General features: G+C 60.9%; 26 protein-coding genes and 1 rRNA gene (1 of these 27 running past the window's edge). 11 read left to right on the top strand and 16 right to left on the bottom strand.

Annotated elements, in window-relative coordinates; all coding sequences use genetic code 11:
* From CKW20_RS11685 to CKW20_RS11670, 4 genes are all read left to right on the top strand, one after another.
* Nucleotides 1–582, top strand: the final stretch of a protein-coding gene (locus CKW20_RS11685) for an aminotransferase class V-fold PLP-dependent enzyme (RefSeq protein WP_095053044.1). It extends 699 nt beyond the left edge of the window; only the last 582 of its 1,281 coding nucleotides appear in the window; its start codon lies off the left edge, out of view; the stop codon is at nucleotides 580–582.
* Nucleotides 583–654: 72 nt separating this feature from the next.
* Nucleotides 655–1,542 (top strand): formylglycine-generating enzyme family protein, encoded by an 888-nt coding sequence (locus tag CKW20_RS11680; protein WP_095053043.1) that lies wholly within the window; start codon nucleotides 655–657, stop codon nucleotides 1,540–1,542.
* An 80-nt stretch (nucleotides 1,543–1,622) separates the two neighbouring features.
* Nucleotides 1,623–3,281: a cyclic peptide export ABC transporter gene (locus CKW20_RS11675; protein ID WP_095053042.1), complete on the top strand. Its 1,659-nt coding sequence runs from the start codon at nucleotides 1,623–1,625 to the stop codon at nucleotides 3,279–3,281.
* Nucleotides 3,282–3,320: 39 nt separating this feature from the next.
* Nucleotides 3,321–7,466 (top strand): non-ribosomal peptide synthetase, encoded by a 4,146-nt coding sequence (locus CKW20_RS11670; RefSeq protein WP_095053041.1) that lies wholly within the window; start codon nucleotides 3,321–3,323, stop codon nucleotides 7,464–7,466.
* Nucleotides 7,467–8,665: 1,199 nt separating this feature from the next.
* Here CKW20_RS11670 and CKW20_RS11660 read toward each other — a convergent pair.
* From CKW20_RS11660 to CKW20_RS11620, 7 genes are all read right to left on the bottom strand, one after another.
* A complete protein-coding gene (locus CKW20_RS11660) occupies nucleotides 8,666–9,253 on the bottom strand; it encodes a nucleotidyltransferase family protein (RefSeq protein WP_095053040.1) in 588 nt (195 codons plus the stop codon).
* Nucleotides 9,254–9,541: 288 nt separating this feature from the next.
* On the bottom strand, nucleotides 9,542–12,019 hold the full coding sequence (locus CKW20_RS11650; RefSeq protein ID WP_095053038.1) for a TonB-dependent receptor: 2,478 nt from the start codon (nucleotides 12,017–12,019) through the stop codon (nucleotides 9,542–9,544).
* 348 nt (nucleotides 12,020–12,367) lie between these two features.
* Nucleotides 12,368–15,613, bottom strand: coding sequence for an amino acid adenylation domain-containing protein (locus CKW20_RS11645; RefSeq protein ID WP_095053037.1), 3,246 nt, complete (start codon nucleotides 15,611–15,613; stop codon nucleotides 12,368–12,370).
* Complete coding sequence (locus CKW20_RS11640; protein WP_095053036.1) at nucleotides 15,610–29,124, bottom strand: non-ribosomal peptide synthetase; 13,515 nt, start codon at nucleotides 29,122–29,124, stop codon at nucleotides 15,610–15,612. The genes CKW20_RS11645 and CKW20_RS11640 overlap by 4 nt, the downstream gene beginning before the upstream one ends.
* Entirely contained in the window at nucleotides 29,124–41,522 is a 12,399-nt protein-coding gene (locus CKW20_RS11635) for a non-ribosomal peptide synthetase (RefSeq protein ID WP_095053035.1), read from the bottom strand. The genes CKW20_RS11640 and CKW20_RS11635 overlap by 1 nt, the downstream gene beginning before the upstream one ends.
* A gap of 320 nt (nucleotides 41,523–41,842) precedes the next feature.
* Nucleotides 41,843–42,580 carry a thioesterase II family protein gene (locus CKW20_RS11625; protein ID WP_095053034.1) on the bottom strand — a complete coding sequence of 246 codons (738 nt, stop codon included), beginning with the start codon at nucleotides 42,578–42,580 and terminating at the stop codon, nucleotides 41,843–41,845.
* 137 nt (nucleotides 42,581–42,717) lie between these two features.
* Nucleotides 42,718–43,911: an MFS transporter gene (locus tag CKW20_RS11620; protein WP_095053033.1), complete on the bottom strand. Its 1,194-nt coding sequence runs from the start codon at nucleotides 43,909–43,911 to the stop codon at nucleotides 42,718–42,720.
* Between the two features lie 163 nt (nucleotides 43,912–44,074).
* Here CKW20_RS11620 and CKW20_RS11615 point away from each other — a divergent pair, with 163 nt between their 5' ends.
* Complete coding sequence (locus tag CKW20_RS11615) at nucleotides 44,075–45,898, top strand: glycoside hydrolase family 15 protein (RefSeq protein WP_095053032.1); 1,824 nt, start codon at nucleotides 44,075–44,077, stop codon at nucleotides 45,896–45,898.
* A gap of 134 nt (nucleotides 45,899–46,032) precedes the next feature.
* On the opposite strand, the gene CKW20_RS11610 is transcribed toward CKW20_RS11615, so the two are convergent.
* The gene (locus CKW20_RS11610; RefSeq protein WP_095053031.1) at nucleotides 46,033–46,407 is read right to left on the bottom strand and encodes a DUF6124 family protein; all 375 of its coding nucleotides are present in this window, start codon (nucleotides 46,405–46,407) and stop codon (nucleotides 46,033–46,035) included.
* Nucleotides 46,408–47,091: 684 nt separating this feature from the next.
* Between CKW20_RS11610 and CKW20_RS11605 the strand changes: the two genes are divergently transcribed.
* Nucleotides 47,092–47,481 (top strand): hypothetical protein, encoded by a 390-nt coding sequence (locus CKW20_RS11605; protein ID WP_095053030.1) that lies wholly within the window; start codon nucleotides 47,092–47,094, stop codon nucleotides 47,479–47,481.
* Between the two features lie 12 nt (nucleotides 47,482–47,493).
* On the top strand, nucleotides 47,494–48,126 hold the full coding sequence (locus CKW20_RS11600) for a BRCT domain-containing protein (RefSeq protein ID WP_095053029.1): 633 nt from the start codon (nucleotides 47,494–47,496) through the stop codon (nucleotides 48,124–48,126).
* A 40-nt stretch (nucleotides 48,127–48,166) separates the two neighbouring features.
* On the opposite strand, the gene CKW20_RS11595 is transcribed toward CKW20_RS11600, so the two are convergent.
* On the bottom strand, nucleotides 48,167–49,159 hold the full coding sequence (locus tag CKW20_RS11595; RefSeq protein WP_095053028.1) for a GlxA family transcriptional regulator: 993 nt from the start codon (nucleotides 49,157–49,159) through the stop codon (nucleotides 48,167–48,169).
* Between the two features lie 91 nt (nucleotides 49,160–49,250).
* On the opposite strand from CKW20_RS11595, the gene inhA reads away from it, so the two are divergent.
* Nucleotides 49,251–49,937 carry an isonitrile hydratase gene (gene inhA, locus CKW20_RS11590; RefSeq protein ID WP_095053027.1) on the top strand — a complete coding sequence of 229 codons (687 nt, stop codon included), beginning with the start codon at nucleotides 49,251–49,253 and terminating at the stop codon, nucleotides 49,935–49,937.
* An 85-nt stretch (nucleotides 49,938–50,022) separates the two neighbouring features.
* Here inhA and CKW20_RS29560 read toward each other — a convergent pair whose 3' ends face one another.
* The 3 genes from CKW20_RS29560 to CKW20_RS11580 are packed head-to-tail and all read right to left on the bottom strand — an operon-like array spanning nucleotide 50,023 to nucleotide 51,208.
* On the bottom strand, nucleotides 50,023–50,184 hold the full coding sequence (locus tag CKW20_RS29560; RefSeq protein ID WP_176466887.1) for a hypothetical protein: 162 nt from the start codon (nucleotides 50,182–50,184) through the stop codon (nucleotides 50,023–50,025).
* Nucleotides 50,181–50,438 carry an Atu4866 domain-containing protein gene (locus tag CKW20_RS11585; protein ID WP_095053026.1) on the bottom strand — a complete coding sequence of 86 codons (258 nt, stop codon included), beginning with the start codon at nucleotides 50,436–50,438 and terminating at the stop codon, nucleotides 50,181–50,183. The genes CKW20_RS29560 and CKW20_RS11585 overlap by 4 nt, the downstream gene beginning before the upstream one ends.
* Before the next feature lie 32 nt (nucleotides 50,439–50,470).
* On the bottom strand, nucleotides 50,471–51,208 hold the full coding sequence (locus tag CKW20_RS11580) for an SDR family oxidoreductase (RefSeq protein ID WP_095053025.1): 738 nt from the start codon (nucleotides 51,206–51,208) through the stop codon (nucleotides 50,471–50,473).
* A 201-nt stretch (nucleotides 51,209–51,409) separates the two neighbouring features.
* On the opposite strand from CKW20_RS11580, the gene CKW20_RS11575 reads away from it, so the two are divergent.
* Complete coding sequence (locus tag CKW20_RS11575; protein ID WP_095053313.1) at nucleotides 51,410–52,336, top strand: AraC family transcriptional regulator; 927 nt, start codon at nucleotides 51,410–51,412, stop codon at nucleotides 52,334–52,336.
* An 871-nt stretch (nucleotides 52,337–53,207) separates the two neighbouring features.
* Here CKW20_RS11575 and CKW20_RS11570 read toward each other — a convergent pair.
* On the bottom strand, nucleotides 53,208–53,696 hold the full coding sequence (locus CKW20_RS11570; RefSeq protein WP_095053024.1) for an SRPBCC family protein: 489 nt from the start codon (nucleotides 53,694–53,696) through the stop codon (nucleotides 53,208–53,210).
* Nucleotides 53,697–53,996: 300 nt separating this feature from the next.
* Here CKW20_RS11570 and CKW20_RS11565 point away from each other — a divergent pair, with 300 nt between their 5' ends.
* Both CKW20_RS11565 and CKW20_RS11560 read left to right on the top strand, forming a co-directional pair.
* On the top strand, nucleotides 53,997–54,395 hold the full coding sequence (locus CKW20_RS11565; RefSeq protein ID WP_095053023.1) for a GFA family protein: 399 nt from the start codon (nucleotides 53,997–53,999) through the stop codon (nucleotides 54,393–54,395).
* Between the two features lie 101 nt (nucleotides 54,396–54,496).
* The gene (locus tag CKW20_RS11560; RefSeq protein ID WP_095053022.1) at nucleotides 54,497–54,898 is read left to right on the top strand and encodes a lysozyme inhibitor LprI family protein; all 402 of its coding nucleotides are present in this window, start codon (nucleotides 54,497–54,499) and stop codon (nucleotides 54,896–54,898) included.
* Nucleotides 54,899–54,989: 91 nt separating this feature from the next.
* Here the strand turns inward: CKW20_RS11560 and CKW20_RS11555 are convergent, their stop codons facing one another.
* The 3 genes from CKW20_RS11555 to rrf all read right to left on the bottom strand — a co-directional run.
* A complete protein-coding gene (locus CKW20_RS11555; protein WP_095053021.1) occupies nucleotides 54,990–55,244 on the bottom strand; it encodes a DUF1652 domain-containing protein in 255 nt (84 codons plus the stop codon).
* Between the two features lie 215 nt (nucleotides 55,245–55,459).
* The gene (mrdA, locus tag CKW20_RS11550; protein ID WP_095053020.1) at nucleotides 55,460–57,352 is read right to left on the bottom strand and encodes a penicillin-binding protein 2; all 1,893 of its coding nucleotides are present in this window, start codon (nucleotides 57,350–57,352) and stop codon (nucleotides 55,460–55,462) included.
* A gap of 219 nt (nucleotides 57,353–57,571) precedes the next feature.
* Nucleotides 57,572–57,671, bottom strand: a 5S ribosomal RNA gene (rrf, locus tag CKW20_RS11545); the annotation flags it as partial.

Below are 57,671 nucleotides of genomic sequence, written 5' to 3'. Positions count from 1 at the left end.
ATCATTTACCTGGTCGACGGCGTGCACGGTTTTGGTGTCGAGGATTTGAGTTTCCCGGCCATGAACTGCGATTTTTTCATCGCCGGCACGCACAAATGGATGTTCGGCCCCCGCGGTACAGGCATCGTTTGCAGCCGCAGTGAAGAGGTCAAATACGTCACGCCGATCATCCCGACCTTCTCCGAAGCCACGGCGTTCTCCACCACCATGACGCCGGGTGGCTACCACTCGTTCGAGTACCGCTGGGCGCTGAACGAAGCCTTCAAATTGCATTTGCAATTGGGCAAGGCCGAGGTTCAGGCGCGTATCCATGCCTTGAACAGCTATATGAAAAAACGCCTGCAAGCGCACCCTCGGATCGAACTGGTCACGCCCCTGAGTCCCGAGCTGTCGTCGGGCTTCAGCTTCTTCCGGGTCAAGGGCCAGAGCAGCGACAAGATCGCCGCCTGGCTGATGCAAAACCGCGTGATCGCCGATGCCGTGGAGCGCGACGTGGGCCCGGTGGTCCGCACGGCGCCGGGGCTGCTCAACACTGAAGCCGAGGTCGACCGCTTCATGGCGTTGCTCGGCCAACAGCTCTGATGCCGTTCCCAAGCCTGGCTCCTACGAGCATCAGCCCCCCTGATTCCTTTTAACTTTTTATCGAGAGCAATGATGAACAGTGAGCTGCGCAGTTTTTCCTTGAAGACGCTCCCCGCACTGGCCTTCGCCGCCGTGGTTGCAAACCTGATGCCGGGCGCCGCTCAGGCCGCAGCACCTGCCCCGCCCGGGAAAGTCTTCAAGGACTGCAAGGACTGCCCGGAGATGGTCGTGCTGCCCACCGGGACCTTCACCATGGGTACCCCGGACAATGAGGTGGGCCGCGAGCCCGATGAAGGCCCGTTGCACCCGGTGACCTTCGCCAAACCGCTGGCCATCAGCCGCTTCCAGGTGTTGGCCGGCGAGTGGGACGCGTACCTGCGCGACAGCGGTTACGTCATGCCCGACGGCGACACCCGGCCCGGCCGCGAGTGCAAGGCCGGCGTGCCGCGCTATGAACGCACCGCGAGGCATCCGGCGGTGTGCATGGACTTCCCCGAGGTCAATGCCTACGTGGCCTGGCTCTCGAAGAAGACCGGCAAGCATTATCGACTGGTCAGCGAATCGCTGCGTGAGTACGCCGCGCGCGCAGGCAGCAGCGGCCCGTTCCCCTTCCCGTTCGATGAAGGCAAGGAATACAGCATCGCCAAACACGCCAACACCTACGGCGCCGCCGATGGTTACAACTTCACCTCACCGGCGGGCACTTTCCCGGCCAACGCCTTCGGCGTGTACGACATGCACGGCAACGTCTATGAGTGGACCGCCGATTGCTACAACGAGAACTACACCGGTGCACCAAGCGATGGCAGCGCGTGGTTGACCGGCGACTGCAAGGCCCGGCGCATTCGTGGCAATGACTGGGGTGAAGCACCGGTGTTCTCGCGTTCGGGCAACCGTAATGCCACCTACCCCGATACCCGTGGCGACTGGATCGGTTTTCGCGTCGCGCGAGACCTGTGATGCACGCCCACGAACAGCTCAATTCTTGAACCTCAACCCTTGAACTTCTGCCCTTGACGGCACTTGAAGCGGAACCCCCCATGACCTCGAATTCCCGCGGAGCCATCAGTGAAGTCCTCAGCCTGCTCAAGCCTTTCCGGGTCGTCGTGGTGCTGTCGATCATGCTTGGCATGCTGGGTGGACTCAGCATTACCGCCCTGCTTGCGACCATCAACAACGCCCTGAACGGCGAAGGCAGCCCACCCGCCAGTGTGCTGATGATGTTTGTCGGCTTGTGCGCGCTGGCCCTGCTGACATCGATTCTGTCGGATATCGGCACCAATCATGTCGGGCAGCACATCATTGCCGCGCTACGTAAATCCCTGGGCGAGAAAGTCTTGTTGGCCCCGATCGAACAGATCGAGCGGTATCGCAGCCATCGGCTCATTCCGGTCCTGACCCACGATGTCAACACCGTCAGCAGCTTCGCCTTCTCCTTTGCACCGCTGGCCATTGCCTTCACCGTGACCCTTGGCTGCCTGAGTTACCTGGCGTATCTGTCGCTGCCGATGTTTGCCCTGTTGCTGGTGGCGCTGGTGATCGGCACCGTGGTGCAATATGCGGCCCGGGCCAAAGGCATCAAGGGCTTCGAAGCCGCTCGCGAGGCTGAAGACGAACTGCAAAAACACTACAGCGCGATTGCGGCCGGCGCCAAGGAACTGCGCATCCATCGCCCGCGCCGCCAACGCATGTTCAGCCAGTGCATCGAAGGCACCGCCGACTACATCTGCAATACCAACATCCGTTCGATCAACACCTTCGTGGTGGCCAAGACCTTCGGTTCGATGCTGTTTTTCGTGGTCATCGGCCTGGCGCTGGCGCTGCAATCGTTCTGGCTGGGCACCGATAAAGCGGTGCTCAGCGGTTTCGTGCTGGTGTTGCTGTACATGAAAGGCCCGCTGGAATACCTGGTCATCACCCTGCCGATCATCAGCCGCGCCAACATCGCCTTCAAGCGTATTGCCGACCTTGCCGAACAGTTTTCCTCGCCCGAGCCGCACTTGTTGCTCAGCGACAAGAACACCGCCAAAACGGTGGTCGAACACCTCGAACTGCGCGACGTGCATTACGCCTTCCCTCCGGTGGACGGCAGCAAACCCTTCAGCCTCGGCCCGGTCAACCTCTCCATCGCCCAGGGCGAAATCGTCTTTATCGTCGGCGAGAATGGCGGCGGCAAGACCACGTTGATCAAGTTGCTGCTGGGCCTCTACGCGCCACAGGGTGGTGAAATCATCCTCAACGGCGCGCCGGTACTGGCCAGCAATCGCGATGATTATCGCCAGTTGTTCACCACGATTTTTGCCGACTACTACCTGTTCGACGAACTGGTGCAAGGCGACCAGCAGGTTCCCGAAGACGCCAACCGTTATTTGGAACGCCTGGAAATCGCCCACAAAGTCAGCATTCGCGATGGCGCATTCAGCACCACCGATCTATCCACCGGCCAGCGCAAGCGTCTGGCCCTGTTGAACGCCTGGCTGGAGGAACGCCCAGTGCTGGTGTTCGACGAGTGGGCGGCCGATCAGGATCCGGTGTTCCGGCGAATTTTCTACACCGAATTACTGCCGGAACTGAAGTACCTGGGCAAGACCATCATCGTCATTTCCCACGATGACCGTTACTTCGATGTCGCCGACCAACTGGTGCGTATGGAAGCGGGTCAGGTCATCAGTGAAAAAGCCCCGGCCGCCACGGCTTGAGCCCTGCCCGACGCATTGCCGCCTTTTGCGAGAACCCCCATGAACGAACTTCTTGATGATGATCTGCTGGCGCTGCTGCTGGCCGATGCCGCAGACGATGTACACGCCTTATCGCCCCGCAGCCGCCTGGATCGAGCCCCGCTGTCGTTTGCCCAGCAACGACTGTGGCTGGAGCAACAATTGGCTCCGACCAGCTCGGCTTACAACCTGCCACGCGCCTTGCGACTGACCGGCGAACTGGATTCCCGGGCACTGGAAGTGGCGCTTGAGCGGGTCATTGATCGACACGACATTTTGCGTAGCGCGTTCAAGGAAATCGACGGTGTACCCCTCCAGGTCGTTGAGCGTCACGCCCGTCTGACCCTGCACAAGCAAGATCTCTCAGTGCTCGACAGCCAGGCCCGCGCCAATGAGCTGGCGCAGCGTATCCAGAACCAGGCGCTGCGCCCGTTCGACCTGAGCCGAGCGCCGCTGATCCGCGCCACGCTGCTCAAGCTCGACACCCACGAGCATGTGTTGCTGCTGAACATGCACCACATCGTCTCCGATGCCTGGTCCAATGCGATTCTCATGCAGGACCTGTCCCGCGCCTATGGCCAGGCCCGCCTCGGTGACAGCGCGCAACTGCCGCCACTGGCGATGCAATACGCCGACCATGCCACCTGGCAACGCGGTGAATACCTCGACAGCGCTGCTTGCGCCCGCAGCGGCGACTATTGGTGCCAGTACCTGGGCAGCGAGCTGCCCGTGCTCGAACTGCCCCAGGATTTTGCCCGCGCAACCGGTCAACAACACCTCGCCGGGCGCCTTTCATTGAGTATTCCCACCACTCTGTCCCAAGCGCTCAATGCCTTCTGCCAGCGCCAGGGGCTGACACCGTTTGTGCTGGCCTTGGGCGCGTGGCAATTGCTGCTAGGCCGCTACAGCAACCAGCACGACTTCACCGTCGGCGTGCCCAATGCCAACCGCAACCGTGGTGAAACTCAGGAACTGGTGGGCTTTTTCGTCGGCACTCAGGTGTACCGGGCACGGATCGATTCGACCCGCACCGCCGTGGATTTTTTGCACGACCTGCGCGGGCAATCCCTGGCGGCTCTGGAGCATGCCGATTACCCGCTGGAACTGATGTTCGATCAACTGCAACGACCGGGCGGCCAGACGTCCAATCCGTTGTTTCAGGTGTTGTTCAACTGGCGCACCGGCACGGCCGAGCCAGCCGCGATGGAATGGAGCGGGCTGGCACTGGAGTTTCTCGGTTCAGGGGAAAACCAGGCCAAATTCGATCTTTCGCTGGACATCGACTACTCGCACCAAGGCCTTGTCGCCACCTTCGAGTACAGCCGCGACCTCTACAACCCAGCGACCATCGAACGCATGGCCGGGCATTGGCAGAACCTGTTGCAGCGCCTCATCGAGTCCCCCGATCGCGCCCTCGGCGAGCTGCAACTGCTGGCCCCGGACGAACGTCAACAGACCCTGGTCGACTGGAATCGTCAGCCCACCCGACTCCCACGCGAACACTGCCTGCATCATTTGATCGAAGCCCACGCCAACAGAACCGGTGAGGCCATCGCCCTGAGTTTTGGCGGACAGCAGATGAGTTACGCCGAGCTCAATCGCCAGGCTAATCGGCTGGCCCATCAGTTGATCAGCGAGGGCGTCGGCCCGGATGTGCTGGTGGGCATCGCCGTCGAACGTACGCCAGAGATGATCATCGGCGTGTTGGCGATCCTCAAGGCCGGGGGCGCCTACGTGCCGCTGGACCCGGCCTACCCGACCGAACGCCTGGCCTACATGATCGAGGACAGCGCCATCGCCCTGGTGCTGACGCAGAAGCACCTGCGCGAACAGTTGCCGCTGCCGGCTGAGGTTCGCTGCCTGTTACTCGAGCAGATACCGTCCAGTCACTCGCTGGATGAGCGCAATCCCGAAGTGGCGGTGCACCCGGATAACCTGGCCTATGTGATTTACACCTCGGGCTCGACCGGCAAGCCCAAAGGCGCGCTGCTGCCGCACCACAACGTGATGCGGTTGTTTCAGGCGACTGCCGATTGGTTCAACTTCAGCCAGGACGATGTCTGGAGTCTGTTTCACTCGTATGCGTTCGACTTCTCCGTGTGGGAAATCTTCGGCGCCCTGTTGCACGGCGGCCGACTGGTGATCGTGCCGCACGCGGTCAGCCGTTCGCCACAGGACGTCTACGCACTGCTTTGCGAGGAAAAAGTCAGCGTGCTCAACCAGACACCGTCGGCGTTCAAACAGCTGATGCAGGTCGCCTGCGAACCCGGGCAGTCGCTGACGCAACACCTGCGCTATGTGGTTTTTGGCGGTGAAGCGATTGATGTGCAAAGCCTGCGCCCCTGGTTCGAACGCTTCGGCGATCGCGCGCCACAACTGATCAACATGTATGGCATCACCGAAACCACCGTGCATGTGACCTACCGGCCGTTGTCACTGAACGATCTGAATTCGGACACGACCAGCCCCCTCGGCGAGCCAATTGTCGACCTGTCGTGGTACCTGCTCGACCCTCATCTCAACCCGGTGCCCAAAGGTTGCATCGGTGAGTTGTATATCGGCCGCGCCGGCCTGGCACGTGGGTATCTTAAACGCACCGACCTGACCGCCACCCGTTTCATCCCCGATCCGTTCGACCCGCTCCCGGGCGGGCGCCTGTATCGCACTGGCGATCTGGCGCGCTACGGCGTCGATGGCAGCATCGAGTACGTCGGACGCATCGACCATCAGGTAAAAATTCGTGGTTTCCGCATCGAACTGGGGGAAACCCAGGCACGCCTGCAAAGCCTGGCCACCGTGCAGGATTGCGTGGTCCTGACCCACGAGGGGCCGAGCGGCCTGCAACTGGTCGGTTATGTGATCGCCAGCGAACCGGCTGGCGCCGAGCTGCGCGAACAACTGCTGAGCGCCCTTAAGGCGCAATTGCCGGATTACATGGTGCCCAGTCACCTGCTGTTTATCGATCACTTCCCGCTCAACGCCAACGGCAAGCTCGACCGCAAGGCCCTGCCCGAGCCGGATGTCAGTCTGTGGCAACAAGCCTACGTTGCGCCCGGTAACCCGCTGGAAGAGGCACTCGCTCAGCTCTGGCAGCAATCGCTGGGCATCGAGCGTGTGGGCGTGACCGACAACTTCTTTGAATTGGGCGGGCATTCGATTCTGGCCATTCAGTTCATTTCCACACTCAAGACCCGTCTGAACATCGAGCTACGCCTGCAAGAGTTACTGGCCTATCCGAGCATCGGCGAACTGGCGGCGTTTATTTCGCGCAAGCATCGGGAGCAGACTCAGTGCGTGGTCGAGTTGAATGCGGCCCCGGCCAGCGCACCGACCTTGTTCTGTCTGCACCCCAGCGGCGGAATCGTGTTCTGTTACCAGCCGCTGGCGAAGAAACTCAAGGCCCATGCCTCGGTTCGTGGCGTCATGCATCGCGGTTTCAGCGATGGCAGCCAAAGCTGGGACGAGATGGTGGCCGATTACAGTCAGGAAATCGTCAAGGCACAACCCCACGGCCCCTACCACTTGATGGGCTGGTCGCTGGGGGGAGCGATTGCGCTGGATATCGCCGCCACACTGGAAGGCCTGGGTCATCAGGTGGCCTTTCTCGGCTTGGTGGACAGCACCATCCCGGAACACCTGTACCCCGAGGACTTGCCCCGCTATCGACGCTTGCCCAGCGCTGAACAGAGCCGCGAGGCGTCGGAAGAAATCCTCGATGCCATTCACTATTTCGATCTGTTGTTCCCGACCCTGACAGACCGTACGGCGGCGTATTTGAAAGACTCGCCATACAGTTCGGTCAAGCAGTTTTATGACTGGGTAGCGAGCCTGGTCGAACCGGGCCAGGGTGATTTGTTGTCGATTGTGCAAAGCGTCAAAAACGAGGTGATGAATGCCCAGGCGTTCTCGGTGCATGACCGTCTGCTGGAGGCTTTCAAGGCCTTTACCTTCAAACCTGTGCGGGTCCGGCCCAGTTGCTGGTGGGCCGTACCGGAAAAGACTGCGCAAGAACTGGCGTTCTGCGAGGCATTGGTCCGGCGTTACAGCCCGTCGGGCGAGTTGAAATGTTCGGTGCATTCACCGTTGTTGCACCGCAGCATGATCTTTGATGGCGCACTGATCGACTCACTGATCGACGCCTTCCTGGCCACCACCGCCCCTTGCTGATCCCCGCTCCATCGCAACCTGCCGGAAGATTTCGGCGGGTTGCCTTTGATGTCAGTCGGATAAGCGAATGAATCGCTTTTTGTAGGAGCCAGGCTTGCCAGCGAAAGCGGTGTGTCAGTCGACTTCAGTGCTGCCTGAGACACAGCTATCGCGGCATGGGTATCTACATATCTTCCCGATTTTGATGGTGTACATATCCGTTTCTGCGGTAACGGCCGCCTAGGGTTCCGCCCTTACGGCGGGTCACTTGGAAAAGCCCCAAGTAACCAAGGGCTCTTTGCCCCTGTCGTTCGGTGCCTCGCCCAGGCTCGGCATGCCCTCGCTCCGGTCCTGCTCCGTGGGCCCGCCGCGATCGGCCATCCATGGCCGTGCGCGGCTAACCCGGCATCCATGCCGGGTTGCCCACTGCGCAGAACCTCCACTCGGCCTCTCGAGGGCGCGGTGCGTCAAGATCAACAGCTGCAGGCGAGCTAACGCTCGGCCTGTAGAGTGGTGAAAGCAGAGTGGATGGGCGCTGATTTTGGATGTGCTCTGATTTTTTGTGGGAGCTGGCTTGTCGGGTCGCCGCATCGCTGCGGTGGCGGCCTGTCAGCCGACCAATCTTCCCCGGACGTACCCACTCCAACTAATGTGGGAGCGAGCCTGCCCGCGAAGCTGTTGATCTTGCCGTTGCCGTTGCCGTTGCCGTTGCTTTGGCTTTTGATCTTGATCTGTTTGCCCCTTTCCCAGAGGCCGAACGCAGGTATTGCGCAGGGGGCACCGCGGCAAGGATGCCGCGGTAGCCGCCCCCGGCCATGGATGGCCGATGGCGGCGGGCCCCCGGAGCAATGCCGGAGTGAGGGCATGCCGAGCCTAAGCGAGGCACCGAATGGTGGGGCAAGAGCCCTTGGTTACTTGGGGCTTTTCCAAGTGACTCGCTGTAAAAGCGAAACCGCCAGCGGCCGTGACCGCAGAAACGGATATGTACACGATCAAAGACCCCAATCGCCTACCAGGCCGCCTTCGCGGGCAAGCCTCGCTCCTACAAAGGGCAAGAACCGTCAGCCAGCACAACCGCAGAAACGGATCTGTACTCCAAAACACCAAGCCCCGGCAGTGAATCTCTGTAGCGCAAGAGATGTGTAGATACCCATGGCCATCGCGGGCAAGCCCGCTTCCACAAGTGTGTGTCCACCGCAAAGTGCGGGTGTCTGGTTCAGTCATCTTTCAAATTCGAAGGAGTCTGTCAGTAGACCACACTCCTGCCTGAGTAGAGGCCATGCTACCGCCCACTCCTTGGATTTCAAGCGCTCTTGGTATATCGCTTTTTTTTCTACTGTAAACCTCCAGGTGGGTCTGACAATAAGGTTAAAAAGATCATCAAGCCCCAACGGCGCAGATACCTCACAGGTATTTCCTTCTCGCCATCTAACGGCTATTGCCGTTGCTGTCTCTGGCCAGTAACGCATTGCATCAGTCGTGGAAATGTAAGGCTTATCGCCGTTTTGAACATGCATTCTCGCCTGATTTTTTACTGACCAGAGGACCGTAGAGTCCAAATTTCGCAGCGCTGCTTCTAATGCCCTGTCATCCGCGGGTGTGCAGTGACATGGATCAAACCAAATTACGTCGACGTCGGTCGAGACAGGGGATGGGTAGCGTCCGTGCAAGTAATCCCAAACCGCGTTCCGGACAAAACCTGCACCGATCCAACAATCCGGTAATCCCAAGGAATGAACAAGCTGGAGTAGATGCCATCGAACGGGGTCTGCTGAAATGATTGCCTGGACGCTTGAAGCGTTATCCACTGACACCTCCAAGGCATCGTTGGGTAGAAAGCTGCCTGTCACTACATCCTATAGGGTTTGCGGACATCCACTTATGCGGCAGCAACTCACTAGCGGGCAAGTCCCTATGCCTGTAGGAGCGGGCTTGCTCGCGAAAGCGGAGGCGCAGTCAATATTGATGTCGCCTGACATACCGCTTTCGCGGGCAAGCCCGCTTCTACAGGTGTGTGTGTCCGCCCACCCAATCATAGGCAAATAAAAAAGCCCGGCCCGCAAAATTCGGGCCGGGCTCAGGGTTGTCGCTTGCAATCAGAACTGCGGTTTGTAGGTCACGCTGAACATCATGTTACGCGGATCACCAAAGTTATTGTTGCCATTGATCTGGTTGTAAGCGGGCGAAATGTACGTCTTGTCGAACAGGTTGTTGGCGTTGACCGCCAAACCGATCTCCGGCGTCAGCTGGTAACCGATGCGGGCATTCCACACGGTGTAACCCGGTACGTCTTTGTTAAGATCGTAAACCAGCGTGTGGCTTTGGGTGGTGAAGCCCAGACCGGTGCTGACACGGCTCCAGTCGCCGGTGAACTGGTAGTTGCCCCACACGCGCAGCATGTGTTTCGGCGTCCAGGTACTATAGACGCTGCCTTCGTTAGTCGGGTCTTCCAGGTATTTGGTGGTGTTGTAGGTGTAGCCCGCAAATAACTGCAGATTGTCCGTCACTTCACCACTGATTTCCGCGTCGACACCCTGGCTACGAACTTTCCCCGAGGCTGCCGAGCAGTACCAGCCATTACACTCCATACCACCGGCGATGTCGTTGACGGCACGGTTTTCCTGGTCGTAACGGAAGATGGCCAAGGAGGTATTGACCCGACCGTCCATCAACTCACCCTTGAGGCCGATTTCGTAGTTGGTGCCTATGATGGGTTTGAGCACCGTACCGTTGGAATCACGGTTGGTTTGCGGCTGGAACACGTCGGTGTAGCTGGCGTATACCGCCCACTCGCGGCTCAGGTCATAGACGATACCGGCGTAGGGCGTGACCTCTCCGGTTTCATTTCCGGTGCTTGGAGCGTTGGATGTGATGCCGTTGGACGCGGTCTGGGTTTTCGATTTGTAGCTGAAGTCGTACCAGCTAACCCGGGAACCCAGTACCAGCGTCAGATCGTCAACCGGCTTGACGCGCCAGGTGCCGTACAGGCCTTTCTGGCGGATATCGTATTTGCTGAGGGTGCCCTGGCCGCCCGCGGCTAGCAGGCTGTTGTAGCTGATGTCCGGACGGTCATTGTCGAGGTCGAAGATGGTGTCGCTGCTGCTGTTGAAGGTACGGGCGAAGCGATCATCCGTCTCCAGCTGAGAGAAGTTGCCGCCCAGCATGACTTCCTGCTGCATCGACAAGGCTTCGAACTTGCCGGTCAGGTTCATGTCCAGACCGGCCTTCGTGGACTGGAAATCGGTCACGAAGTCGGCATATTGCACGCGACTGCCATCCGGCAAGAGACCGCCAGGACTTTGGGTTCGCTGGTTTTTCGACTGATTGTCTTCGGTCATGTACACGGTGCCGACCTTGAGGGCCCAATCGTCGTTGAAGCGGTGCTCGAGATCGGCGTAGAGGGTGGTGACGTCGATTTCGGAGCGGTTCCAGCGCGCGCCGGTGTAGGTCGAACGCGAAACGTCCGGCATCGACCCGTCGGCGTAGAGTGGCAGGCCACGGATATTGCCGCGCGATTCGCCGTTGGATTGGCTGACCGCGAAGCCCAGGGTGGTGTCTTCGCGCAGGTCGATGTCCAGGGCGCCGTACAGCGAGTGGGTCTTGCTCCACGCGTGGTCGATGAACGAGTTGCTCTGGTCTTCGTCGACGACGATGCGGCCGCGGATGTTGCCGGCCTGGTTCAGCGGGCCGCCGGCGTCCACTTGCAGACCGTAGTGATCCCAAGAGCCGGCCTTGCCGGTCAGGGTCACGGTCGGTGCGTTCTGGCCACGCTTGCGCACCAGGTTGATGGCACCACCGGGGCTGCCGGTGCCTTGCAGCAGGCCGGAGGCGCCGCGCAGGATTTCCAGGCGGTCATAGAAGATCAGGTCCTGGGTCGCCCAGTTGCCCAGCGAATAGGTGTTACGCGGGATCGGCACACCGTCGTACTGCCAGTCGTCGATCTGGAAACCGCGCGACGATAGAATCATGCCTTCTCCGACGCCCTGCAGGCCGACGATGCCGGTGGTCTGGTTGACGGCGTCCTTGAGATCGACCAGGTTCTGGTCATCCATCTGCTTACGCGTCATCACGGTGATCGACTGGGGAATTTCCTTGAGGGTATGGGTACCCTTGCCGATGGTCACGGCGTTACTGGTGTATGAGTTGCTGTCTTCGGTCGTCGCATCCAGCTGCCGTGCATTGACGGTGGTCGCGCCCAGCTCAAGGCCTTCAGTGGCGGAACCGCGCACCAGCATCAACGTGTTGCCTTCAAAGCTGTAGCGCACGCCGGTGCCCTTGAGCAGTTCGGCAATGGCCGCTTCGGCGCTCAGTTTGCCGCTGACGCGATTGCTGCGCAGGTTGGCCATGTCGGCGGCGTTATAGATCACCTGCCGGTTGGTTTGCTCGCCGAACGCTTGCAACGCCTGCGGCAAGGGCTGCGCGGCAATGTTGACGGCGATTTCTTCGGCGCAGACCTGCGCGCTGAACGGCATCAGACAGACCATGCCCAGACCGGCCAGCGAGTGACGCGAGCGAAGCGTTCGGGAAATGACCAAAGCCTTGAACAGAGGTTTCAACTCATGAATTGCTGACATCGTGCTCTCTATTATTCGTTAGAAGTGGATAAGACCGATGGGCCACCGAGGGCCCGACGCTGCCCGGACACGTAAACCGCTCTGTCTGTCGGCCACCTCAGGGGCAGCACGTTAGCGGGCGGTCGACCCGGCCCCTCCCCGGGCATAGGTCATCTGTCTGGACAACGGCAAAATCGTGTTCTGCCCTACAAATTCGAACCCTGGGGCTACCCTGCCCGACCCGAATTGTCTGCATACCTTAGTAAGACGTAGCACCACGCATAAACCGGAATGAGTTTATTTATCATTAACGACACATTTAAAAAAAAGCCGACGCTCTGGGCGTCGGCCTGTCTATTTCCGGGGTTCTCAGCTGTTCTGTGCAGCTTTGGCGTTTTGCAGTTGCCGGGCTTTTTCCGTCAACAAGGCTTTTTCTTCCGGGCTCATGGTGTCCAGGCGCAACCGCGCATGGGCCAGTTTCTCCAGTTGACCGGGGCTGCTTTCCCGCGATCGCAACGCCCCTGCCAGACCGGCCACGGTCGGATGATCAAACACCACACCGGGATGGATTTCGCACTGCAACAACTTGCGAATACCGGCCACCAGTTTGATCACCAACAACGAATGACCACCGGCGGCGAAGAAATCCCGATCGATGCCCAGGCGCTCAACGCCCAGCAGTTGCGCCATGCGTGCCGCGAGCAATTGTTCGAGCGCATCGCGTGGCGCCAGACACTCTTCGTCAATCAGGCTTGTGCTGAGTTGCTGCAACGCCTTGCGGTCGATCTTGCCATTGGCCAGCCGTGGAAAACGCTCGATGAACTGCACATGCTGCGGCAGCATCACGGCGGGCAGACGCTGGGCCATTTCACTGCGAACTGCTTCAAGCAAGGCCGACGAAGGTGGCTGATGAGGAACGACGAATGCCTGCATCCCCTGCTCAGCCGAAGATCCTGGCAACACCAGTGCTTCAGCGACCTGAGGCAGGCTCAGCAATTGGGCCTCGATCTCTGCCAGTTCGATACGGAACCCACGCACCTTGATTTGCTGATCGCGCCGACCGTGCAGCTGAATCGCCAGATCCGGGCGATAGCGCGCCAGATCTCCGGTGCGATACAGGCGCTCCTGCGGATTGAACGGGTGCTGAATGAACACCTGCGCATCGGCCTCGGCATTGAGGTAACCACGGCATAATTGCGCGCCGCCCAGGTACAGTTCGCCCAACATCCCGACCGGGGCCAGTTGCAGATGGTCGTCAAGGACATACACCTGATTGTTACCCAGCACCTGGCTGAGGGCGGCAGCGTTTTCAGCGCCCGTGTGTTCAGCAGCAGTGCCCGGCACCAGCGGATGGACCAACACCCCGACCGTCGCCTCCGTCGGGCCATAGTGATTGAACACCCGGCAATTGCCGTGTAACCGAGCGATGCGCTCGAGCAGCGCAGGGGCGATCGGTTCGCCGCCGAGAATCAGCGTAGACGGTAGTTGCGGGCTGTCGCTGTCGAGCAGTGCGGCGAGGTGCGACGGAACGATCTTCAGACAATCGATCGTCTGTTGTTTCAGGAAATCAGCGAACAAGGTGCTGTCCTGCATCTGTTCGTCACTGGCCACATGCAGCGTCGCACCGTTGAACAAGGCGCCAAACAGCGCGGTGTTACCCAGGTCCGCCGCTACGGTGGAGGTGAAGCCAACGTGTTTGCACTGATCAAGCCCCAGGGCCTGGCTGACGTTGGCGGTGTAATTGAGCAATTGTCGATGCTCGATCACCACGCCTTTGGGCACGCCGGTGGAGCCTGAAGTGAACAGCACATAGGCCGCATCGCTACCCTGTGTATCGAGTTCGACAGTCGGTGCCGACAGGTCCGCCGATTGGCGCAATTGATTCAGGGTGCAGACGCTCAGCGAATGACCGTGCCACTGATCGATTTGCGCGGCATCCACCAGCAGCAAATCGGCCCCGGCCTGTTCCAGCATCAACACCTGACGCGCCATCGGCCATTGCGGGTCCAGCGGCAGATACGCCGCACCGACACGCCAGGCCGCCAGCATCGCCACCACCAGATCGGCCGAGCGCGGCAACGCCAACGCGACGATCGAACCACGGGCCAGGCCCTGAGCTTTCAAAGCCTTGGCCAACACGTCGACGTTCGCCTGCAATTGCCCGTAGCTCAAGTGTTGCTGCGCGTCGGTCAGCGCGACGGTGTCCGGTGTGGCATGCGTCCAATCGGCAATGCGCTGCGGCAGGTATCGGCCATCCACCAGCGGCCGGGGTGGCGGGTTGATTGCCAGCAAGCGTTGTTGCTCGACGGCCCCCAGCAATGCCAGTTGACCCGGCTCGGCCTGAGGATTGGCCACGATGCTCGCCAGCAATACGCTGAACTGCGCCATCAGCCCTTCGACAGCCATCAGCGAATAACGCTGCGTGGCGTAATGAAGATGCAGGCGGCCCGATTCGCCCGGTTCGAGTTGTAGCATCAGTTCAAATTGAGTTTCCCGAGCAACGGGACGCTGCACGGGTGTCCACTGTAGCGTGCTTGAAGTCTGGGGCTGCGGTGCACGCCAGACCGCGAAACCATAGGCCGGGCTGGCCGCTGCGGGCGCGAGTTCCGGTGACCAGTATTCCTGCCAGGTGCGATGCTCATCCAGGCCCGTCGCCAGTTCACTGACCCAGGCGCTGAACGAAGTACTCGCCGCCAGCGACACATGCAGCGGCAGGGTTCTCTCGAAAACGCCCACGGCGTCGGCGAAATACTCGTAGTCGTCGCGACTGTCGTGCCGCACCCCAACCAGCATCTGTTCGTTCCCGCCAAGGCGCCCCAGCAGCAGCCACCAGGCCGCTTGCATCACCACGCTCAGCGGTTGCGCCAGCGAGCCTGCCAACTGTTGTAGTGCGTTGTGTAGCGAGGGCTCAAGCGTGCTCGTCAACAGCGCTGTCGCGGAAGAAGTCTGGGCGGTTGCAGCCCGATAGCCCAGCCATGGGGTGGACAGGTCGACATCCGCGCCTTGCAGGTGCTGCTGCCAGTAAATCCGGGCAGTTGCCGCATCCTCGTCGAGCACCACTTCACTGCGCCATTCCAGGTACTGGGTGAATTCCCCGGTCTCGTCATCCGCCTCGGTCAGCCCCTGCTCATACGTCTGCAACAGTTGCTGATAAATCAGCCGCAAGCCACTTTCATCGACGCAATGCCGGGCAACGCCCAGCACCAGCTGCCAGTGATTGTCCGCCAGGCGATACAGCACCGCCTGGACGTTCTCCGACTCACCGACAACAAACGAGCGTGCCGCCCATTCGGCGACTTGAGCCTGGATGCCGGCCGCCGTTTCCGGGCGGGTCTGCACCGTCAACGGGAAGCGCTCGGCGCCCCCGGCGAACTGGCGCAGACCATGGAAGCCCGCCGCCTTGGCCAAACGCGGGATCAGCATGGGTTGCTGCGCCAACAGCGCATCCAGCGCCGTTTGCAGACGCTGCGGGTCAAGCTCACCGGCAATGCCCACTTCCAGCCAATGCAGCGCATCACGGCAGACCGGGGCCTTGGGCAGCTTCTCCAGCACCCCTTGCTGCTCGGGGGTCAAGGCGTAACCCAGATCCTGCGCGGCCATCGATACCTCGTTCATGCTCCGGTTTCCTCAGTGTTCATTGCGCCTTGAGTGGTCTGTGCGCTTTCAAGGGCGCTGCGGTCGAACATGTCGCCCATGGCCACGACGATCTTGCGCGGGCCTTCGAACGGGTCACGGGCGTGAGCCACGAGCATGTTGTCCAGCAGGATCGCATCGCCTTTTTGCCAGTCGAAACGCACCGCACACGCTTCGTACAACTCACCGATACGCTGCATCACCTCGTCTTCGATCGGCGAACCATCACCGTAATAGACATGACGCGGCATGCGTTCCAGGCCGAACATCGACAGCAGGTCTTCACGCACATCCGGCTCCAGCCAATAGATGTGGTGCAGCTGCACCTGATTGAAGAACGACTTCGCGCCGGTGATCGGGTGACGGATGATCGCCGGTGCCGGCGTACGGGTTTGCAACTCATCGTTGTCGAGCCAGCGCCATTCGATACCACCGGCCCGGCAGCGGGCCTCGACCTCGGCGCGATCTTCGGTCTTGAAAAAATGCTGCCAGGACACGTCGAGTTTGTCGGTGAACGTGCGCACGTAGAGCAAGCCCTTGTCTTCGAACTTTTCACGCAGGTCCGCCGGCAGTTTTTCGTACATCAACCGGCAATCGACCACCGGTGTCGCACCGCCCACGGGCGCTGCCTGCTCGCAATAGAACATCTGCTTGCGCGGCCAGCGGTCCTGATGAGAACTCTCGTTGTGGAACAGGATCATCTTGCGTTCCGGGTACGGCGTGGAGCGGTAGGTGTTCTTGCCACCCTCCTTCTTCGGCAGGTCGCCATACTGGCCATAGAGCCCTGGCTGGATCGCTTCGGCAAAGGCTTCAAAGCCCTGAATGCCGTCCAGTTCGAAACCGCGGAACAGAATGCCGGCGTGCTCGGCCAGTTTCTGTTCGATCAGTGGCCGGTTGTGGTTGATCCACTCGATCACGTCCAGCTGCGGCTCGTTCGGCTCCAGCAGCAACGGAAACCGCTGCGGCGCGGCCAGCAGGGATTCACGCACCGGCAGAGGCCGGACCTTGGCGACCGGGGCCTGGGAACGCTTGAGAAACTTGCCGAGCTTGTCGGCCTTGGGTCCCGGAACAGCGGCGGGCATGGCGGCCACCGCGCGGTTGTCGACTGGCATGCTGATAGCTCCCAATTGAATGTCCTGATCAGCGACGATCTGTTCCAACAGGGCTATCCAGGCCTTGACCAGGTACTGAATGCGCTCATGTCCGAACAAGGTTGTGGCGAATTGCCAAGTACCCAGCAATTGCCCTTCTTCATCGTCAACGAACAACGCCATGTCGAATTTAGAATGGGTCTCGAGCGCCGGCAGCGCTTCCACGCTCAAACCGCCCATGGCCTGCACGCGTCCCGGCAGGTTGTTCATCACGAACAACACCTGAACCAACGGGTTCATGCCCTTGTGTCGCGGTACGCCCGAGGCGTCGACGATCATGTCGAACGGCAGGTCCTGATGCTCCAGGGCGCTGAGCAGGGTTTCCTGGGTCTGCGCGAGGAAGTTCGAGAACGCGGCGCCGGCCTCGAACCGCGAACGTAGCGGCAGCACGTTGACGAAGAAACCGATCAGCCGCTCAAGCTCCGGCTGCTCGCGTCCGGCGACATCGGCGCCGACCAGCACATCGGCGGCGCCACTGACCTGATGCAGCAGCACCTGGAACGATGCCAGCAGCGTGCTGTACAACGTGACGCCCGCGGCCATGGACAGCTTGCGCAGTGCGCCCGTCAAACCACTGGTGAGCCGGAACTGCACCGCGTCGCCCGCAAAGGACGGTGTCAGGCCGCGCGGGTTATCCAGTGGCAGCATCAACTGCCCGCTGTAACCGGCGAGGCGGTATTTCCAGTACTCGGCCTGTTGCCCCAGAACCCCTTGCGCCTTGAGCGCCTGCTGCCACAGTGCGAAGTCGGAATATTGCACCTCCAGTGCCGGCAGTGGCGTCAGGTCGCCGTCGTCGGCACGGTCGTAAATCTGCACCAGTTCGTTGATCAAAACCCCCATCGACCAACCGTCGGAAATGATGTGGTGCATGGCGTACAGCAACACATGCTCGGTCGGTCCCAGGTGCAGGATGCGCCCACGCAACAGCGGTGCCTGTTCCAGGTCGATCGGTGTGCGTGCGTTGTCCAGCGCCGCTTGCGCCACCTGCTCTTCCTGAGCGCTGCGCGACAGACCGGACAAGTCAATCAGCGGAAAATCCAGCTCGACCTGTTCGGCGATCAGCGCAATCGGATCGCCCTCGTCATCCTGCGTATAAGCGGTGCGCAATACTTCGTGGCGGCGCACCACCTCGGCAAAGCTACTCAACAGTCGCTCGACCGACAGCTCACCGCGCAAACGCAGGGCCATCGGCATGCCATAGGCGGAGCCGCCGCCGGACAGTTGTTCGGCGATCCACAAGCGGCGTTGCACCAGCGACAACGGTGCGCTGTGCTTGATGCCATGAGCCTTGAGCACCACGGAACCAACGCCTGCACCCCTCGTTGGTGCGTCCAGTTGCTGACGCATCCAGGCCGCCAGAGCCTTGAGCCGCGGATGGTTGAACAGGTCACGCAGGCTCAGCGACTGTGCCGTGAGTTTGCGCAGGCGTGAAACCGCCTGAGTCGCCAGCAGGGAATGCCCGCCCAACTCGAAGAAGTGATCCTCGCGACCGACCCGGTCGAGTTCCAGCACGTTCTGCCAGACCGTCGCAATTTGTTCTTCGAGTTCACCGACCGGGGCGATAAAGTCCCGGGCCGACGCGCTGGCATCAATGCTCGGCAACGCCTTGCGATCGATCTTGCCATTGGGCGTCAGTGGCAGGCTTTCGAGGAACAGCACATGCGCCGGCACCATGTAATCCGGCAGGTTTTCCTTAAGTCGTGCTTTGAGTTCTTCGCGCAGTACGGCCTGTGCCGAGGCATCGCCAAGCGCCAGCGCCGGGTCGTCACACACCACATAGGCGACCAAGTGCTGGCCCGACGCGCCCGGATGCGCCACGACCAGCGCCTGGCGCACGCTCAGCGCCTGAAGCAGGCGCGCTTCGATTTCCCCCAGCTCGATACGGAAGCCACGCACTTTCACTTGATGGTCGATACGCCCGACGTATTGCAACGTACCGTCGGCCTGATAACGGGTCAGGTCACCGGTGCGGTACAAGCGTTCGCCGTTGTTGGCAAACGGGTTCGGCACGAACTTCTCGGCGGTCATCGCCGGTCGCCCCAGATAACCACGCGTGATGCCCGCACCGGCCAGGTACAACTCGGCGGATGCACCCAGCGGCGCCGGTTGCAGATGCGCACCCAGCAGGTAGCTGGCGGTGCCATTGAGCGGCCGGCCGATGTTCGCCGTGCCGCCGGCTTCGCGGCGACTCCAGGTGGAGTAAGTGGTGTCTTCCGACGGGCCATACAGGTCGTAGACATGTTCGATGCTCGCCTGCTGGTACAACGTCTCCACCAAACTCTGCCTCAGTGGCTCACCGGCCAGGTTGATGATCCGCACGCCCGATGGAATCTGCCCGGCATCCTGCAAGGCGGCAATGGCCGACGGTACGGTGTTGATCAGACGCACCTGATCGCGTGCAGGCAAATGCGGCAGTTCCAGCGCATTACGGGCGATGATCAGCGAGCCGCCGTTGGCCAGGGTGACAAACAGCTCCCACACCGACAGGTCGAAGCACACCGACGTCGAGGCCAATACCCCTTGAATATCGTCGCGGCTGTACACCGACCGCGACCAGTCCATCAGCGCCAGCACATTGCGATGGGTAATCGCCACGCCTTTGGGCTTGCCGGTGGAACCGGAGGTGTAGATCACGTAGGCCAGGTTGTCCGGGGTCACCGTCGTCACCGGCGCGTGGTGCGGATAAGCCGCCAGTGGCGCGTCGAGCTGATCGAGCAGCAGCACCTGAGTGTTGGCGCCTGTGGACAGCGTCATCGCTACCGCTTGTTCGGTCAGCAGCACCAGAGCACCGCTGTCCTCAAGCATGTAGGCCACGCGATCGGCCGGATAATCCGGGTCCAGCGGCACATAGGCGCCACCGGCCTTGAGCACCGCCAGCAGCGCCACCAGCAAGTGGTCGGAACGCTGCATCGCCACGCCAACACGGACTTCCGGGCCGACACCGCATTCGATCAGCTTATGGGCCAGACGATTGGCCCGCGCGTCGATGTCAGCGTAAGTCAGTTGCCGATTGCCGAAGGTCACGGCCAACGCTTGCGGCTGGAGGGCGACCTGACGTTCGATCATCTGCTGAATGCACAGATCCTCGACGCCACAGGCTTCGGTGCGGTTCCAGTCGCGCAGTACCAATTGTTGTTCGGCTTCGTCCAGCAACTCCAACTCGCCGAGACAACGCTCGGCGCTCGCGCTCATGTGAATCAACAGGTGCTGCAACTGCGCGGCCAGTGTCGCCACGGTGGTCGCGGCAAAACGGCTGTGCTGATAGCTGAAATGCACCGTCAATTGGCTGTCCAGGCTCACCGCCAGCGTCAACGGGTAGTTGGTTTGCTCATGCCTGGCCACCTCGCCGAAGCGCAGGTCTTGCGGCGCGCCTTTCTCCAGCGCCTGGGAAATCGGGTAGTTCTCGAACACCAGAATGTTGTCGAACAGGGCTTCACCGCCCTGCCCGGCCCAGCGCTGAATGTCGAACAGCGGCGTATGTTCCTGCTCACGCAGCAACAGATTCTGTGCCTGCACCTGCTGCAACCACTGCGCCAACGGTTGTTCGGCACGGGGGCTGGCGATGACCGGCAAGGTGTTGATGAACAGACCGATCTGCTGCTCGACCCCACTCAGCTGCGCCGGACGGCCAGAGACCGTGGCGCCGAAACTGACGGTGTCCTGCCCGGTGTAGCGCTGCAACAGCAGCAGCCAGGCGGCCTGAACCAGCGTGTTGACGGTGACTTTCTGTCCCCGGGCAAAGGTGTTGAGGTCATCGGTGACAGCCGCGTCCAGGGTCAGGAAATGCTCGCCCTGCGTATCGATGCCAGCCTCGTTGCCACGGTAAACGAGCGCGTCGGCCAGACGGGTCGGCGCTTCGAAGTTCGCCAGTTGGCCCTTCCAGAAGTGCTCGGTAACCTGCGCGTCCTGTTGCCGCAGCCACTGGATGTAATCCCGATAACGACCCGCCGCGATCGCCGGTACCTGGCCGCTGTAGCGTTGCAGCACTTCGCCCAGCAGCTGCGAGTTGCTCCAGCCATCCATCAGAATGTGGTGGCTGGTGTAAATCAGCTGAAAGCGTTCGGCGGCGACTTGTACCACCACCAGGCGCAGCAGAGGCGCCTCATGCAGGTCGAAGCCCTGTTGCCGTTGTACATTGGCCAGCGCTTCGAGCGCCTGTGGCAGATCGTTTTGCCCACGCCAATCATGGAAGGTGAACGGTACCGGCAAGCGCTTGTGGATCACTTGCTGTGGCCGCTGCAATTCGCCGTCCCAGACAAAACTGCTGCGCAGCACATCGTGGGCATCCAGTGCCGCTTGCCAGGCCTCGCGGAAACGCTCGACCTGCAAACCTTCGACGTCCACGCACAGCTGATTGATGTAATCGCCGGCCTGTTGCTCGTAGAGGGTGTGGAACAACATGCCTTGCTGCATCGGTGACAACGGGTAAATATCTTCGACCTGGCGTGGCGCCACGGGCAACGCATCGAGCTGGCGTTGCGTCAACCCGGCCAGCGGGAAGTCCGACGGTGTCAGCCCCTGATGCCGAGTCTCACAGCAGTGCTCGATCAAGATCCCCAGTTCCCGGGCATAAGCATCCGCCAACCGCGCGATGGTCGACTGATCGAACATCTGCCCGCTGAATGTCCAGCCGATACTCAATTCGCCGCCATACACCCGACCATTGAGGGTCAGCCAATTGTCCAGAGGCGCCAATGGACTTTGCTCGGCACCCGCCGATTCACTGGCCGGGGTGAACAGTGCAGCCGCCTCGTCGCCGAACCCGGCATCGAACTGGCCCAGGTAGTTGAAGGTAATGCGCGGCACGGGCAAGGCTTGCAGCGCCTGCCGGGTGCTGTCATTGCCCAGGTAGCGCAGCGCGCCAAAACCCAGGCCTTTATCGGGGATCGCCCGTAGTTGCTCTTTGATCGCCTTGATCGAATCCTGCGGCGTGGACGCCGGTGTCAACTTGACCGGAAACAGGCTGGTGAACCAGCCCACACTGCGGCTCAAGTCGAGCTCGTCGAACAGCGCCTCGCGACCATGGCCCTCGAGCTGGATCAGGGGCGATGCGTCGCCCGTCCAGTCAGCGATCACTCGCGCCAGAGCCGTCAGCAACAGATCGTTGACCTGTGTGCGATAGGCCGCCGGCGCCTCCTGCAACAGCTGGCGGGTCTGCTCTTTGTCCAGACGGGTCTGCACGTGCAAGGCGTGACGATTGTGTAACTCGCCCTGCGGTCGATCGCAGGGCAAGTCATTGCGCGAATCCTGCAATTGCCCTTGCCAGAACGTCAGCTGAGCCTGCATCGCGGCGCTGTCGGTATGCTGTTGCAAGCGTCGCGCCCAGGCCTGGGTCGCGCTGGTCTTGGCCTGCAATTTGAGCGCCGCGCCGGCCTGCAATTGCTCGTAAGCCTGTTGCAGGTCTTCGAGCAGAACGCGCCAGGACACGCCGTCGACGACCAAGTGATGGATCACCAGCAACAGACGCTGGCTGCCATCGGCCATGTTCGCCAGCACGGCGCGCAGCAGATTGCCGCTCGCCAGTTCGAGACTGCGCTGGGCCTGCTCGCCCAACTGTTCGAGTGCCGGCGCATCAGCGACCCCGGCAGTCCAGAGCAGGGGCGACTGTTGCCAGAGCGCCTGTTGCTCGGCAAGGGAGCGATGCTGCGCAGTCCAACGGTCGCCGTGACGAATGAAGGCCAGACGCAACGCGTCGTGATGCGTGATCAGTGCCTGCAACGCACGCTCCAGGTGTTGGGCGTGCAACGGTTTGGCGGAGTTGAGCAGCACCGACTGGTTCCAGTGGTGCGGCTCGGCCATCTCACGCTCAAAGAACAACTGCTGGAATGGCAGCAATGGCGTGTCACCGGTCACCGGGCCCTGGTCGATGCTCAACCCGCTGTCGCCGATGGTCGCTACCGCTGCGAGGCTTTGTACGTTCTGGTGCAGGAACAGGTCTTTGGGGGTGAAATGAATCCCCGCCTGACGCGCTCGGCTGACCACCTGAATCGAGATGATCGAATCGCCGCCCAGCTCGAAGAAGTTGTCGCTGATACCCACCTGCGGCCGACCCAGCACGCTTTTCCAGATCTCCACCAACGCCTGCTCGGTGGCAGTGGTCGGTGCGGTGTAAGCCTTGCTGCTGGTGGTCGTGTCAGCCTTTGGCAACGCCTTGCGTTCCAGTTTGCCGTTGGGGCTGACCGGCATTTTCTCCAGCCACAGCCAATGCTGCGGGACCATGTAGTCCGGCAACGTCTGGCTCAAGTGTTCCTTGAGACGGCGCTGCAAGGCGTTGCGCACATCATCGTCGGCGTGCAGCAGTGCGTCGCGGGCCGGCACCACATACGCGACCAACAGCGTGCCGTCCTGGGCGATGACCACCGTTTCACGGACTTCGTCGTGTTCGGCCAGGCGCGCTTCGATCTCGCCCAATTCGATGCGCAGGCCACGGATTTTCACCTGATGGTCCATGCGCCCGGCGTATTCGATCACCCCGTCGGCACGATAACGCGCCAGGTCGCCGGTGCGGTACAGACGCTGGCCGTCACCGAAGGCACTGGTGACAAAGCGCTCGGCGGTCAACGCGGCACGGCGGTGATAACCACGGGCCAGGCCTTCGCCGCCCAAATACAACTCGCCGATCACGCCCACCGCTACCGGCGACAACTCGTGATCGAGAATGTAAGTGCCCAGATTGGCAATCGGCTGGCCGATCGGCACGCTGTCGCGACCTTCCTCGATGCACGTCCAGTGCGTGACGTCGATGGCCGCTTCGGTCGGGCCGTAGAGGTTGTACAGCCCGGCATTGGGCAGCTTGGCAAACACTTGCTGCTGCGCATCCACTTGCAGGGCTTCGCCACTGCACACGATCCGGGTCAGGCTGGTGCACTCGCCCACCGAAGGGTCTTGCAGGAACGCCTGCAACATCGACGGCACGAAGTGCAGCGTGGTGATGCGTTGTGTGGTGATCAGTTCGATCAACTGCGCCGGATCACGATGAATACCCGGCGCGGCCACTACCAGTGTCGAGCCGGTCAACAGCGGCCAGAAGAATTCCCAGACAGAGACGTCGAAACTGAACGGCGTCTTTTGCAGCACGCTGTCCGTGGCGTCGAGTCGATAGGCCTGTTGCATCCAGCACAGGCGATTGACCAGCGCCGAATGACGGTTGCCCGCCCCTTTCGGTTTGCCGGTGGAGCCCGAGGTGTAGATCACGTAAGCAAGGTTTTCGCCGTCGAGATCAATGCCCGGGTTGGCGTCGTTGCGCCCTTCCAGCCAGTCGCCGTCCTGGTCCAGCACCAGGCTGCGAATGCCGGCCGGGATCGGCAATTGCTCAAGCAAGTGGCTCTGGGTCAGCAACAGTTGAATGCCGCTGTCTTCAAACATGTACGCCAGGCGTTCCTGCGGGTATTCCGGGTCCAGCGGCAAATAGGCACCGCCGGCCTTGAGGATCGCCAACAAGCCCACGACCATTTCCACCGACCGTTCGACCGCGATGCCCACCAGCACATCCGGGCCGACGCCCTGCTCGATCAGCACGTGAGCCAGTTGGTTGGCTCGGCCATTGAGTTCGGCGTAGCTCAAGCGTTGTTCGGCAAACACCAGCGCACACGCATCCGGGGTTTGACCGACCTGTTCTTCGATCAGGGCATGCACGCTGCGGTGCAACGGGTAGTCGACGGCGGTGGCGTTCCAGTCGACAACCGTCAGTTGCCGCTCCTGGTCATCAAGCACTGCCAATTGCCCGACCGGACGGTTGATATCCTCGACCAGCCCCCGCAACAGATTCAGCCAATGTCGGCCCATGCGCTCGATGGTCGATGGCTCGAACACATCGGTGGCGTAGGTCAGCGAGGCGTGCAGGCCTTGCGGGTTATCACTGGTGTCCAGGGTCAGGTCGAACTGCGCGGTACGGTGTTCCCAACTGAGATTTGCCAGCTCGATGCCCGGCAACGATTCGGCCAGCGTTGACGCCGCTTCGCTGCGGTGGTTGAACATCGCCTGGAACAGCGGGCTGTGGCTCAGGTTACGTTGCGGTTGCAAGGCATCGACCAACTGCTCGAACGGCAAGTCCTGATGCATCTGCGCCGCCATGGCCGTCTGCTTCACCTGTTGCAGCAATTGAGCGCCCGTCAGCTGGCCGTCGAACTCGGCCCGCAGCACCTGGGTGTTGACGAAGAAACCGATCAGACGCTCGGTTTCCAAGCGGTTGCGGTTGGCAATCGGCACACCGACGCGGATGTCGGCCTGGCCACTGTAGCGATGCAGCAAGGTCTGGAACGAGCCGAGCAACAGCATGAACAGCGTGACGTTTTCACGCAGGGCCAATGCCTTCAGGGCATTGCTCAGGGATTCGTCGAGGGTGATCGGCAAACGCGCCCCACGGAAACTTTGCTGCGCCGGACGCGGATGATCCAGTGGCAGCTCCAGCAGCGGCTGTTCGCTGCCCAGCTTTTCGGTCCAGTACGCCAATTGCCGATCCCGTTCACCGGCGGCCATCCATTGACGCTGCCAGATCGCGTAGTCGGCGTACTGCACCGCAAGCGCCGGCAGTTCGGCCGGCCGGCCCTGGCTGATCGCCGAGTACAGGCCCATCAGATCATCGATCATCACCTGCAACGACCAGGCGTCCGAGACGATGTGGTGCAGGGTCAGCACCAGCACGTGATCCTGTTCGCCGACCTGCAGCAGGACGAAACGCACCAGCGAACCGTCGAGCACATCGAACGGGCGTTGCGTCTCCTGTTCGACGAAGGCCTTGATGCTCGCCTCATCGCTGGCGGCCAGACGCTGCTCGACAAAGCTCACGCGCCCTTGCGGGCGAATCACTTGCCAGGTCCGGCCGTCTTCCTCGACGAATGCCGTGCGCAGGCTTTCGTGGCGCTCCACCAGTGCCTGGAAGCTCAGTTGCAGCGCGTTTTTGTCCAGCGCGCCGCGCATTCGCAGCGCGGTCGGAAGGTTGTAGGCGACGCTGTCGGGGTCCATTTTCCACAGGAACCATTGACGCTCCTGGGCAAAGGACAGTGCCAGCGGTTGATCACGGTCGACCCTGGTCATCGCCGGTGGCTGTTCGTCTTGTTCAGCGCCCAGTGCTTGGACGAAACCCTGCAAGGTGCTGTGCTCGAACAGGCTGCGCAACGGCACCTGAATGTCCAGCACCCGACGTACCCGCGACACCACTTGGGTGACCAGCAGGGAGTGCCCGCCCAGCTCGAAGAAGTTGTCGGTCAGGCCCACGCGGTCCAGCTTCAGCACGTCCTGCCAGATCGCGGCGACTTGCTGCTGCCGTTCGCTTTGCGGAGCAACATAACGCGTCTGCAACTGGCTGGCATCCACCGCCGGCAACGCCTTGCGATTGAGCTTGCCATTGGGGGTCAGCGGCAGGCTGGCGAGGAACAGCACATGCGCCGGGACCATGAATTCCGGCAGGCATTCCTTGAGCCGCGCCTTGAGCTCATCGCGCAGGCGCAGTTGATCGTCGGCAGCATCGAGGTTCAGTTGCGGTGCAACCACGTAGGCCACCAGTTGCTGGCTGCCCAGGGCTTCTTGCGCCAGCACCGCGACTTCGCGCACCGCCGGTTGCTCCAGCAAACGCGCTTCGATTTCACCCAGTTCGATGCGGAAACCGCGGATCTTCACTTGATGGTCGATGCGCCCCCTGTATTCGAGCACGCCGTCGTGGCGATGACGCGCCAAGTCGCCGGTGCGGTACAGCCGCGCACCGCTGCCGAACGGGTCGGGCAGGAAACGCTCGGCGGTCATCGCCGCCCGGTCGTGATAACCCCGGGCCAGGCCGTCGCCACCAATCAGCAGTTCGCCAATGGAGCCGGCCGGGTTCGGCGCCAGATCATCGCCAAGGATGTACAGCGTGGTGTTGGCAATCGGTTTGCCGAGGTACGGCTGACGCTGCTCGCGGGTCAGTTGCCAGGCCGCCGACCAGATGGTGGTTTCAGTCGGGCCATAAAGGTTCCAGACCTGCCCCGCCAGGCCAAGCATGCGCTGGGCCAGGTCATCGGCCAGTGCTTCGCCGCCGCAGAGGAATTTACAGCCCTGAAGGATGGGAGCCTGTTCGTGGTCGAGCAACATGCGCCAGGTCGACGGCGTGGCCTGCACCACCGTGACTTCCTGCTGCCGGATCATCTCCAGCAACGCTTGCGGATCCTGGGCGGTTTGCTTATCCACCAATACCACACGGGCACCGCTGAGCAGCGGCCCATAAATTTCCAGGCCGAAAATATCGAACGAGAACGTGGTCAATGACAGCATGCGATCCTGGGCATCAATGCCCGGTTCCTTGACCATGCTCACCACAAAATTCACCAGCGCCTGATGGCGCACCATCACCCCTTTGGGCTTGCCGGTGGAACCGGAGGTGTAAATCGCATACGCCAGGTGTTCACCGCTGATCGATACCTGCGGATCGGCTTCGCTGTAACCGCGAGCGTGCTCGCCCTGGTCGAGCAACAGGGTCTGCACGCTGGCCGGAATCGGCAGTTGCCCGAGCAAATGCGCCTGGGTCAGCAGCAGTTGCAGACCGCTGTCTTCGATCATGTGCGCCAGCCGGTCCTCAGGGTATTGCGGGTCCAGCGGCACGTAGGCGCCGCCCGCCTTGAGAATCGCCAACAGACCGATCAGCATTTCCAGGCTGCGGTCGATGGCGATACCAACCAATTGATCCGGGCCGACGCCCAGCTCGATCAGTCGATGCGCCAGTTGGTTGGCCTGGCGATTGAGTTGGGCATAACTCAGAGATTGTCCCTCGAACACCAGTGCCGTGGCCTCTGGTGCGCGCAAGGCCTGGGCTTCGATCAATTGATGGATGCAGCGGTCGGTCGGGTACTCGGCGGCGCTGCGGTTCCAGTCCACCAATACCTGCTGTTGTTCGGCCTCCTCGAGCAGGGCCAGTTCGCCCACCCGCTGCTGCGGATCGGCAACGACGCTGCCCAGCAGGTTTTGCCAATGCCGAGCCAGACGCTCGATGGTCGCGCCGTCAAACAGGTCGGTGGCGTAGGTCAGCTGTGCGCCGACGCCTTCGGGGCCGTCGAACGTTTCCAGGGTCAGGTCGAATTGCGCGGTGCGCGATGGCTGATGCAAGTGGCGGATCGTCAACGCTGACTCGCCCGCGCCCTGCCGGCTTTGGGTAGCGCCACTGCTCTGGTGGTTGTACATGACCTGGAACAGCGGGCTGTAACTCAGGCTGCGTTCCGGCTGCAAGGCCTCGACCAGCTGTTCGAAAGGCAGGTCCTGATGCGCCTGGGCGGCCATCGCGGTGTTCTTGACCTGGGCCAGTAACGCGCTGAACGTGGCCTGTGCATCGAATTCGGTCTTGAGCACCTGGGTATTGACGAAGAAGCCGATCAGCCGCTCGGTCTCGACCCGGTTGCGGTTAGCGGTCGGCACGCCGACGCGAATGTCGGCCTGACCACTGTAGCGATGCAGCAAGGTCTGGAACGACGCCAGCAACAGCATGAACAGCGTGACGTTCTCGCTTTTGGCCAAGGCTCTCAAGCGCTCGCCCAGTGCCGTCGGCAACGCCAGTTCATGACGGGCACCACGCAGGCTCTGGACCGCCGGACGCGGGTAATCGGTGGGCAATTCCAGCACCGGATGCTCGCTGCCCAAGTGCGCCCGCCAGTAGTCCAGTTGCCGCTCGCGCTCCCCGGCTTCCATCCAGTGCCGCTGCCAGATGCCATAGTCGGCGTACTGGATCGACAATGGCGGCAAAGTGAGTTCTTGGCCCTGACGGTAGGCGCCATACAGTTGCAGCAACTCGTCGACCATGACCCGCATCGATGCTCCATCCGAGGCGATGTGGTGCTGGGTCAGGGTCAGCACGTGCTCCTGTGCACCAACGCGCAACAGGCTGACGCGCAACAACGGCCCGTTGACCAGATCGAAAGGCTGCCCGGCCTGTTCAGCCACGAACGCCTGAATCTGCGCCTCTGGCGACAGGGCACCGGGGGTTTCATCCAGTTCGTGCACGGCGACGGTCAGGCTCATGTGCGGATGAATCACCTGCACCGCCCGCTCATCCTGCTGCTGGAACGTCGTGCGCAGGCTTTGATGCCGCGCAATCAGTGTATTGAAGCCGCGTTCGAGCGCCGATACGTCGAGCTCGCCCTGCAACTGCATCGCGCTGGGAATGTTATAGGCGGCGCTGTCGGGGTCCATCTGCCAGAGAAACCACTGGCGTTCCTGAGCAAAGGACAGCGGCACCGGATCGAACTGCGACTGTGTTTCGGGAATCGGCAGGTTCGCCGGCGAAACACCCTCCTCAAGCATCTTCTGCAGATAGACCCTGCGCTTGTCGAGCGGCAAAGTAACGAAGCGCCGGGCGATCTTCAAAGCGACATTGGTATCCATCAAGCTTCCTCCATTTCGTCAAGCAGGGCGTCCAGCTTGCTCAGTTTCAACGTATCGACCTGCTCACCTGCGGTTGCCAGACTGCTGACGAAATCCGTGAGTACGGGGTGTTGAAAAATCAGTTGTGGGGTCAGTTTCAGGCCCAGTTCCAGTTGCAGGCGTGAAACCACATTGACGGCCAACAACGAATGGCCGCCCAGTTCGAAAAAGTTATCCAGCAAGCCGACGCGCTCGATTTGCAGTACGTGCTGCCAGATCGCGGCGACCTGCTGCTCCCGCTCGCTCTGCGGGGCGAGATAACGCACCTGCAACTGGCTGGTCTCCGCCGTCGGCAACGCCTTGCGATCGAGCTTGCCATTGGGGGTCAGCGGCAGGCTGACGAGGAACAACACATGCGCCGGGACCATGAATTCCGGCAGGCATTCCTTGAGCCGCGCCTTGAGTTCATCACGCAGGCGCAGTTGATCGTCGGCGGCATCGAGGTTCAGTTGCGGTGCAACGACGTAGGCCACCAGTTGCTGGCTGCCCAGGGCTTCCTGCGCCAGCACCGCGACTTCGCGGACCGCTGGCTGCTCCAGCAGGCGCGCTTCGATTTCACCCAGTTCGATGCGGAAACCGCGGATCTTCACTTGATGGTCGATGCGCCCCCTGTATTCGAGCACGCCGTCGTGACGATGGCGCGCCAGGTCACCGGTGCGGTACAACCGCGCACCGTTGCCGAACGGGTCGGGCAGGAAACGCTCGGCCGTCATCGCCGCCCGGTCGTGATAACCCCGGGCCAGGCCGTCGCCACCGATCAGCAGTTCGCCAATGGAGCCGGCCGGGTTCGGCGCCAGATCATCGCCAAGGATGTACAGCGTGGTGTTGGCAATCGGTTTGCCGAGGTACGGCTGACGCTGTTCGCGGGTCAGTTGCCAGGCCGCCGACCAGATGGTGGTTTCAGTCGGGCCATAAAGGTTCCAGACCTGCCCCGCCAGGCCAAGCATGCGCTGGGCCAGGTCATCGGCCAACGCTTCGCCGCCGCAGAGGAATTTACAGCCCCGCAGGATGGGAGCCTGTTCGTGGTCGAGCAACATGCGCCAAGTCGACGGCGTGGCTTGCACCACCGTGACCGCCTGTTGCCGGATCATCTCCAGCAGCGCTTGCGGATCCTGGGCGGTTTGCTTGTCCACCAGCACCACACGGGCACCGCTGAGCAGCGGCCCGTAAATTTCCAGGCCGAAAATATCGAACGAAAACGTGGTCAGCGACAGCATGCGGTCCTGGGCATCGATGCCCGGTTCCTTGAGCATGCTCACCACGAAATTCACCAGCGCCTGATGGCGCACCATTACCCCTTTGGGTTTGCCGGTGGAACCGGAGGTGTAAATCGCATACGCCAGGTTTTCAGCGCTGATCGATACCTGCGGATCAGCCTCGCTGTAACCACGAGCGTGCTCGCCTTGCGGGTCGAGCAACAGGGTCTGCACGCCGGCCGGAATCGGCAGTTGCCCGAGCAAATGCGCCTGGGTCAGCAGCAGTTGCAGACCGCTGTCTTCGATCATGTGCGCCAGCCGATCTTCAGGGTATTGCGGGTCCAGCGGCACGTAGGCGCCGCCCGCCTTGAGAATCGCCAACAGACCGATCAGCATTTCCAGGCTGCGGTCGATGGCGATACCGACCAATTGATCCGGGCCGACGCCCAGTTCGATCAGTCGATGCGCCAGTTGGTTGGCCTGGCGATTGAGTTGGGCATAACTCAGAGATTGCCCGGCGAACACCAGTGCCGTGGCTTGCGGGGTGCAGAGAGCCTGGGCCTCGATCAATTGATGGATGCAACGGTCGGTCGGGTACTCGGCGGCGCTGCGGTTCCAGTCGACCAATACCTGCTGTTGTTCGGCTTCGTCGAGCAGCACCAACTCACCGAGGCAGCGTTCACCGGTGTCGATCATCTGGCTCAACAGGTGCTGCAAATGAGCCGCCAATTGCGCCACAGTCGCCGGCGCAAAACTGGCGCGCTGATAGCTGAAGTGCACCGACAGTTGCGTGTCGAGGCCCACCAGCAGAGTCAACGGATAGTTGGTCTGCTCATGACTTGCCACCGGACCAAAGCGCAGTCCTTGCGGGGCGCCCTGCTCCAGGGCTTGGGCAATCGGGTAGTTCTCGAACACCAGAATGTTGTCGAACAGCGCTTCACCGCCCTGCCCGGCCCAGCGCTGAATATCGAACAACGCGGTGTGTTCGAACTCGCGCAATGCCAGGTTCTGCGCTTGCACCGCTTGCAGCCAGCTATTGAGCGATTGCTCGGCCCGTGGGCTTGCGATCACCGGCAAGGTGTTGATGAACAGACCGATCTGTTGCTCGACACCCGGCAAGTCGGCCGGACGACCCGCGACTGTCGCGCCGAAGGCCACGGTGTTTTTACCGGTGTAGCGTTGCAACAGCAGCAACCAGGCGGCCTGCACCAGCGTGTTGACGGTGACTTTCGAAGCCCGGGCGAACTCGCCCAGACGCCGGGTCTGTTCGACATCCAGCACTTGGTAATGATCGCCGTAGCCCAGGACGTTATCAGCCGTCGATGGCCGCGCGACGGTGTGAGCGAGGCGCGTCGGCTCGTCCAGCGCGTGCAGCGCCGGGGTCCAGAACGCTTCGCTGGCCGCCATGTCCTGGCGTTGCAGCCAGGCGATGTAATCACGATAACGTCCGCCGTGAGTGGCGTTGAACTGACCGCTGTAACGCTGCAGCACTTCACCGAGCAACTGCGAGTTGCTCCAGCCATCCATCAGGATGTGATGGTTGGTGTAGATCAGGTGATGACGGTTGTCATCGATGCGCGCAATCACCAGGCGCAACAAGGTCGATGCGCTCAGGTCCAGGTTTTGGCGTTCCGTGTCGGCGAGCGTCTGCAAGGCCTGATCGCGCTGCGGATGCATGCGCAAATCATGCAGGCTGTAAGGCATCAGTGCATGTTTGCTGACCACTTGCACCGGGTTTTCCAGTTCGCCCTGCCAGACAAATCGTGTACGCAGAATGTCGTGGGCATCCACGGCCGCTTGCCAGGCCTGATGGAAACGCTCGGGGTCGAGCCCTTCGACGTCCAGGCGTAACTGGTTGATGTAATCGCCGGTGGTTTCTTCGTACACGGCATGGAACAACATGCCCTGTTGCATCGGCGACAATGGATACAGGTCTTCGATCGACTGCGGCGCCAGCGGCAAGCCGTCCAGTTGTGCCTGGCTCAAGCGCGACAGCGGGAAGTCCGACGGAGTGACGCCGTGATTTCCGGTCCGGCAGCAATGGGCGATCAGTGCTTGCAGTTCCAGTGCGTAATCGTCGGCCAGACCCTGGATGGTCGCCTCATTGAACATTTCACGGCTGAAGGTCCAGCCCAGGTTCAGTTCGCCGCCATACACCTGACCGTTGAGGGCCAGTTGGTTAGCCAATGGCGCGTGGGCATCCAGTTCATCGCCAGCCGCTTCGCTGGACGGCACGAACAACGCGCCGTCAGCTTCGGTGAAGCTGCCGTCGAACTGGCCCAGGTAGTTGAAGGTCAGGCACGGTACCGGCAATTGGCTGAGAGTTTTACGTGCAGCCTCGTCACCCAGATGGGCCAGCGCGCCAAAACCGACGCCCTTGTTCGGGATCGCGCGCAGCTGTTCCTTGATCTGTTTCAGCGAGCCGCCAAGGTCAGCGACCGGCGTCAGTTTCGCCGGGTACAGGCTGGTGAACCAGCCGACCGTGCGGGTCAGGTCAACGCCGTCGAACAGCTCTTCACGGCCATGGCCTTCGAGCTGGATCAACGCGCTGTCGGCGCCGGTCCAGCGCACCATGACGCGGGCCAGTGCGGTCAGCAGCAAATCGTTGACCTGGGTGCGATAGGCCGCCGGGGCGTCTTGCAGCAATTGGCGGGTCAGTTCCTTGTTCAGTTGCGTGCGCACCGTCAGTGCGTGTCGGTTCTGTTGCCCGCCCTGGGGATTATCCGTCGGCAAAGCCACTTCGACGCCTTGCAACTGCTGTTGCCACCAGACCAGTTCGGTGCGCAGTTCAGCGCTGTGAGCGTAGGTTTGCAGGTGCTCGGCCCAGACCTTGGCGGCGCTGGTTTTAGCTGGCAATTGCAGGGTTTCGCCGGTCAACAGTTGACGGTAGGCGGTTTGCAGATCGTCGAACAGAATGCGCCACGACACGCCGTCCACCACCAAATGGTGGATCGCCAGCAACAGTCGCTGACTGCCGTCATCGAGGTTCGCCAGCACCGCACGCATCAGTGGCCCGTCTTGCAGGTTCAGGCTGCGTTGCGCTTCGTTGGCCACCGCTTCCAGTGCCGTGGCGTCGGCGACATCGACCGCCCAGACCATCGCATCGGTCTGGCTGTCCAGCGCGCGGTACTGCGCCTGCCAACCCTCGGCCTGCTCGGCGAAGCTCAAGCGCAAGCCATCGTGGTGCGCAACCAGTGCGCCCAAAGCCAGCTCCAGCACGTTGGCATTCAAGGTTTGCGTCGGCTTGAGCATCACCGCCTGGTTCCAGTGCTGTCGCTCGGGGATGGCCTGTTCGAAGAACACCTGCTGCACTGGCAACAACGCCAGTTCGCCCGTTACCGGCCCCTGATCGATGACCTGAGCCTGTTCGCCAAGCCGCGCCACCGTGGCCAGTGCCTGAATGGTCTGGTGCTGGAACAGGTCTTTTGGCGTGAAGCGGATACCGGCCTGTCGGGCGCGGCTGACCACTTGAATCGAGATGATCGAATCGCCGCCCAGCTCGAAGAAGTTGTCGCTCAAACCGACCTGATCGAGTTTCAGCACGTCCTGCCAGATCGTCGCCAGTTGCTGCTCCAGCAAACTTTGCGGGGCGACATAGGCTTGCTGCAACTGACTGACCTCAGGTTTTGGCAGATTCTTGCGGTCGAGTTTGCCATTGGGGGTCAGCGGTAGGCGCTCAAGCAGCAGCAAATAGGCCGGGACCATGTGCGCCGGCAGCGCGGCTTTAAGTTGTTCGCGCAGGCTTTCGGCGAAATCGGCGCGATCGGCATTGAGCGCGTCGGCCACCACATAAGCCACCAGGCGCTTGCCGCTGCCGGCGGTGCCTTCCTGGGAAACCACCACGGCTTCGCGCACACCTTCGAGGGTTTGCAGGCGCGCTTCGATTTCTCCCAGCTCGATACGGAAACCGCGAATTTTCACCTGATTGTCGATGCGATCCAGATAATCGAAAGTGCCGTCGGCACGCTGACGCACCAGGTCGCCGGTGCGGTACAGCAGGCCACCGACAGCGCTGAACGGATCGGCGACAAACCGTTCCGCCGTCAGCCCCGGACGGTTCAGGTAACCCCGGGCAAGGCCCGTGCCGCCCAAGTACAATTCACCGGCCATACCTTGGGGCAGCAGGTTCAGGTCGGCGTCCAGCACGTAAGCACTGCGATCACCGATGCGGCTGCCGATCGGCGCATAGGCCGCACCGCACGGCACCTCGCGCCCGGCCTTCCAGATCAGCGGCGTGACCACGGTTTCGGTCGGGCCGTAGCCGTTGATGATGTAGTCCGGATCGAGCGCGCGCTTGACCCGCTCGAAACTGGCGTTGGGCACGGCATCGCCGCCGAAGCAGTAGATCCGCACCTTCGGCGGATTGCCTTCACGTTCGGCATGCTCGGCCAGTTGTTGCAGGTAGACCGGCGGGAACGCCACCACCGTCACGCCGTGTTCGCGCATGGCGTTGTAAGTCTGTTCCGGAGTCCACAGGCTGTCGTCGCGAATCAGCAGCGAGGCACCGTGGGTCAGGCTGGTCAGCCAACGCTCGTGGGCGCCGTCGAATGCGAAAGACATGAAGTGGAATTCACAGTCACTGTCACGCATTTCATAGCGCTCGCCGATGGCTTGGCAGTGCATCGCCAACGGGCCATGGGCAACGCTCACGCCTTTGGGGTTGCCGGTGGAACCGGAGGTGTAAATGACGTAAGCGAGGTTCTGCGGATCGAGCTGCACCTTGGGCACATTGAGGGATTGGCTGCGCAGATCGAGGCGGTCGAGCTCCAGCACCGGGACCGAATCATCCACCGGCAATTGCGCAGAAACACAAGAATCGGTCAGCAACAATGCCACACCCGAATCCTCAATCAGATAGGCCAGGCGCTCACGCGGGTAGCTGGTGTCCAGCGGTACGTAGGCACCGCCGGCCTTGAGCACCGCCAGCAATGCAACGATCACCCCTTCGCTGCGCGGCAAGGCCACGCCGACCCGACTTTCCGGGCCGACACCCCCCGCGATCAGGGCGTGGGCCAACTGATTGGCGCGTCGGTCGATATCGCCATAACTGAAACGCTGACCGGCGAAGATCACCGCCGTGCGCTCCGGGCTCTGGGCGGCGAGTTCGGCGATGCGCTGATGAACGGCGATGTTCACCGGGTACGGTTGCGGCTGGTTATCGGCCTGTTGCTGCGCCAGCTCGGTGGCACTGGCCAGGGCGATTTCACCAAGATTGCGTTCGGCCGACTCGGCGAACTGCTCCAGCAGTTGCAGCAGGTGCGCACCGATGCGCTCGATCGCCAACGTGGAAAAATGCGCCCGGTCGAAGCTGTAATGCAGCGCCAACGTCTGGCCCAGCGTCACGGCCACGCTCAACGGATAGTGGGTTTGCTCAAGGTTGGCGACTTCGCCGAACACCACGCCTTGCTCCGCGCCTTGTTGCAGCGCCTGGGCAATCGGGTAGTTCTCGAACACCAGAATGTTGTCGAACAGTGCTTCGCCACCCTGCCCGGCCCAGCGTTGAATGTCCGCCAGGGGCGTGTGTTCGAACTCGCGCAGGCTGAGGTTTTGCGCCTGTACCGCTTGCAACCAGTGGCCCACGCTCTGGTCCGGACGCGGCGCGCCGATCACCGGCAAGGTGTTGATGAACAAGCCGACAGCTTGCTCGATACCGGGCAAGTCTGCCGGACGCCCGGCTACCGTAGCGCCGAAGGCCACCGTTTCGTGACCGGTGTAGCGTTGCAACAACAGCAGCCACGCAGCTTGCACCAGAGTGTTGAGGGTGACTTTCTGTTGCCGGGCAAAGGCTTCAAGGCCTTGAGTGCGGCTGACTTCCAGGGTCTGGAAGTGATCGCCGTGCCCGCTCAGGGTTTCGTTGCCGGACACCACCAGGGCCAGTCGGGTCGGCTCTTGCAAAGCGGCCAACGGCTCGCGCCAGAAGTCCTGGCTCAATTGCCCATTCTGACGTTGCAGCCAACCGATGTAATCGCGATAGCGCCCGACAGAGGGCACCGGCGCCCGGCCGCTGTAACGCTGCAAGACTTCGCCGAGCAACTGCGAATTGCTCCAGCCATCCATCAGGATGTGGTGGTGGGTGTAAATCAGGTGCCAGCGATCAGCCGCGGTTTGCACCAGCACCAGTCGCAGCAACGGCGCCAGGCTCAGGTCGAAGCCTTGCTGGCGTTCGGCATCGGCCCGTTCACGCAAGGCCTGAACCTGATCGCCACGCTCACGCCAGTCCAGCACAGTGAACGGCAACTGAACCTGTTTGTGGACGATCTGAACCGGTTGCTCCAGTTCGCCCTGCCAGACAAAGCCTGTGCGCAGGATGTCTTGAGTATCGACAGTGGCCTGCCAGGCCGCGAGGAAACGCTCGGGGTCGATGCCTTGCACATCCACCCGCAGCTGATTGATGTACTCGCCCGCCGCCTGCTCGTAAAGGGTGTGGAACAACAGCCCCTGCTGCATCGGCGATAGCGGGTAGAGGTCGTCGAGTTGCCCGGCGGCCACCGGTAGTGCATCGAGTTGTGCCTGGGTGATGCGCGCCAGCGGGAAGTCCGACGGTGTAGCCTGTGGGGTTTCGAGGGTGCAGCAATGTTCGATCAACGCATTGAGTTCGACGGAGTATTGATCAACCAACTGCTGGATGGTCGCCGTGTCGAACATCTCACGGCTGAAGCCCCAGCTCATTGATAGCTCACCGCCGTACACCTGACCTTCGACCGTTAACCAGTTGGCCAACGGCGCCGACGGATCCTGGGCCGCTCCACTGCCTTCGCTGGACGGCACAAACAGAGCCGCTTCGTCGAACTGGCGGTCGAATTGCCCCAGGTAGTTGAAGGTGATGCGCGGTTGCGGCAGGGCCGCCAGTGCGGCGCCAATTTGCGGATCGGCCAGATAGCGCAGCGCACCGTATCCCAGACCTTTGTCCGGCACCGCGCGCAGTTGCTCCTTGACCGTTTTGATCGATGCGCCGAGATCGCCGGCCGGGCTCAGGTTGACCGGGAACAGGCTGGTGAACCAGCCGACGGTGCGGGTCAAATCGATGTCGTCGAACAGGTCTTCGCGGCCATGCCCTTCGAGCTGGATCAGCGTGCTGCCCTGCCCGGTCCAGCGGCAAACGGCCCGCGCCAGCGCGGTCAGCAGCAGATCGTTAACCTGCGTGCGATACGCCGCCGGTGCCTTTTGCAGTAGTTTGCGGGTTTGTTCGGCGTCGAAGATGAGTTCAACTTTCTGCTCGAAACGGTTTTGCAGTGCACCGTCAGGGTGGTCACACGGCAAGTCGTTTTGCGGCGCATCGCGCAGTTGTGCCTGCCAATAATCGACACTGTTCTGGAACGTGGGCAGATGGCTTTGCAGACGCGCCACCCAGCGTTGGTAGGAACTGGTTTTCGCCGCAGCGGTCAGTGTCGAGCCGTCGCGTACCTGACTGTAGAACTGCTGAAGATCCTCCAGCAACACCCGCCACGAAACACCGTCCACCACCAGGTGATGAATAGCCAACAGCAGCCGCTGCGTGCCGTCGGCCATGTCCACCAACAGCGCTCGCAGCAATGGACCGTGACTCAGATCAAGACTGCGCTGGGCTTCGTCGCACGAGGCATTCAGTGCTTCGACCGATTGCGCCGAGCGTTGCCACAACACCGACTCGCTGGACGCCGCGCCATAGGCTTGCTGCCAACCGGCATCAGTCATTTCATAACGCAGACGCAAACCGTCGTGATGCGTGAGCAACTGCGTCAATGCTTGCTCCAGCGCCCCGTCATCCAGCCTTTCGCGTGGGACCAGCAGCAGCGACTGGTTCCAGTGTTGACGCTGCACAATGGCTTGCTCGAAGAACCAATGCTGCACCGGCGCCAGGGCCACCGCACCAACGGCCGGACCTTGATCGATCAGGTTTTGTTCGCCGCTGCGGGCCACTTGCGCCAGGCTGCGGATGGTCTGATGCTGGAACAGGTCTTTGGGGCTCAACACGATGCCCGACTGACGCGCGCGGCTGACCACTTGCATCGACACAATGGAGTCACCGCCCAGCTCGAAGAAGTTGTCTTCCAGGCCGATGTTGTCGATGGCCAGGACGTCCTGCCAGATCGCTGCCAGCGACTTTTCCATCACCGTGCGTGGCGCCACGTGTTCGCGTTGCTGCTGAGTGCCGTCGACCGCGGGCAAGGCTTTGCGGTCGAGTTTGCCGTTGGGTGTCAACGGCAATTGTTCGAGGAATAACAGATAAGCCGGAACCATGTAGTCCGGCAAATGTTGGCGCAGGGCGGCTTTCAGGGTTTCACGCAGGCTCGCTTGAGCATCGGCATCGGCATCGTCCGCCAGCACGGCAGCATCGGTCGGCACGATATAGGCGACCAGTTGCTGACCGTTGGTGCCGTCTTGAGCCAGCATCGCCAGTTCGCGTACCGCGTCCTGCTGCAACAGCCGCGCTTCGATCTCACCGAGTTCGATGCGGAAACCGCGAACCTTGACCTGATGGTCGATTCGACCGACGTATTGCAATGCACCGTCGACCTGATAACGGGTCAGGTCACCAGTGCGATACAGGCGTTCGCCGTTGCCGGCGAACGGGTTCGGCAGGTACTTCTCGGCGGTCATGCCCGGCCGGCCCAGGTAACCACGAGTGATGCCCGCGCCGGCCAGGTACAGCTCGGCCGATACGCCTTGGGGCACCGGTTGCAGATCGGCGTCCAGCAAATAGCTGGCGGTGTGTTTGAGTGGCCGACCAATGTTGGCGGTGCCGCCGCCTTCGCGCCGAGTCCAGGTGGAATAGGTGGTGTCTTCCGATGGACCGTAGAGGTCGTAGACGTGCTCGAGGGTCGGCTGCTGATACAACGCATCCACCAGGCTCTGCTTCAGCGGCTCACCGGCGAGGTTGATGATGCGCACACTCGGCGGAATCTGTCCGTCGCGCTGCAATGCATTGATCGCCGATGGCACGGTGTTGATCAGGCGCACCTGATCACGAGCCAGCAATTGCGGCAACTCCAGGGCATTGCGCGCGATGATCACCGAGCCGCCATTGGCCAGGGTGACAAACAGCTCCCACACCGACAGGTCGAAACACACGGACGTCGACGCCAATACCCCCTGAATATCGTCGCGGCTGTACACCGACCGCGACCAGTCGATCAGCGCCAGCACATTGCGATGGGCGATGGCCACGCCTTTGGGTTTGCCGGTAGAACCGGAGGTGTAGATCACGTACGCGAGATTATCCGGTGTGACGCGGGACACCGGCGCGCTGCTCGGGTAAGCGGCCAGCCATGGCTCGGCGGCGTCCATCAGCAGCACTTGGGTACCCGCCGTCACGTTCAAGGTTGCAGCAACAGCCCGCTCGGTCAGCAAAACCAGTGCCCGACTGTCTTCGAGCATGTAGGCCACGCGATCGGCCGGGTAATCCGGGTCCAACGGCACATATGCACCGCCGGCCTTGAGCACCGCGAGCAACGCCACCAGCAGGCTGTCGGAGCGCTGCATTGCCACGCCGACCCGCACTTCCGGGCCAACATTCAACTCGATCAGCTTGTGAGCCAGACGGTTGGCCTGAGCGTCGAGTTCGGCGTAGGTCAGTTGTTTTGCGACGAAGGTCACCGCCAGCGCGTCTGGCATGGCCGCGACTTGCCTGGCGATCAGCTCATGGATGCACAGGTTGTCGGCGAAACCTTGGTCAGCGCGGTTCCAGTCATGGACGATGCGCTGGTATTCCGCCGCTTCAAGCAACGGCAAATCGCTGATGCGCTGCTGGCTGTCGCTGACCATGCCGTGCAGCAGATGAGTCCAGTGCCGTGCCATGCGGGCGATCGTCTCGACGTCGAACAGGTCATTGGCATAGGTCAACGCGGCGTGCAGTTTGCCGGCCTTTTCATAGGTGTCCAGGGTCAGGTCGAACTGAGTGGTACGCCCTTCCCATTCGATCACGCCTAGCTCCAGGCCCGACGCGGTGGTCACCGTGGAAATGTCCGCGACCTGTGGCTGGTGGTTGTACATCACCTGGAACAACGGTGTGTGACTGAGGCTGCGCTCCAGCTTCAACGCTTCCACCAGCCGCTCGAACGGCAAGTCCTGATGGGCCTGGGCGCCGAGGGCGGTTTCCTTGATGTCACTGAGCAAATCCGCCACGCGGGTCTGGCCGTCGAGCTGGGTGCGCAGCACTTGGGTGTTGACGAAGAAGCCGATCAGGCCTTCGATTTCACCGCGGTTGCGGTTGGCGATCGGCACGCCGATGCGAATGTCGGTCTGCCCGGTGTAACGGTGCAGCAACGCGTTGAAAGCGCCGAGCAACAGCATGAACAAGGTGATGTTGTGTTTCTGCGCGGTGGCACGCAATTGCTCGGCCAGTTGACCATCGACTCCGAACTCATAACGTGTACCGCGATAACTGGGCATCGCCGGGCGCGGGTGATCGGTCGGCAACTCCAGCATCGGATGATCAAAGCCCAATTGTGCTTGCCAGTACTCCAATTGCCGCACCTGCTCGCCGGCTTCCAGCCAGCGGCGTTGCCACAACGCATAGTCGCTGTACTGAATCGGTAACGGTGCGAGCTGCGGTTGCGTGCCTGCATCGTGGGCGTCGTAGCAGCGGATGAACTCATTGATCAACACATTCATCGACCAGCCATCAGAAACGATATGGTGCAGGGTCAGCAGCAGCACGTGCTCCTGCTCGGCGAGCTTGAGCAGCTTGACCCGCAGCAGCGACCCGACGGCAAGGTCGAACGGCAGCAGCGATTGCTCCCGGGCGGCCTCAGCCACGGCCTGCTCGCGTTCAAGGGCCGGCAACGCGCTGAAATCGACCTGCTCGATCACCAGCGGCGCACTGGCTGGCACTTGTTGCAGGGTCTCGTCGGCCTGACGCTGGAACAGCGTGCGCAGGGTTTCATGACGCGCCACCAGACTGGCGAACACCTGCTCCAGGGCCGGCAGGTTCAACCGTCCGCTCAGACGCACCGCGCCCGGCAAGTTGTAGGCGCCGCTGTGCGGATCCAGCTGCCAGAGAAACCACATCCGCTGCTGAGCGTAGGACAGCGCCTGCCGGTCCTCGGCCTCGACCCCTTGCGGAATCGGAAAACGGGCGAAGTCCACGCCCTCCTTGTGCAAGGCCGCAAGGAACATCTGGCGCTTTTCCAGGGGCAACCCGATAAACCGGCGAGCAAGTTTCAAGGAGTCTTCAGCATTCATTTCTTAGCATCCGGATCAGTAGGCAGGAAGCACAAAGGCACGTCGTCCCTATAAAACGAATGCAGACCGGAAAAATTAGCGTTTGAGAACAAGTATCAGGAAGGGAGGTCGAAGCGGCTGGAATCAGGGGACGCAGCGAAGGAATGACGGCCAGACACAGACCTGTGGCGAGGGAGCTTGCTCCCGCTGGGTTGCGAAGCGACCCTAAAATCTGCGACCTCGCTGTATCAGGAATACCGTATTCGCTGGTTTACGACTGCTGCGCAGCCGAGCGGGAGCAAGCTCCCTCGCCACAGAGATCACCAAACTGAAGCATCGTGTTAACCGACAGCCGCCAAGGCATGCCGCCGATGATGAACATCCAGCTGATCCTTGATCACCCGTAGCACCTTGGCTTCGTGCTCATGGATGAAGAAGTGCCCACCGGCCAGCATGTCCACCGAAAAGCTGCCATGAGTTTCCTTGCTCCAGCCGATCAACTGCTCGGTGGTGGCCTTGTCGGACGTGCCCCCCAGCACATGCACCGGACATTTGAGCAATGGCCGCTGCACCGGCTGAAAACGTCCGCACAACAGAAAGTCCGCGCGCAGGATCGGCAGTGTCAGGCTCATCAGCTCTTCATTGGCCAGCACCTCTTCGCTGGTGCCATTGAGCGTTCGTAGCTGTTCGATCAACTGCGCATCGGTTTTCGGCTCGGCAAAGCCGCGGTCGTAGTCGGCGCGCATCGTTGGCGCCGCCGTTCCGGAGGCAAACAGGGCCACCGGCGCCGGGCAGCCCAGCGCACGAAAGGCGTGGGCCATCTCGCACGCCAGCAAGGCGCCCAGGCTATGACCAAACAAGGCATAGGGCGCCTTGAGTGTCGAACGCAGTTCCCTGGCCAATTGCATCGCCAGCGCGCGCATATCGGTGTGCAGCGGTTCGCCGAACCGTGCACCACGTCCCGGCAACTCTACCGGCTGCAACTGCAGCCATTGCGGCAACTTGCGCCTCCAGCGGCTGTAGACCATGGCACTGGCGCCAGAGTACGGCAGGCACAGCAAGGTCAGCTTGGTCACCACGTTCACCTCAAAAAGTCGTCTGTAAAGGAGGACGGTCCGCAAGCGATGCAAATTAGTCAGCGCCGGTTAAATTTGCGCTGCAGGTGCTTGTTCCTGTTCAGACCAAAACCAAGTTGTCGGTGAATTTCTGAGTGAACTCAGGAAGAGGCTGGTAACCCGACGGTTAAATGGCGAAAACTCTGCACCGCCGAACCCAACACCACGGCACCGGCGGCAATCGCCACCCAGAACCCGCTGCGCGCACCGAACGCATCCACCAGCCAGCCCGAACTGGCCGCACCGATCGCCACGCCAATGCTCAAACCGGTGACCAGCCAGGTCAGGCCTTCGGTGAGTTTAGCCGGCGGCACGATGCGCTCCACCAGCGCCATGGCCACAATCAGGGTCGGGGCAAAGAACAGACCGGCGACGAACACCGCCAGCGACAGCCCGAAAATATTGGCCGCCAACAGCAACGGCAACGTGGTCACCGCCGTCGCCACCCCGCCGTAGAGGAACAGTAGAGGCAGCGGCAGTTTCGAGCGCAATGCACCGAACGCCAACCCGGCCAGGCACGAGCCAATGGCATATACCGACAGCACAATGCTCGCCGCCGCCGGTTGCCCCTGCTGCTCGGCGAAGGCGACGCTGACCACATCCACCACGCCGACGATGGTGCCCATGGCGACCATCAACAACATCAGCAACTGGATCTCGCTTGAACGGATGATCGAGCCCTGATGGTGCTCTTCATGAGGATGCACCGGCGGTTCGGTCCCACGTTGCAACACAAACGCCGTGACCCCGATCGCCAGCATCAGCAACGCCGCCAATGGCCCCGCCTCCGGGAACGCCACCACGCACAACCCCACCGACAGCGGCGGCCCGACAATAAAGCAGAGTTCGTCCAGCACCGATTCCAGCGCATAAGCGGTTTGCAACTCAGGGCGGCCGCGATACAACTCGGTCCAACGCGCCCGCACCATCGCCGACATGCTCGGCATGCAACCGGCCAGCGCGGCAAACGCAAACAACGTCCAGTGCGGCGCCTGCAACCGGGTACAGAGCAACAGCATCAACAACGCCCCGCCACCGACCAGTGCCGATACCGGCAAGATCCGGCTTTGCCCAAAACGGTCCACCAGTCGAGAGACCTGCGGCGCACAAAATGCCGTGGCCAAGGCAAAGGTCGCGGCGATGGAGCCGGCCAGGCCGTAACCGCCCTTCAATTGCGAGAGCATGGTGATCAGGCCGATGCCGGTCATGGAAATCGGCATGCGCGCGATCATGCCGGCCAGCACAAAGGCGCGTGCACCTGGAGCGTGGAACAGCTCGCGGTAGGGGTTTGCCATGGGATCCGGCCTCAACAAGGGCCTGCAACTTGCCACAAATATCTGCCCAGGCGATAGCGTCGAATTGTTGGTTGAGTGTGAACGGCGGTTTGCCAGCAAATGAACTCTCTGCGGCCAAAACCGGTCAGCTAGTTAGGCCCTCAGATCCCGGAGCCCTGCGGCAATGGCTGATCATTCCGAACGACAAAGCGCCATCGATGCCCACGGCATCATTGGCGACATGCGCAGCGCAGCGCTGGTCAACGACAAGGGCAGCGTGGACTTTTTCTGCTGGCCGGAATTCGACAGTCCATCGATTTTCTGTTCACTGCTGGACGGCCCCGAAGCCGGCGTCTTCCAGCTTGCTCCTGACTTGCCCGACGCCCGCCGCGAACAGATTTACCTGCCCGACACCAACGTCCTGCAAACCCGATGGCTCAGCGATCATGCGGTGGTCGAAGTCACCGACTTGCTGCCCATCGGCGACAGCGAGGATGATTTGCCGATGTTGATGCGTCGGGTGCGAGTGGTCAGCGGTCAAGCGACGATCCGCATGCGCTGCGCCGTGCGTCATGACTATGCCCGAGCTCCCACCAAGGCTCGGGCACGCGATCGGAGTGTGTATTTCGAGGCCACCGGCCAGCCAGACATGCAGCTGTGTTCGGATCAGTCCTTGCGCGTCGAGGGCCATGCGGCCGTCGCCGAGTTCATCCTCGAACAGGACCAGAGCGCCGAGTTCATACTCGGCGGCGTTGACGATGCGCGCTTCAAGGAAGGCGCCGCCGCATTGTGCCTGGAGCGCACCCTGAAGTTCTGGCGCGACTGGATCGGCCAATCCAATTATCGCGGTCGCTGGCGGGAAATGGTCAATCGCTCGGCCCTGGCCCTGAAGCTGCTGACCTCGCGCAAGCACGGCGCCATCCTCGCCGCCGCCACCTTCGGCCTGCCGGAGGTGCCCGGTGGCGAACGCAACTGGGACTATCGCTACACCTGGATCCGCGACGCCTCGTTCACCGTCTATGCCTTCATGCGCCTGGGCTTCGTCGAAGAAGCCAACGCCTACACGCGCTGGTTGCGCGGTCGGGTCAGGGATTGTCACGGCAAGACCATGAAACTCAACATCCTCTACGCCATCGATGGCCGTCAGGAACTGCCGGAGGTCGAACTTGCGCACTTGTCCGGCCATGGCGGCGCGACACCGGTACGCATCGGTAATCAGGCCTGGGATCAAATCCAACTCGACATTTTCGGCGAGCTGTTGGACGCGGTGTACCTGGTTAACAAGCACGGTGAAGCGATCTCCCATGAAGGCTGGAAACACACCGTGGAAGTGGTCGATCAGGTCTGCGAAACCTGGCAGCAAAAAGACGTCGGCATCTGGGAAATGCGCGGCGAGCAGTATCATTTCCTGCACTCGCGACTGATGTGCTGGGTGGCCGTGGACCGGGCCATTCGGCTGGCCTCCAAACGCTCGCTACCCGCCCCGTTCGCCCGCTGGGACCAGACCCGTCAAGCGATCTACACCGACATCTGGAGCAACTTTTGGAACGAAGAACACGGGCATTTCGTCCAGCACATCGGCGGCACCGGCCTCGACGGCTCGATGCTGCTGATGCCACTGGTGCGCTTCGTCAGCGCCAGGGATCCGCGCTGGATCGCGACCCTTAAAGCCATCGAAAAAAGCCTGGTGCGCGCGGGCATGGTCTACCGCTACCGTAACGACGACAACCAGATCGACGGCCTGCCCGGCACCGAAGGCGCCTTCGCAGCGTGCTCGTTCTGGTACGTCGAATGCCTCGCCCGGGCCGGTCAGGTGGAGAAGGCGCACCTGGAGTTCGAGCAATTGCTGAAGTATGCCAACCCGCTGGGGCTGTATGCCGAAGAGTTCGACAGCCATGCCCGGCACTTGGGCAACACACCACAAGCGCTGACGCATCTGGCGCTGATCAGCGCGGCGAGTTTTCTGGATCGGAAGTTGAGCGGGGAGAAAAACTTTTGGCAGCCTTGAAGACCGGCGTCGCCTTCTTCGCCGGCCAGTCGGATCGCCGCATCGCTCGCTCCTGCAGATGTACACCGTTCCAATTGTGGGAGATGTACACCGTACAAAACTGTGGGAGCGGGCCTGCCCGCTCCCACAGGGGATCAGCTGTGTGACGCAGGTTTCGGTACGTCGACGTTATCCAGCACCCGATTCACCGCCAGCTCGGCCAGCATGATGACCTGCTGAATCGCCAGGAGCGTATGCCGCTGCGGGGCGTCGACATACGCGGCAATGTCGCTGGTCATGACGCTGGCTGAGGCCAGGGATTCGCAGACATGAGCGAGCAGGCTTTCGTTGTCCATGTCCGGGGCAACCAGAAACATTTTGCTTGGCTTACGGCTCTTGGGTTCTTTGGGCGGTGGCTTGAGGTAGTGGTCGAGCGCGCGTTCGGCGGCGTCGTGGAGTTTTTTCGAATCGAGGGATTCGTAGGGGGAAACGTTGTCGGTTTCTGGGGGATTGGGACTGTCTTTTATCATGGTGTAACTCCTGACATTCATGAAGCTCACCACCGTCGTGACCAAACGATGGGTGGTGGGCGGTACGCAGGTTGGTCAACCGGGAAGTCAGGCACCCGGCGCACTCGAAAGTGCCCCGCGCACAGCCCACCGCGAAGCATACCGACAAGCACAAGAAAAAGCGCCGACATGCTCACGTTGGCGCTTGCACGCCTGACATTGCACGGGTGACCAAACCCGGTCGCTGAATTGGCAGCGACCCGGAAAGACTATCGGCTCCCTTTCCTAACCTACAACCGCCAAAACTCGTCAGAAATATCCACATTTACGACACTTTTTGTAGGATCAAGGCCTACCCGCGATGAACTTAAACACACTCCGCCTGACAGGGCTGACCTCCTGTGGCGAGGGAGCTTGCTCCCGTTGGGGCGCGCAGCGGCCCTGAAATCCACAACCACATTCCTCCAGAAGCACCGCATTTGCTGGCTTTTCGACCGCTACGCAGCCGAACGGGGGCAAGCCCCCTCACCACAGAACCAGGTAGGCCGAACCTACAATCACTAAACAAAACCAGCCCAATAAACACGCGGTAACTCATTCCTACATCCAGAAATACCTTGTTGCCAGCGCCTACATCCATCCCTACCATCCACGTCAACGGGCACAGCGGAGCTGTCCAACAAAACCCGAATTCAAGGAACCAGAATGACCCAGCGCATCCATCGCAGCATCGACACCCCACTCCGATCAGGCCTGAACCGGGATGAATTGTGGGAAGGCCATGACAAAGGCCTGATCAAATGCTGGGAAATCGGCCGCCAACGCGCCGCCCGCTTCCCCGACCTCGCCCAACAATGCCTCACTGGTGAACTTCCGGTGCTAGGCTGGAAAGGTGGCGTCAGCCGCAGCCTGAAGAAACTCGAAAAATACGGATCCCTTAAATACCTTGCCGAATGGCAGGGGTTGCGCGGGGAAGATCTGGATATTGATCTGAGTGCAGAACGGGCGTTGACCTGTTCCAGGACAAAAATGGTCGTGACGTTTACGCCGGACCGGTCGAAGTATTTCAATCAGGTGGCAGACGTGGAGGCTTAAGGAGAAGGACGCATGGTGGACCTGCATCAGGAATTTCAAAACAGCGGTTTCTTCCACGAAGCACGGATTGATCGACGCTCGGCTGACGCACTGGTGGGAATCGCCGCCGGGCTCGCTGCCGACGGCAAGATCAACCAGCAGGAAGCCGAGTTTCTCAAGACCTGGATCGAAACTCATTTAAGCCATCTCGGCGATCCGGTGGTGAATATCCTCTACAAACGCCTCGCCGGTATGCTGAGCGACGGCGTGCTTGATGCCGAGGAGTCTGGCGAACTGTTGGATATGCTTCACCAGTTTGCAGGCCTGCCGATTGGTTCGGCCCAAACGTTCGCTGCACCGACCAGCCTTCCTCTCGATAACCCGGCACCCTCTTTAAGTTGGGCTGACCGAATGTTCCTGTTTACCGGGATCATGGCTTACGGTCCGCGCAAGGAGTGCGAATCACTGATTATTGAGCGTGGGGGGCTTATCGGCGGATCCGTCAGCAAGAAGATCCACTATCTAGTGGTAGGCAGCATCGGCAATGATCAATGGCTGCATAGCACCTACGGGACCAAGATCAAAAGAGCGGTCGAACTAAGAGAAAGTGGTGTGCCGATAGCGATCATCAGTGAAGAGTATTGGCAAAAGGTGCTGTTCGGATAACCCATTACAGCCTCTATGGAGTGTCAAATGAACAAGACCCTCAAGGCAATACTGAATCTGCTGGTGAGCTGACGGAAAACCTTTCGCGATAAGCCTGCGGTGTCACACCCATGGCCCGTAGAAAACTGCGGCGCAAGGTTTCTTCACTGCCAAACCCGCATTGCACCGCGACCCGTTTGATCGATACACCGGTGTCGCTGAGCAGCCGTCGCGCGGTCTCGACCCGAATCAGTTCGATGGCCCGCGCCGGGGTCTGGCCGGTGTCGGCACGGTAGTGACGGACGAAGCTGCGCTCGCTCATGCCCGCTTGCAAGGCCAAGGTCGGGATGCCGAGGTCCTTGGTGAGATTTTCGCTGATCCAGGCGTGAAGTTCGTCAAATCGGTCGCCATCCTTTTGCAAAGACAGGGTCACGCTGAACTGCGACTGGCCACCCGGACGCTTGAGAAACACCACCAGTTGCCGGGCGACCTCCAGGGCCATGGTTCGCCCTAGATCTTCTTCGACCATCGCCAGGGCCAGGTCGATGCCCGCGGTAACCCCGGCCGAGGTCCAGACCGGGCCGTCGTTGATGAAGATCGGGTTGGGTTCGACCTGTAGTTTGGGATGCTGGTGCGCCAATTGTTCGCAACGGGTCCAGTGCGTCACCACCCGCCGACCGTCGAGCCAACCGCTGGCCGCCAGCAAAAACGCCCCGGTGCACACAGACGCCACCCGCCGGCATTGCATCGCGTGCTCACGTACCCATGTCACCTGCGACTCATCTTTTGCCGCTGCGTAAACGCCCCAGCCACCGGCAATGATCAAGGTATCGCTGCCCCGATCCGGCAGCGGCTCAGCCAACAACGCCAACCCCGCCGATGACATCACCGCCCCGCCACCGCTGGCAATCACCGACGGCGCATAGGGCGGCGGCAAACCTTGCTGGCGAGCAATGTCGTTGGCCGAGGCGAACACCTGCAACGGCCCGGTGACGTCGAGCAGTTGCACGTTGGCAAAGGCCAGCACATGAATGGTTTTCGGGTTGTTCGGCATGTTTGGCGTAATTCGTGGGGTTATTGGCGTATGCGCCAGATCCTACGAGCCTACAGTGAAGCCGTCCACCCCAACCAGGAGAAAAAACGCCATGACGTTGCAGATCGGCTTTCTGTTGTTTCCACAGGTTCAACAACTGGACCTGACCGGCCCTTATGACGTGCTGGCCTCGCTGCCGGACGTGAAAGTGCATCTGATCTGGAAAGATCTGGTCCTGATCACCGCGAGCACCGGGCTGGCATTGAAGCCGACCATCACCTTCGACGATTGCCCGCCGCTGGATGTGATCTGCATTCCCGGTGGCGGCGGTGTCGGGCCGTTGATGGAGGATGACGAAACCCTGGCCTTCATCAAGGTGCAGGCCGCTAATGCGAAGTATGTCACTTCGGTTTGCACCGGCGCGCTGGTGCTTGGCGCGGCGGGATTGCTCAAGGGCAAACGCGCCACCACTCACTGGGCGTATCACGAATTGCTCGGGGTTTTGGGAGCGATCCCCGTGAAGGATCGGGTGGTGCGTGACGGCAATCTGCTGACCGGTGGCGGGATCACCGCCGGCATCGATTTTGCCCTGACCCTGGCCGCTGAATTGTTCGATAAGGACACGGCACAACTGGTTCAGTTGCAGCTGGAATACGCGCCGGCGCCACCGTTTGCTTCGGGCAGTCCCGAGACAGCTCCGGCCAGTGTGCTGGAGGAAGCCCGCAAACGCGCTGCCGCGTCGTTGAAATTGCGCTCGGAAATCACCGAGCGTGCAGCGGCGAAACTCGCCCTCCAGTGAAAGAAACGGCTGCGGGAGTCAAGGCCCCCGCAGCCAGTTACTCAGGCCGGAAAATCCGTTGCCAGCGATGTGGCTTGCCACTGGTTCAGTCCTGCTGCACCCGGGTAATTTTCTGCTGCGCCAGGTCAACCGCAATCTGGCCCATAAACAAGTGCAGCGTCGGCTCGCCGACATTGGCCGCCTGGATGATTGCCAAGGCAATCTTGTCCGGGTCACCGGCCTTCTGGCAATCGCGATGACGCGTCACTCCGGCCGGCGGTACAGCACCATCCCGGCGTGATAGAGCACTCCGTCGCGAAAGTCGCCGTCAGCCGTGAAACCGGTGTCGTCGACATATTCGATGTGGTCACCCTCCAGCCAATAGCGACCCAGATAGGCGCTTTCACGATGGCCGCGAGCTTCGTCGTAGCGACCGCCGCGCAGCAGTTGATGGCGGATCACGCCGTCGGCGGTAACCCACAGGCCGACGTATTTATCTTGATTGCCTGATGGTTTAGTCATCTCAGTTCTTCCGATTTCGAATAGGTGCCGATTCAGAACGGACTGGCCGTCGGCCGCACGATCAATTCGCTGACATCCACATCGGCCGGCTGATCGATGGCGTAGGCAATGGCCCGAGCGATAGCCTCGGCGGGAATGGCAATCTTGCGGAATTCACGCATTTCGGCGCGGCCACCGGCATCGGAAATGCTCTCGGCCAGTTCGGATTCAGTCACGCCGGGGGAAATCACCGTGACCCGCACATCACCCCCGACTTCCTGACGCAAGCCTTCGGAAATCGCCCGCACGGCGAATTTGGTGGCGCAATACACGGCGGCAGTCGGGCTGACGGTGTAGGCACCAATGGAGGCGATATTGATGAACTGGCCGCAGCGCTGTCGCTGCATCAATGGCAACCCGGCAGCGATGCCGTGAAGGACGCCACGGATGTTGACGTCGATCATCCGGTCCCACTCCTCGACCTTCAGCGCCTCGAGTTTCGACAGGGGCATGACCCCGGCGTTGTTGACGATCACATCGACCCGACCAAAGCGTTCGACGGCGAAATCGATGAAGGCCTGCATGTCATCGCGGCGGGTGACGTCCACCGCCCTGAACGCTGCGCTCTGGCCAGCCTCATTGAGTTCTGCGACCAGTGTTTCCAGACGATCGAACCGCCGGGCACCGAGCACCACATGGGCGCCCTGTTTGGCCAGAAGACGTGCGCTGGCCTCGCCGATTCCACTGCTGGCGCCGGTAATGACAACCACTTTGCCTTGAATATTGGACATGACTTTTTCCTTATCTGGAGGCTGGAACATCCCGGAGGGGACGTTGCGACAGGTCCAGATTAAGGACGCTTCGATAGGTTTCGTTAGCCGGTTTCTCCTGGGTTCTTGCACGATCCTGTACCAGCGAAACCGACGCTGGCCGACACGCGCGCAATCGGTTTTACTAGCCCGATTCAACCATCGGCCAGGGAGATGTTCAGCATGACGACTTCCATTTCCGCGAATGCCCTACCCCAGGACGGCATCGACGTTCGGCGCGCCGAACTGGTGAGCCTGATGAAGCGCTTTGCCCCGGGATACGGCGTTCACGCCACACCGATCAAGGACTTACACCTGATCCGCAGCGACCATCCCACCGAAGACCTGCACACAGTGCACAAACCGGGACTGTGCGTGATTGTCGAAGGACGCAAGGAAGTACGCCTGGCCGCTGAAAGCTATGTTTACGACCCGCTCAATTACCTGGTGGTGTCGGTCACCCTGCCCTTGGCCGGCAAAGTGATCGAGGCCAGCCCGGACCGGCCTTATCTGTGTTTGCGTCTGGATATCGACCCGGCGCAGATCTGTCGTTTGATCGCCGATGTCAGCCCCTCCGGGGTGAGGGATTCTGGACGTGGGCTGTTTCTGGACCGAATCGACGCGCCTTTGCTCGATGCCGTGTTACGACTACTGAGGTTGCTGGAAACCCCGGACGATATCGCGACCCTGGCGCCACTGGCGCAACAGGAAATCTTCTATCGGTTATTGCGCGGCGAGCAGGGCCAGCGCTTGCATGAAATCGCCATCCCAGACACCCAGACCCACCGCATCAGCCGTGCTATCGAATGGCTGAACAACCATTACGCCGACCCCCTGAGCATCGAAAACCTGGCGCAGATGATTAACCTCAGCACCTCGGCGCTGCATCACCGCTTCAAATCGGTGACGGCCATGAGCCCGTTGCAGTATCAGAAGCAATTGCGCTTGCAGGAAGCGCGGCGGCTGCTGTTGTCGGAGAGCAGCGACGTTTCATCAATCGGCTACAAAATGGGCTATGAAAGTCCTTCGCAATTCAGTCGTGAATACAGCCGTCTGTTCGGCGCCTCGCCGATCAAGGACCTCGCCCGACTACGCGCTCAGGCGATCTAGAGATTTTCCACGCAAACCGAATCAGGCAGGGAAAGCATGTAAGCCTTTGACCATCCAACGCCTGAAAACCTGCCCCTGTAGCAGCTGCCGAAGGCTGCGTTCGGCTGCGAAACAGTCGTATATCCTACAAGCACGGTGAAACTGAAAAACCGCGGCGTCTGATTCTGCGACTGCTGCGCAGTCGAACGCAGCCTTCGGCAGCTGCTACAAGGGATCGGGTTTCAGTTTTCTGAAGACGAAAAAAAACCCGCCTAAGCGGGTTTCTCAAGACCATTGCGACATCCTGTCGACAGCCATCCTGGCTAATGGTCGATCATCCATGACCCTGAGCACCTCCTGTGCTTCAGTTGATGGATCCAGATTAAACGCACCGGTTAAGCATCAAAAGACGACATACCACCGGCTCCGTGTAAGCCATTGACCATTCAATGCCTGAAATCTGCATTTGTAGCAGCTGCCGAAGGCTGCGTTCGGCTGCGAAGCAGTCGTAAACCCTACAAATATGGTGAAACTGAAAAACCGCGGCGTCTGACTCTGCGACTGCTTCGCAGCCGAACGCAGCCTTCGGCAGCTGCTACAGGAGATCGGGTTTCAGTTTTCTGAAGACGAAAAAAAACCCGCCGAAGCGGGTTTTTCCCAAGACCATATCGACTCCCTGTCGGCAGCGATCCTTGCTATGGTCGATCATCCGTGACCCTGGAGCACTTCCTGTGCTTCAGTTGATGGAGCTAGATTACGCTTGGGATCCAATCTGCAATAGACGACATAGCTACTACTGCGTGTAAGACATTCGCCATAGCCGTCCTTCCGAAAACCCTTAGACGAGTCAGCCATCATGCGCTGAAGCCCCGTGTTTCGTGGCCTGCAGCCATCAACCTCCCTGCCGCTCATGGGTCTTGGTACTTGTTTCCAGAAACTGTTCGATATTGTTCATCTGCTCATCCCAACCCCGGCTGTCCATGCGGAACGCCTTGAGCCTGCGCGACTGAGGGATGTGATCGAAACCGGACTCGACGACCGTCAACAACGTGCCTTCGTCCATATCCTGGAGTTCGAATTTCACCAGCGTGGTGGGCTCCTGGGAGTAATCGGTATCGGGTTCGACTGCATACGGGTGCCAGCGAAACGAAAACACCCGCTCCGGCTCGACCCGCTCCACCAGCACATTCCACAACAAGTGCTCATAACCAGGGTAAGTAATCTGCCCCTGGGTCCACTCGCCGGCGACAAAGCGCTTACCTTCGAGTGCCACGCCGAACCATTGCCCAAAGGCTTCGGCATTGGCCAGCACACGCCAGACCTGCGAGCGCGGCACCTTGAGCAGGATTTTCCTTTCGATGCGATCTGATGCTGGGTTCATAAGTCACCTCCTGTATTGAACAGTAGGCCTGTAAAGACCATAAGACCAACCTAAAAGTTGTATCAAACAGGTGTCGCAATCACCCGTACCTGAAATATTCGGCCTCAGTTTTGGCCATAAGTTCTGGTTTGAAGGGGGAGTCAGCGAGCTGAAACTGCTAACGTTTGCAGCGAGGTGGAGCCCGGTGCTCATTATGGCCTTCAAGCCATTCCCCGGCGCTGGCCTGCGAAACTGCACCAGCGCGATGCTTCGGGCCGCCACCGCTGCCGACATCTCAGCCACGCAACCAGGAAAAGCCACATGAATAATTTGCATGGCAGCTGCTTGTGCAAAGCCATCGAATACGAACTTGATAGCCTCGACATGCCCATCAGTCACTGCCACTGCCACACCTGTCGCAAGGCGCACGCAGCGGCATTCGCCTCGACGGCCGGGGTCATGCGTGAGCATTTTCGCTGGATAAAAGGACAGGACCGACTAAGCACCTACGAGTCGTCACCGGGCAAGCTTCGGTATTTCTGTTCGATCTGCGGATCGCATTTGATGGCGGAACGCTTGGCCCAACCCCATGTAATCGTTCGCGTGGCGACGCTTGACGATGATCCGAAAATGACACCTCAGGCTCATATCTGGACGTCCCATGAAGTGCCCTGGCTTGAATATGAATCAAATGAGAAGTGTCCTGAATGGCAGGCATAGTTTTCCGCAGACACCATAAGGGTTACGTCAGGCTCTGATTTGTCGGCTGGCGGCGCCCCGCTACACTGCCCCCAACTTTCCATCATCACAACGAGCCCACCATGCCCCCACGTTTTCTTCTTGCGCTGACGCCGCTGTTGTTCACTCCTCTTGCGCATGCCATCGACTGCGCCAACGCCACCGACCAGGGGACGATGAATCAGTGCGCAGCGCAGCAGTACAAGGCGGCCGACAAGGAGCTGAATGCGCTTTATCAGCAGATCACCACGCGGTTGAAGGACAATCCCGAGGCCAAAAAACTGTTGGTCGGTGCGCAGCGCTCATGGATTGGGTTTCGCGATGCCGAGTGCAAGTTCTCGGCGTCCGGGGTGGCGGGTGGCAGCGTGTATCCGCTGATCTATAGCAGCTGCACCACTGAGCTGACCAAGGCGCGAGTCGAGGCGTTCAGGACTTACTTGAAGTGTCAGGAAGGGGATTTGAGTTGTCCGGTGCCTGGGACTTGATGCGGCGGTGTTTTTGAGGGCCTCTTCGCGGGCAAGCCCGCTCCTACTGGAGACGCGCCGCACCGCCAACGTCGCGCGGCGTGACGCAGGTTCAACGGTAAAACGGAGGGTGAATGCCTTTGTGAGCCTCGATTTTTTGCCGCATATCAGCCACTAGCGACGCGATCGCGTGGGGGCTATCCAGTGTCCATACCGGAACATGGGTGGCCACCAGATCCACTTTCCCGGTCATGCAATCGCAGACCCGTATTGTCAGGGACTGGTCCGCCTCCATGCTGCAAGTGCACACAGCGGGCAAAAAACTATGTTCAATGATGTTTTGAATTTCCAGGGTTGAAAGGAACATCGCTACCTCCCTCACGCCAGATGTGTGACCGGGAAAATGCTCCCTCATTCACCCATTAACCCGAAAATTCTAATCCTCAATAGCAGGTGTCTCAAGACCGTAACAGGTTGCTCGTCGCCTCATTGGTTGTCGCAATTTGCGACAATACTTGGAGGCTCCCTGCATCATACAAAACCCGCCGACAAAGGACTCTCTGGATGCCACAGGGCCCCGCCCTAGACGTGAGGGTCGCCCGGCGTTTTGCTCGGTGCGGCGTATTGCGGCTTCAGGTGGCCGTCCTGATCGAGCAGCCAGGCGTCCATGATCTGCCGTAACACGGGACCGGCGACGCGACCTCCGGCCTCGCCGTTTTCGATCATGACCGAGATGACAATCTTCGGATTCTCGGCCGGGGCGAAACCGACGAACAACGCATTGTCACGGTTGCGCTCCAGGGTTTTCGCCCGGTTGTAGCGCTCACCCTGCTTGATCGCCACCACTTGCGCGGTCCCGCTTTTGCCGGCGATGCGATACTGAGCCCCCGCCGCTGCCGCTCGGGCAATTCCGCGAGCGTCGTGCATCACCATCTGCATGCCGTGGTTGACCTGCTCCCAGTCACGCGGGTCCTTGAGCAAAATGTTCGGCATCGGATGCTCATCCACCGGCGCTACGCCATCCACCGTTTTGGCCAGGTGCGGTCGGTTCCATACACCTTTGTTGGCGATCAGCGCGGTGGCTTGGGCCAGCTGCAGGGGCGTGACCTGCATGTAGCCCTGGCCGATGCCGAGGATCACTGTCTCGCCGGGGAACCACGGCTGACGGCGCGTGGCGCGTTTCCAGGCCTGGGATGGCATCAACCCCGCAGACTCTTCGAACATGTCCAGCGAAACCTTCTCGCCGAGGCCGAACATCGCCATGTAGTCGTGCAGACGGTCGATGCCCAGCTTATGCGCCAAATCGTAGAAGTAGGTGTCGTTGGAACGCATGATCGCCGCGTCCATGTCCACCCAACCATCGCCACTGTGGTTCCAGTTACGGTATTTATGATCGAAGTCCGGTAGCTGGTAATAACCCGGATCGAAGACGCGGGTCTGCGGAGTAACCACCCCGGCGTCGAGGCCGGCGATCGCCACTTCTGGCTTGATGGTCGAGCCCGGCGCGTAGAGCCCACGCAGCACACGATTGAACAGCGGCCGGTCGATGGAATCGTGCAGCGCCGCGTATTCCTTGAAGCTGATGCCCGTCACGAACATATTTGGGTCGAAGCTTGGCTTACTGACCATGGCCAGCACTTCACCGGTCGACGGATCGAGAGCGACCACCGAGCCACGGCGATCGCCCAATGCCTGCTCGGCAGCTTCCTGAAGTTTGACGTCTAGGCTCAGGACAATGTTTTTGCCAGGGACCGGATCAGTGTGCTTGAGCACCCGCAGCACGCGGCCCTGAGCGTTGGTTTCGACTTCTTCATAACCCACATGGCCGTGCAACTCGGACTCGTAGAACTTCTCGATGCCGGTCTTGCCGATGGATTGGGTGCCACGATATTCCACCGTATCCAGGGCCTTGGATTCTTTCTCGTTGATGCGGCCGACGTAACCGATCGAATGGGCAAAGTGCGCGCCCATCGGGTAGTGGCGAACGAACTGTGGCTCGATATCGATTCCTGGCAAACGGAACTCGTTGACTGCCAGTACTGCGATCTGTTCTTCGCTGAGTTCATAGAACAAGGTAACTGGCACGAAGGGGTGTCGAGCCTGCGTCATCGCCTTGTCGAACAGTGTGCGGTCTTCTGCCGGCAGGTGCAGGAGGTTGACCACGTCATCCAGTTCTTCTTTGACGTCGGAGGCGCGTTCGCGGGTGATGGTCAGGTTGTAACTGGGCCGATTGTCCGCCAGAAGCACGCCGTTGCGGTCATAAATCAACCCGCGGGTAGGGGCGATCGGCAATACGTGTACACGATTGTTTTCAGAAATCGTCGAGTGGTAGTCGTACTCGACCACCTGCAAAACATAAAGGCGCACCACCAGCGCACAGGTAATAATGACGACGAACAAGGCGCAGGCCATCAGTCTTTTGTTGACGAGGCGCGTCTCTTTTTCGTGGTCCTTGATCGGTATCGGTTCGGGCATTTCTGCAGCAGCTCTTAGACTGTGGAGGGGCGCCGATTCGTGGGCTTGAAATCAGTCCGTAAAAACGAGCTGCACCATACCAAAAACGGCGTGGCTACTTTAGCGCCCGTTCTACCGAAACTTCATGAACAATGCAGCCCGGTATAGCCACCACGGTATTTTTCTGCAGACAAAACAAAACCCCTACCTGCATACGCAGATAGGGGTTTCGGAATTTAATCTTGACGATGACCTACTCTCACATGGGGAAACCCCACACTACCATCGGCGATGCATCGTTTCACTGCTGAGTTCGGGATGGGATCAGGTGGTTCCAATG

It is taken from the genome of Pseudomonas sp. Irchel s3b2 (genome assembly GCF_900187445.1).
GTDB lineage: Bacteria > Pseudomonadota > Gammaproteobacteria > Pseudomonadales > Pseudomonadaceae > Aquipseudomonas.
This window is presented reverse-complemented; position numbering and strand designations above follow the sequence as displayed.

Coding starts and splice junctions, on each gene's coding strand:
- CKW20_RS11635 (WP_095053035.1), bottom strand. CDS start 41,522: ATGAATGCTGAAGACTCCTTGAAACTTGCTCGCCGGTTTATCGGGTTG.
- CKW20_RS11565 (WP_095053023.1), top strand. CDS start 53,997: ATGAATAATTTGCATGGCAGCTGCTTGTGCAAAGCCATCGAATACGAA.
- CKW20_RS11640 (WP_095053036.1), bottom strand. CDS start 29,124: ATGGATACCAATGTCGCTTTGAAGATCGCCCGGCGCTTCGTTACTTTG.
- inhA (WP_095053027.1), top strand. CDS start 49,251: ATGACGTTGCAGATCGGCTTTCTGTTGTTTCCACAGGTTCAACAACTG.
- CKW20_RS11620 (WP_095053033.1), bottom strand. CDS start 43,911: ATGGCAAACCCCTACCGCGAGCTGTTCCACGCTCCAGGTGCACGCGCC.
- CKW20_RS11580 (WP_095053025.1), bottom strand. CDS start 51,208: ATGTCCAATATTCAAGGCAAAGTGGTTGTCATTACCGGCGCCAGCAGT.
- CKW20_RS11645 (WP_095053037.1), bottom strand. CDS start 15,613: ATGAACGAGGTATCGATGGCCGCGCAGGATCTGGGTTACGCCTTGACC.
- mrdA (WP_095053020.1), bottom strand. CDS start 57,352: ATGCCCGAACCGATACCGATCAAGGACCACGAAAAAGAGACGCGCCTC.
- CKW20_RS11610 (WP_095053031.1), bottom strand. CDS start 46,407: ATGATAAAAGACAGTCCCAATCCCCCAGAAACCGACAACGTTTCCCCC.
- CKW20_RS11555 (WP_095053021.1), bottom strand. CDS start 55,244: ATGTTCCTTTCAACCCTGGAAATTCAAAACATCATTGAACATAGTTTT.
- CKW20_RS11575 (WP_095053313.1), top strand. CDS start 51,410: ATGACGACTTCCATTTCCGCGAATGCCCTACCCCAGGACGGCATCGAC.
- CKW20_RS11595 (WP_095053028.1), bottom strand. CDS start 49,159: ATGCCGAACAACCCGAAAACCATTCATGTGCTGGCCTTTGCCAACGTG.
- CKW20_RS11650 (WP_095053038.1), bottom strand. CDS start 12,019: ATGTCAGCAATTCATGAGTTGAAACCTCTGTTCAAGGCTTTGGTCATT.
- CKW20_RS11605 (WP_095053030.1), top strand. CDS start 47,092: ATGACCCAGCGCATCCATCGCAGCATCGACACCCCACTCCGATCAGGC.
- CKW20_RS11585 (WP_095053026.1), bottom strand. CDS start 50,438: ATGACTAAACCATCAGGCAATCAAGATAAATACGTCGGCCTGTGGGTT.
- CKW20_RS11600 (WP_095053029.1), top strand. CDS start 47,494: ATGGTGGACCTGCATCAGGAATTTCAAAACAGCGGTTTCTTCCACGAA.
- CKW20_RS11570 (WP_095053024.1), bottom strand. CDS start 53,696: ATGAACCCAGCATCAGATCGCATCGAAAGGAAAATCCTGCTCAAGGTG.
- CKW20_RS11675 (WP_095053042.1), top strand. CDS start 1,623: ATGACCTCGAATTCCCGCGGAGCCATCAGTGAAGTCCTCAGCCTGCTC.
- CKW20_RS11560 (WP_095053022.1), top strand. CDS start 54,497: ATGCCCCCACGTTTTCTTCTTGCGCTGACGCCGCTGTTGTTCACTCCT.
- CKW20_RS11670 (WP_095053041.1), top strand. CDS start 3,321: ATGAACGAACTTCTTGATGATGATCTGCTGGCGCTGCTGCTGGCCGAT.
- CKW20_RS11680 (WP_095053043.1), top strand. CDS start 655: ATGAACAGTGAGCTGCGCAGTTTTTCCTTGAAGACGCTCCCCGCACTG.
- CKW20_RS11615 (WP_095053032.1), top strand. CDS start 44,075: ATGGCTGATCATTCCGAACGACAAAGCGCCATCGATGCCCACGGCATC.